Genomic DNA, 55394 nt, shown 5'->3' on the forward strand with positions numbered 1-55394 from the left:
GCTCTCGCCGGTCACCGGGTAGCCCAGTGGTCCCTTCTCCCAGTTGAGTTCCGACCAGCGGTGTCGGATGGCGCCGTAGAGCTCGTGGGCTCCCGTGTCGGGGGTCCAGTAGATCGAGGCGCCGCCGCTGCCGTCGTAGTGCTGGAACCGGCCGACCTCGTCCGGAGTCGGCTTCTCCCAGGTCACCGGGGGGCCGAGCACACCATCATCCTGACCCAGCGACCGGTACAACTGCTCGATGGCCGACCAGTTCACCGACACGCCCTGGTTGCGCGCGGCCTGCTCCCGTTCGGCGATGAGCGGCCAGACGTTGGCCAGGCAGCCCTGCAGCGAGATGGACTGCTGCTGCATCACGGGGGCCGTCTGGCCCCCGGCCGGGCAGTCCCGATGCCCGAGGCCGAGCCAGTGCCCGACCTCGTGCACGATTACGTACTGCTGGTACAGCGGGAGCCCGAGGGTCCAGGAGCTCGTGGCCAGGCGCCACCGCTCGTCGTTGATGTAGACCGTGCGCCCGACCCGGCAGCTCCACGTGCTGCTGCACCCGGGAGCGGCGTTCCCGACCACGGCGGGCGAGGCGAGGACGAGGTCGAGGTCGGCGCCGGAAGGCACCTGCTGGAAGGCGAGCGTGCCGCCGAGGGCCCAGCCGCGGTCGTCGCTGAGCGTGTCGGCCGCCACGGCAGAGAAGTGCCCGAGGTCGCCGGCGACCGAGCCGCGCGTGGACACGGTGTAGGTGATCGTCCGTTCTGCAGCCTGGGCGCTGCCGGCGCCCGGGACCAGCACCGTCGCCATGGCGATCAGTGCGGCCAGGACGGTCGTCGCGTACCGCTTCATCGGCCACCTCGTCCCTGCGCAGGAGCCACGGTGGCGCTCCTGCGCGTGTCCTCCCGCGCGGAGTCGGTCGAGACCGAGGGTGTGCGGCGCCGGCCCGCCGACCTTCCTCTCGCACCGTATCCAGCGGACCGGGTGGTCCGCGAGCCGTGGGGTGCGCGCTGTCAGGGGGACCCGTGTGCCGAGCGGAGGGCGTTGCCAGGCGGCGCACCGCTGACCTGCGAGAACGCGATACCTGTCGTCGGTACAGCCACGGTAACTACCGTGGATGGCACGACTCTGGGGTCGCTCGTGGCGACCGCGAGGACGATCGTCTCCCCGCCGGGATCGTTCCGCTGGGACCCTCGGGTGATCCGACGGAAGGGGAATCCTGTGGACACCTGGCTGATCGTCGTCCTCATCCTCGCCGCGCTGGTCGTGCTGGCGCTCCTCACGTTCGCGGTCGCCACGCGCCGCAAGGTGGTCAAGAGACGCCGGCGCTAGCTGTCGTGACCACCCAGGTTGCTCACGCGGCGAGCCTGGCCGCAGGCGTCGCCTGAATGGGTGAACCCTGCGGCTGAGTGGTCACTCTTCGTCCACAGGGCTCCCCGCGAGACGTGATCGTCCCCTTACAGTCGCTGGACTCATCTGACCAAGTGGCTGCTCAACGGGGGTGTCGTGCCGGTTGTGAGCTCTGCCGTCGAACTCGTCGACGGCGAGGTCCGTGAGCTGATCCGCCGCCGGGGGCTCGACCCGTTCAGCGACCCCGGGCCGGTGCGGATGCTCGTCCGGGACGTGGTCGCCGACTACTCCGAGCGCTCGCTGTCCTCCACCCTGCCGCCGGCGGGTGACCCGGAGGGCCTCGTCCGCGACGTGCTGGACCGGGTGGCCGGCTACGGGCCGTTGCAGCGCTGGCTGGACGACCCGGAGGTCGAGGAGATCTGGGTCAACTAGGCGGACGACACGTAAGCGCAGCTCAGGGCGCTAGCTAACTACCTCAGTCCGCAGGGAGTCCGCAGACCGCGCCAGAACGTCCCGCAGCATCGCCGCAGACGCCTTCCGGGTCCGGTCCTCAGCAGTCGGCCACAGGTGTGAGTACACATCTAGCGTGAGGGATGGCCTCGCATGCCCCAGCGCCCGCTGCACGGTCACCACGTCACACCCGGCGGCGATGAGCCCGCTGGCGTAGAAGTGCCGCAGCCCGTGGATGTGCAGCCCGGCCACGCCTGCTGCCTTCACGGTGCGCTGCCACCAGGAGTCGACGGTCGACGGCGGGAGCGGCCGGCCGGCGCCGTTGTAGAACAGCCACCCCTCGGCGGACGTCCCGTGCTCGGCGATGTGCCGGGCCAGCATCTCGGCCAGCTCGTCGGCGATGAACACCTCACGCTTCGATCCGTGCTTCGGGTCCTTCACCTCGGCCCCGAAGCCCGGCTTGTACTGCACCTGCCGCTCGACCCGCAGCGTCCGCTTCAAGAAGTCGATGGCGTCCACGCGCACTGCGGACGCCTCTCCCAGCCGTAGCCCTCCGAACGCGCACACGCCGACGTAGGCCCGCATCCTCGGGTCGGTCACCGCCAGGAGCTTGGAGACGTCCTCGAGCGTCGGAACCTCGATGTGCTGCTCACGGCTCGACGGCTTCTTCGGGGGGCGCGACACATCCGCCGTCGGGTCGCTGGTGATCCGGCGATCCCGCACCGCGGCCCGGAAGATCGTCCGCACCGCCGTGAACCTGTTGGCGATCGTCAGCGGGGCGAGGCCGTCCGTGTGCATCGCCTTCACCCACGCCTCGACGTGAGAGCCCCGGACCGCCTTCAACGGCACGTCGGCGAACGTCACCGATCGGGCCACGAGGTTCATGTGCGTAACCGTGCCGGCCGCCCACACCTGCCGCTGCGACCAGTCATCGAAGAACGACCGGAAGGTGATCTTGCCGGCGGCCGGGTCGACGTACTGGCCCGTGACGATGCTTGCCGTGACCTCGTCCAGCCACCGCTGAGCGTCGACCTTGCGCTTGAAGTGGCGGGCGTGCTCCTTGCCGGTCGCGTCCCGGTACCGCGGCCGGTAGGTGCCGTCAGGCCGGCGGGCGATGCTAGCCATCGGCCCTGCCGGCCCGTTCCTGCTCTGCAGCTCGGACCATCGCTCGCGCTACGTCAACGGCGGCACGAGCTTGATCGACTCTTCGCCGCTCACGCTCTTCTTCGGGCTCGGGGAGTCGTTCGAGTTTGGCTGCCAGCCGGTCAGCTGCCTGCGCAATGGCCTGATCTGCACGCTCAAGGTTCCGTGCGGGCTCAAACAGGCTTGCGAACAGCTCACGGCGCTGCTCGGAAGGAGGCTTGTCGAGCAGTCGCTCAAGCTGCACCTCAAGCAAGTCGGCCAAGTCTCGAGCCTCGACCAGCCGCAGTGGGCGCGCCCCGGTCTCGATGCTCCACACCGTCGACTGTGACCACGGGTGTCCGAAGCGGGCACGCATGGCATCCGCCAGAGCCTTCTGGGACATCGCCCCGCGGAACACGCGCACGGTTTCACCGACCTGGCGATCAGCGCCGTTCGCCTCGCCATCGCCATCAACGGGTGTCGTCACCGACCGAACGCTACCGCGTGTCGGAGTTGCGCGGCAACTACAAACGGGGGTCTACTTAGCTTCGCAATCATCTCCCCACTAAGAACGGAGGTCGGCGCCTCGATGGAGCTGCTGACGATCGACGAGGTCTCAGAGCGCTACCGCGTGCCGAAGGCGACGCTGCGGTTCTGGCGGCACAAGGGGGAAGGGCCAAAGAGCTTCCTGCTGGGCCGCCGGGTGGTCTACAAGCAGAGCGACTGCGACGCCTGGGTGGAACAGCAGTACGCCGCCGCGGATCGACCGGTGGTCGCATGACGATGGACCGCGAACAGCAAGAAGCCCCCGCCCAGTTGCAGCTGGACGAGGGCAGCGAGAACCACTTGGCAGCAGGTCTCGCAGAGCAAGTTACCCGGCCCGGAGTGGTCCGAGCCCGCGACAACGCCGACGACTGGTGGTGGTCCCCAGCGTGGCGGGCGGTTACCTGGCTCGCACAGACGCGAACCGACTTCATGGCCTATGACGTGACCCTGCTCGGAGTCCCGGACCCGGATAACCCTGCTCGCTGGGGTGCGCTTTTCCGAGCCGCAGCAACCGCAGGTCTGATCGAACCGGTCGGCTACGCGCCGTCGACCCGACCGGCTCGAGCCGGTGGTGTGTGCAGGGTGTGGAGGGGACGGCGGCCCCCCGGATGACCGAGCCGCACCGCGCCATCCCCGGGCGCATGATCGATCTGATCCGAACCGGGGTCCCGCCGGCCGAGCTCCGCGCCCACGGAGACCGCGCCGTGTTCAACGCACTCGTCCGCACCGCCAGCAGTGCAGTGCAGCAAGGCTGGGACTTCCCGCTGTGGGCGGCGCTGATCTCCGAAGCCAAGAGCGTCTTGGGCCACCAGTGCCGGGTCAAGAGCAGCGGCAAAGAGAAGACCCGAGCCCGCTACGAGAAGACGCTGCAAGAGGCCTGGGACAAGGCCGCGGGCTGGGTGAAGGCCGCCCCACCGCCCTTCACCCGTGAAGACGCGCTCAGCCACGTAGCCACCGTCCGGACCTGGGTCGCCGACGCCGAAGTCGACCTCACCGACGCAGACCGGGCAGTCATGGCCGCCGCCGTGGAGCTGGCCGAATACCACGGCACCACACGGCCAGCCCTCCCGCGGGCCCGGATGGTCGAGCTCAGTGGCCTAGGGGAGCGGACGGTCAGGAACTCACTGGCCCGGTTGAACCGCCGGGGACTGCTGGTCCAGGTCGACCCCGGCAGGTCGTCCGCTCAGTCCGGCCGACGGCGGGCGGCGCTCTACCTCCTCCCCAGCGAGGAGGCAATGCAGAACGCATACCAGTACCGGGAAACCCGGTCTGTAGGACCCCCGGCACAGGTCTATGGGACCCCCACGAACTCCACCCGTAGGACCCCCGCACAGGTCTATGGGACCCCCACAAATGACATCACCATCGAGGAGGAGCCCGCCGTGGTGACCCTGACGATCAGTGCAACCGACCCCGAAGCTCTAGCCGCTGCCATCAGCGCACTACGGCGTGATCCCGCTGTGGCGGTACGGCCCGAGCCGGGCAACGGCTCTAACACCGTCGTGCCACTAGCCGGCCGTCGCCCGCGTCGCCGCAGCGCATGACCCGGGAGAACGCAGCAGCCAAGGGTCGTCGGTACTTGGTCGAGGGCCGGCTGACGATCCGGTCCGCCAACCGGGCTGGTGGCGTCGTCGCCATCGTCCGCGGTGACTCCGGGCTGCTGTACCGCGCCGAGTGGATTCCTGACCGCGGGTGGGTTTGCAACTGCCCGACCCGCACCGACCGGTGCGCCCACCTCGTCGCGCTCCGCCTCGTGAGCGTCGTCAACGAGGCGAACAACCAGTGACCAGCTGCGGCGGGCGTGAACCGCACCGGACGGGCTCGCTACATGGCGTCGAGTCCGCGCACGCCGGACCGGAAGGGCAGGAGCGAGTCCTTTCCTCGCACAGATCGTCCTGCGCCCGCCGCAGCACCCCCTAACCCACGCTCAACACAACCGAAGGGCATGACCATGACCACGAAGACCATCACCGCGAAGACCAACCCGACGCGCCCCCTGATCGATGAGGCGCGCTCTCAGATGCCAGGCTTCGACCACATCGAGGCAGCCATTCCCCGCCTTCGCGAAGCCGCCGCCGCAGCCGCCCGGGAGAGGCCGCAGAACGATGCGGAGATCATCGCCGCCACCGCCGACAGCATCGCCGCCGGGGACTTCGACGTGATCCACGACTTCGGCGACCGCATCGTCAGTGCCGGGGACCAGCTGCGCCGCTGGGAGACGCGGCAGACCGCCCTCGACCACATCCTCGAGGATGTGCAGAGCCGTCGGAACAGCACCCTCGTCACGCACGCCGACGCCGGCCTGCGGCACCTGGCGGCCGTTCTCGACGACCTGCTGACCGCGGCCGGCCCCGCGTTCGCCGCACTCGGTGACGCCACCACCGCCGAAGCCGCCATCGACGCCGGCACCGCTGAGCACTGGGCCACCGTCCGCAGCCTCGCCGCCCGGCACCAAGAGCTCAGGGCCGCACAGGCGACCCTCGTCAACGACAGGCTCGAGCCCCCCTACGGCGAGGCCGGGACCCGCCTGGGGACCACCAGCAGGGACAACGCCGACCTGGTCAACAGCTACGGCTACGTGCGTCCCGACGTCGCCAACACCTACCTCCACGGGCTCACCGTCGCTGCGCGCAGCAGTCGGGCAGCAGTGGAGAGGGCACGGCTCGAGGACGAAGCGGGCACCTCGAATGAGGAGCTCGGTCAGCTCACCGGCCCCATCCCGTGGCTCGACGACGACCCGATCGCAGTGCTCCGCTGGCTGGCTCAGCCCGACGTGCAGGCGTGGGTGCCCACGGTCAAGGAGCTGACCGACGCCCGCGACGCCGCAGCAGAGGCTCAGCGACAGAAGAACCGGGCCAACAACCGTGGCCTCCAGCGAGCCCAGCAGTACAGCCAGCGGGAGTACGACCGGCTGGTCGCACAGGCACGCAACGCGGCAGCGGCCGCGCCCAGCGTGACCGGTGACTGGCGGTGACCGCGGAGCTCATGCTCACGCAGCGTGACACCCCCCAGGGGGAAGGGGTCGAGGGGGCGCGACCACCCGGACCGCTGGGAGCACTGTCGATACTGCGCCCATCTGAACCGAATCGCCCTCTCGGGGGGTGCTCACGGTGAGTGAGCAGGCTCCGGAGGGGATCGGCGAGGCTGCCCGGCGACTGTGGTCCTCGGTGGTCGACGAGTTCGAGTTGCAGGAGCACGAGCGGACGCTGCTCGTAGAGGCGGTGCGGACGGTCGACCTGCTCGAGCGCCTGGACGCAGAGGTTCGGCGTGACGGTCCGATGGTGCAGTCGCCTCAAGGGCTGCGGGCTCATCCTGCGGCGGTGGAGAGTCGTCAGCAGCGGATCGCGCTGGCGCGCCTGGTTGCTGCTCTGCGGCTCCCGTCGGGTGAGGAGGGCGACCAGCAGGCCAGCGCCCGTCCGCAGCGCCGTGTGGGCGCTCGTGGCGTCTACGGCATCCGGGGGGCGGTGTGAAGCGCAAGCAGCCCCGGGCGATCGACGGGGAGACCCCGCCCAATGAGCTGCTCCGGTTCCGGCCGGCAGAGTCGCCTCCCATCGGCCCTCACGGGCGGCCGATGCCGTGGGCGGTCCAGTGGCAGCCGGAGGAGTTCGCGGCCTTCCTGCGGGCTCGTGCGGCGTGGCGGGACACGCATACAACTCCGCTGCCGCGTCTGGGCTCCAGAGACCGTTACGCGATGCAGCACCTCGGTGTTCCGTCACCGCTAGTGAAAGCGGAGTTGTCGGCACCGTTCCCCGAACTGGAATGGAAAAATCGGCCGGGGGGATGACGCGGAATCGACCACCGGAGGGGGATCGGTCCTCTCCGGTGGTCGCCCGCCCCAAGCACACCGTTCGGGGGCGGGCCCCCGGGGCCGGCACGCCGAAAGGAATGGTACGCACCCCTTTGAGTAGTTAGCCGATCACAGCTAGACTATTCGTAGTGACAGAACGCGGATAGCTGACAGCCACAGTGGATGTCGCACGCTCGGCGATCACGGCCTCTAGGAACTTAAATGGCACGGTGCTTCGATGGGCAGCGACTGCGTGATGCGCGGCTAGCTGCCGACATTCGTCCCGAGCAACTCGCCCTCGCGGTAGAGCGCTCTGTCTTCACGCTTCACGCCTATGAGCGCGGACTAGTTCATCCGCCGGTCAATGTCCTGGCGCAGCTTGCCGGCGTTCTCGGCCGCAACGTCGATGACTTCCTGGTTGAGAAGGTCGCAGCCTGATGGCGGACCGGGTCGTAAACGTAAAGCTCAAGGTCGATGCGTCGGATTACACCTCCACTCTTATGCGGGCCGCGGCCAGCACCAAGGCATTCGGCCAGGCAGTCGAGCGCGAAAGCCGCAGCATCGAGCGGTCGCTCGGCGAGGCCGGCTCTCGGGGTGCCGCCAGGCTGATCCTCGATGTCAGTGGCCGCCTGCGGAACGGTCGAGGCGAGATTGTCACCGCATCCGAGGCCATGACCAGTGGCATGAACTCGGTCATGGAGCGCCGGGGTGGGGAGTCCGGCGGCATCCTCGCCAAGGGCATCAACTCCGGGCTGATCCGCAACTCCCCGCTGATCGCTGCCGCGGTCGGTGGGGCACTGGCTGCTGGCGCCCCGGTGGCTCTCGCTGGCGCGGCCATGCTGTTCGGTGGGATCGGCGCGATCGCTGCTGCGCAGTCGCTTGAGGTCCGCGAGGCTTGGCTTGCGCTCGGCGACGAGATCACGTCCGGGACGATCGAGGACGCTCGCGTCCTGATCCCCGAGTTGACGGCGATGGCCGGCGACCTAGGGGACTCGTTCCAGGACATCCGCCCCCAGCTGCGGGAGGCGTTTGAGGCAACAGCTCCCCTGGTCGAGTCCTTCGCCGACGGCGTCTCGGGTCTGGCGACGAACTCAATGCCCGGCTTCGTCAGCGCGATCCAGTCTGCGGACCCGGTCATGGAAGGCTTTCAGTCCTTCCTGGAGTCCACCGGTACGGGTATCTCCGACTTCTTTGGCGGGTTGGCCGACAACGCGCCTGCCGCCGGCGACTCGCTCGATGCCCTCGGCGACATCGTGGGCGAACTCCTGCCGCTGATCGGGGAGTTCCTCGGTGAGGGTGCGGAGCTGGCGTCGGTCGTCCTGCCACCTCTCGCCACCGCCCTCGGCGCAGTCACCGACGTGGCCGGCGAGCTTGGCCCACTGCTGCCCGCGATCGTCACCGGGTTCACGGCGATGCGAGTCGCGCAGGCCGCGTCCGGATACATGAGCACCTTCGCGGTGCAGGCTCAGTACGCAGCCACGGCGATGACCAACAACGCCACTGCTGGTGCGCGGGTCGGTGGAGCTCTGCGTGGCGTGACGGGGCTGCTACCGCTCGCCGGTGCCGCGTTCGTCGCTTACACGGCGTTCTCGGCGCAGGGCGCGGAGGCCACTGACGATATGGCTGACGCGATCATGCGCGGCGGGGACCAGTTCAGCACCTTGAAGGCGAAGGCTGACGCAGCCGCCAACATGGGTTTCTGGGAAGGCTTTGCTGGGCGGATTGCCTTCCGTGACATCTGGGATGAGAACTTTGGCCCCAACGTCGCGGAGAACTTCGAGAAGGCTGAGGAGCAGGTCCGGGCGCTGGAAGCGTCCATGTCACCCCTGGAGCTGGCTCAGCTTCGGTTGGATCAGGCGCAGCAGGGTGTCAATGATGCGGTGGGTGAGTTCGGTGCGGCCAGCCCTCAGGCGTCTGCGGCGCTCGATGCCTACGAGATCGCCTCAGCCGATGCTGAGCGCGAACAGGCTGAATTGCAACTGGCCGTGGATGGCGTTACGCAGGCAATGCTCGACCAGGCCGATCAGGCGATGGCTGCGATTGATTCGCAGTTCGCTTACCGCGGCAGCGTAAATCAGCTCGAAGACGCACAGATCGCCCTCAAGGACGCGGTCATCAACCTCACCAATGAGGACGAGAACCTTCGCACCACGCAGGAGGACGTCGAGCGGGCGCAGCTGCTGGTCGAGGAACAGGCGTATCGCACAGCAGTGGCTTTTGGTCAGCAGCAAGCCGACTTGTCTGGTCTAGACGAGGGGCACTCCGACTATGCCCGCACTATCCAGACGGAGACGCTGGCCGAGCTGTACCGCCTGCACGACGCGGCTGGCCCGGAGATGAAGGCTGCGATTCAGACGCAGATCGACGCGCTGATCCTGTCGGGCGTCCAGCTGGACAAGACTGGCGAGAAGACCGACACGGCCGCGGGTAAGGCCAACGGGTTCCGCGACGCGGTGAACGGAATCCCGGCCTACAAGCAGACGAACATCACCGCGGACACAAGTCAGGCCACCGCGCAGATTGATGAGCTAATGGCCCGCCTGCGCTCCGAGGGTGCTTTGACGATCTCGCGTGCAGCCACGGCGCAGAACACGTTCCGTGCACTCGGTGGCGATATCGGTGGCATCGTCCACGCCTACGCTGATGGCGGGTTCGAGCCGATGCGTGGCGGCATCGCACAGGTTGTTGCGCCGAACACGTGGCGAGTCATCGGTGATCGCGTGGTCGACGATGAGGCATACATCCCGATCAACAAGTCGCAGCGTTCGCAGCAGATCCTTGAGCAGACCGCTCAGCGCATGGGCTACGGCCTGGCCCCGAAGGACCTGCGCTACTTCGCCGATGGCGGGTTCCTCGCTGACCAGTACGAGATCCCCGTCGAGCTCACTAGCGGAACGGCTGGGAACCTCGAGCTGGCTCTGTCAGCGAAGTATGGCGTCGCCGGCTCGGGCAACCTGGGCTCTGGCGTCACGTCCATGTTCGCAGCTGTGAAGCGGGCATTCCCGCAGGCCAATCTGAACTCCGGCTTCCGGGCCGGCGATCCTGGTTATCACGGTCGCGGCAAGGCTATCGACCTCGGTCAGGTGGGGCGCTCGGGCGGTATCGGTCACGCCTACTTGGCTGACATGAACCGGTGGTTGCACGACAACTACGGGCGCAACCTCGCTGAGCTCATCTACGACGGTGCTGGTGACGATCGTCCCAACCTCAAGAATGGCCGTCAGCACGCCTACGACGCCTCGACTCGGGCGCAGCACCGCAATCACGTCCACGCCGCCACTTTCGACCGTGGCGGCATCGCGCAGGGCGTCGGTCTCATGCAGAAGGGCACGATCGCACCTGAGCGTGTCCTGTCCGACCGGCAGACCGAGGCTTTTGAGCACATGGTGACTCGGGAGTTTTCCGGTAGCTCGGTCAGTACGGCGTCGCCCACTCAGCTCAGTGTCACCTCCGGGCCGGTGCACGTCTATCTCGACGGTCAGGAGTGGCGGGGTATGGCACGGGTCGAAGCCAGTGCTGTTGTCAACGGCGAGCTAGAAACTCTGGATCGGGAGCGAAGGCGCAAGTGAGGGCGGGGCTGCCGGAAGTTGTCCTTAGCGAGCCTTCCTCACGGCCATGGCGGACAGGCGGACCTAAGCTCTTCGGGTCCCCCTAGTGCTTGCTAAGCGTTGGCTAGTGCAGCAAGGGAAGTAATTAGCCCTTCCTGTAGCCCCTCTGCTACGGCGTCATTCCACACTGCTCCCTGGGTTCAGACCACCGCCTGAGACCAGGGAGCACACACGATTGGAAGTGGGCCGCAGTTGGCGCGCTGATCGCCGAGCATCACCGTTGGTGACGCAATAGCAGAGTGTGGCTACGTGCTGGGATCACCTGTTCGTGGCATCTGTAGGCATCCGATCAGGTGATCTTCCTCCGAACACTCAAAGTCCTCTTGACGCCACTTAGAGTGATCATCAGGGTTCTCGCCGTCTGTCAGCCAGCTCATGGCCGGCCAGGCGTCCCCAGCACTCCGACGGACGAGGACCTCATGGCACTAGCAGTACAGGGGCAGTGGACATCGGCGCCGCGGCGATACACGGACCGCGGCAGACCAGTCCGCTCTGGTCCCGTCCGGCGCCTACTGGCCGGCGCAATCGGCCTAACCATCTCTCTCACCGCGCTCGTGGTCGGCGCCGCGCCAGCCAGCGCCGCCGTCGGTGCGATGGTCGTTCCCGTCTCCGGAACCGTGACCGGCTACGTGGGCAACCACTGCATCCCAAAGGACGACGATCACTTCGGGATCGACATCGCCGCGGACGCGGGTCGCTCTATCGGGGCGGCAGCGTCGGGCACGGTCGTCGAGCGTAGGTTCAGCTCGAGCTGGGGCAACACGATCGTGCTGGACCACGGCAACGGCTGGCGCACCCGCTACGCGCACATGTCCTCCATGACGCTGACCATCGGTCAGACCGTGCAGCGGGGCGGACAGGTCGGGCTCGTCGGCAACACCGGGGACAGCTTCGGCAATCATCTGCACTGGGAGCTCTCCCGCAACGGCGCGACCTCCAGCCTGATGAACGCCTACTTCACCTGCGACAAGGTGGTCACCGCCGGTACCGCAATCCCGCTGGACATCGATGGCCTGGGCGATGCGACAACCGCGCCTCTCGACGCAAACCCAGCCGCAGTGGTCTACGGGTCGGAGATGGACGTCTTCAATACTCGCCCCAACGGGACCATGGGCAAGGGGACCTGGTTCGGGTTCGACTTCGCCGGCTTCAGCGATTTCGGCGGCGAGGGCCTTGGGCTGGGCAACCCCTCTGCGGTTGACTTCAACGGCGAGTTGAGCGTCTTTGCTATCGGCGCCGATGGCACTCTATTCAAGAAGACGTGGAATGGGTCAACCTGGTCGGTGTGGTCCCCTCTAAATGACGGTGGACCGAGACTCGTCGGACAGCCATCTGCGCTCAAGTACGGTGAGAACGAGCTGTCTGTATTTGCCCGCGGCACCGACGGTGCGATCTACAAGACCACCTGGAACGGCTCCCACTGGAGCTGGCCCGGGGTGTTCTCACCGGACTACGGCTTCGTCAGCGACCCGTCGGCCGTTCAGTATAATGGTGAACTTAGCGTCTTCAGTACGGGCGGCGACGGCCATGTCTACAAGTCGACATGGAATGGTTCGTCCTGGAGTCGCTTCAGCGATCTTGCGCCCGGCGGAGGCATGGTCGGGAACCCACACGCGATCCAATACGGTTCCGAACTGAGTGTCTTCTCGCGAGGTGCCGATGCGCGCATCTACAAGAACACGTGGAACGGCAGCTCCTGGTCGGGCTTCGGCCCTCTCGGGAATGTTGTCGGATTCGCCAGCGACCCCTTCGCTGTTGAGTACAACGGCGAACTGACCGTGCTCGCCAGGGGGAACGACGGGTCGATATACAAGTGGTCCTGGTTCCCGTGGAGCCAGACGTGGGCTGACTTCACTCCACTGAGCGGCGGCCCGGCCATGGCGGGCGCGCCTGCCGCTGTCCAGTACGGCAGTGAGCTGTCGGTCTTCTCCACAGGGACCAACGGCCAGACCTACAAGAACACCTGGAACGGCACGACTTGGAGCGGCTTCATCCAGCAGAGCTGACCCATGCATGAACGCGGAGGGCGTGGACGCCGGGCAACCGGTCCACGCCCTCCGTGCGTCAGGTGTCGCTCCCCGCCTCGCCGCTGAGCAGCCAGGCCAAGCGGAGGAGGTGGTGGACGCGAGCTGCGTTACGGGGGTTTCGCAGCCAGCTGTGGACGGTGGACAGGGGGACTTGGTGGGCGGGTCGGCAGTCTGCATGGGTGCGGTGGGAACCGGGAGCGCCCTGGAAGGCCTCTGTGCGGTACGCGATCGGACCGGGGCAGGTCTACGTCCAAGACGTGCCAGCGGAGCGTGTGCGTCCACGAGCGGACGAGTAGGGGGTGGCCCGATGCCAGGCCACCTCGAGCTCCTGCGGGGCGCGGCGACAGAACGTCGGGCGGCTCGTCGCTGGCTGGCTGACCTGACCGCCGAGCACGGCCAAGGGTCGCCGGCCCGAGCGCCAGCCCAGGAGGCCTACGCCACCGCGACCGAACGGTGGTCCGAGCTGATCCGCGCTGCGGTGGCCGACGGTTGTGCCAAGGCTGACGTCGCTCGGGCGGCTGGATGCACTCGACCGACGGTGTATCGACATCTTCGTTGATGTTGTCGGGTGTTTGATCTGGGGAACACTCGGCGCGTGATCCAGCCCGTCAGCTCGGAACAGATGCCGAGCCTCGAAGTCCTGGAGCAGGTTCTCGCCCGCTCCCAGGAGTCGTACCGCTTCCGCGCCGGGTCGATCGACACCAAGGCAGGGGTCACCTTGGGAGCAGTCGGCGTGGTGATCGCCCTGGTCGGCGTCACCCCCAGCATTGCTGGCCTGGTTGGCCAGGTGTTCGCGATCTCCGCCGGGATCATGTGCGTGTTGGCCCTGCGGCCACGCAAGGGAGCCGGTGTCAACCCAGTCAGTTTCCGAGATGCCTACCTGCAAGCGGATCCGCTTGCGTCACGACTGGCCTACTTGAACGCCGCGCTGGCGGAGTGGGCAGGCGACGAAGCCAGGCTCAAGGAGAAGGACAAGCAGTTCGAAGCGGCGGTGGTCATGCTGCTGCTGTCCGTTGGCACCGTGATCGCGGGTGCATTCGCCAGTCTCGCTGCGGGGTAGCAAGATGCGTGAGCATGAGTACTGACAGTGACGAGCCCAGCTCCTCCGAGGGCTCCACCTCATCGGCCTCGGAGAGCGACCAGCCACTCCCTGCTGAGATGAAGGCAGTGAACGAAGGGGTCATGGACGAAGGGTCGGTGCGTGGGAGCGCGTCCCCTGAGGGTGCGGACTACTTCGGCAGCCAGTAGGTCATGTCGCTCTACCGAAGCGCTTCGCGCCGTCGCGCTCCAGGCGCTTGCAGTACTCCTCGAAGGAGGAACGGAGCACTCGCAGACCTCGCCCGTTCTCCCCGATCGCCACAGCGGCTAGCTCGCCGGCGTAAATGCGGGGGTAAACGGCACTACGGCTCTTGAAGCCGAGCTCGGCCGCCACCTCCTCAAGCGTCATGTACCGCCCGGTGCCAGTGCTTGGTTCTGCCATGCGCGGTCAGCTACCCCGGCAACCATGGGGCCAGAGACAACGTTGACACCGGTCTTGCCAGAAGGCGTCAGCCGCGGGCAGATCCGTCTCGGAGCAGGTGAGACTTCAGCTCGACAGTCGTCTGCGGCGCGGCACCACCGCTAGTGCCGGCCGGTGCGCCTGCTCTTCGATCGCCGCTAGGTCGGCCCGTGTGAAGCGGATGACACCGGTGGGCGCGATCCGGTGAGGGATCCGGCGCTGCTTCACGAGTCGATAGACGGTGGAGGTCCCTAGCCCGAGGATGCCGGCGAGCTCCTTGGGTGTTAGCCAGTGCTCGGGGCGCTCGTGCTTTTGGCTCTTGACCGGCATGGGCTGGTTCCTAACAGCGGAGGCCTCTGTTCGGCGTCCGACACGGCGGGCGCCCCCGAGGATGGACCTCGAAGGCGCCCGCCGGGTTCACGACTCGAGTCCGCCGGACTGCCGGGCGGCGAGGATGAGTGCCTCGCCCAGTGCGACGGCCTCAGTCGGCCTCAGGCTCGCCCCGTCAAGCAGGACCGCCAGGTCGTCCGTCTGCGGCCCCGACGAGGTCACGGTGAAGTCGTAGCGGATGACCTGCACGGTGTAGTCGTCTTCCCAAGTGGAAACCGTGGCCGTGCGGCCGTAATGGACGGTCACTTCGTCGTCGGGGTGGTCTTCGACCCGGTGCTCGTGGTGGGCGCACCACGACGGGTCTTCCAGCTGAAGAGTCTGTCGGTCGGTACCGATAGCGTTCTTCTCCATGGTCCTTGCCCTCCTGCGGGGGTGGGGATCTAGGCCCCGTCCGGCGTTGGCGCGCCGGGCGGGGCCGTCCTATGTCAGGCGAGGTGCTCCTCGACCTGATCGAGCGTGAGCCCATCCTCGGGCGACGTCAGCGCGTTCGTGCGCACATCGGTCAGCCAATAGCGGCCGTAGTCCAGTGCTCGCGGATCACGGCGTCGGGATCGGGTGAGTTGGAGGCCCCGCCGAGCCGCGATGCGGCGTAGCCGGTTTTCCTTCACCTTCTCCTCTGGACTCATGCTGGAAAGTGTGCCGGAAGTGATGCTAGAAGGCAAGCCCAGCGACTGATGCGGCATCCCCCAGTCCGCAGATAGTCCGCAGAACGCTCCCAAGTCACCGCATCTCGCCAACGACAGTCAACGAGCAACGTGCAGGTCAGGACGCCAGTGAGGCGTATAGCCCCAGGTCGCGGAGTAGGGGTTATAGATCTGGGTCAACGAGCCGGGCCGGGTGTTCGTCGCCCGCCGCGGCCGCAGTGAGCTGACGACGACGATCCTGGGCGCCGGGCAGCTGGCGGACCTGGTCGAGCGGATGCTGCGCAGCTCGGGTCGACGGATCGACATGTCCACCCCGTTCGTCGACGCGATGCTGCCCGACGGGTCGCGGCTGCACGTCGTGATCCCGGACGTGACGCGGCGGCACATGGCGGTGAACATCCGGAAGTTCGTGCTGCAGGCACACTCCCTCGACGAGCTGGTCGCGCTGGGCACGCTGACGTCGCAGGTGGCCCGGTTCCTGGAGGCCTCGGTCGCCGCCGGACTGAACATCCTCGTCTCCGGCGGAACACAGGCCGGCAAGACCACGATGCTCAACTGCCTCTGCGCGGCGGTGCCGGCCAGGGAGCGGGTGGTGACCTGCGAAGAGGTCTTCGAGCTGCGGGTGCCACTGCCCGACGTCGTGGCGATGCAGACCCGGCAGGCCAACCTCGAGGGCGCGGGCGAGATCCCGCTGCGCCGGCTGGTGAAGGAAGCGCTGCGGATGCGGCCCTCCCGCCTGGTCGTCGGGGAGGTGCGTCAGGAGGAGTGCCTGGACCTGCTGATCGCGCTGAACAGCGGCTTGCCCGGCATGTGCACCCTGCACGCCAACAGTGCCCGTGAGGCCGTGGTCAAGATGTGCACCCTGCCGCTGCTGGCCGGGGAGAACATCGGGCACGCCTTCGTCGTCCCGACCGTGGCCTCCAGCGTCGACCTCGTCGTGCACGTGGGCACGGAGCCCAGCGGTGCGCGGCGGCTGCGCGAGGTGGTGGCGCTGTCCGGCCGCACCGAGGGCAGCGTCGTGGAGACCGCCGACGTCTTCACCACGCGCGACGGCCGGCTGGTGCGCGCCGACGGCTACCCGCCGCACGCCGACCGCTACGCCGCCCACGGCTTCGACCTGGCTGCGCTCCTGGGTGACCCGGCCGAGCGGCGGACCGCATGAGCGTGCCCGGCGGCCTGCTCGGTCTGGCCCTCGGCGTCGGGCTGCTGCTCATCTGGCGCAGCGGCGCACGTGCACCGGTCCGGCGGGCGGGCACGTCCCGGCCGGGACGGCGTCAGCAGCTGCTGGCCGCTGCCGGGCTCACCGGGATCAACTCCGCCCAGTTGCTCGCTCTCCAGGTCGCCCTCGGGGTCGCCGTGCTCCTGCTGGTGCTGCTGACCACGCAGACGGTGACGATCAGCCTGGCGTTCGGCGTCTTCGGCTCGGCGGTGCCGTACCTGCTGGTGCGCCGGCTGGCCGCCAAGCGCCGGGCGGACCTGCGTGAGGTCTGGCCGGAGGTCGTGGACAACCTGGCGTCGGCGGTGCGGGCCGGGCTCTCCCTGCCCGAGGCGCTGTCGGCGCTCGCCGTCCGGGGCCCGGAGGTGCTGCGGGGCTCCTTCGCCCGGTTCGCCGCCGACCACCGGTCCAGCGGTCGGTTCAGCGACGCCCTCGACCGGTTGAAGGCCGACCTGGCCGACCCGGTGGGGGACCGCATCGTGGAGACGCTCCGGGTCGCGCGCGAGGTGGGCGGCAGCGACCTGGGCCGGGTGCTGCGCACGTTGGCCGCGTTCCTCCGCGAGGACGCCCGCGCCCGCGCCGAGCTGGAGACCCGGCAGGGGTGGGTCGTCCAGGCCGCCCGGCTGGCCGTCGCCGCGCCCTGGGTGGTGCTGCTCCTGCTCGCCACCCAGCAGCAGACCCTCACCGCCTACGACACCCCGGCCGGGACGGCGCTGCTGCTCATCGGTGGCGGCCTGTGCCTGCTCGCCTACCGGCTGATGCTCAAGATCGGGCGGTTGCCCGAGGACGTGCGGGTGCTCCAATGAGCGCTGGGCTGACCGGCATGCTGCTGGGGCTGGTCGCGGCCTCCGGCGTGCTCCTGGCGGTGAGCTTCTCCCCGCCGTTCCGGCAGGTGCGGCTGGTCGACCGGCTCGCGCCCTACGTGCACGACAGCCCGGCGCCATCCCGGCTGCTGGGCACGGCCACCCAGCCGGGCCTGCTCAGCGCCGCCCGGCGGGTGTTCGGCCCGGTGCTGGCCGACGGCGCCCGCCACGTCGACCGGCTGCTCGGGGGCCGGATGGCGGTGCGGCGGCGGCTCGATGCCCTGAACGCCGACACGACTGTCGAGGACTTCCGGATCGAGCAGGTCGTGTGGGGCGGGCTCGGGCTGCTGGCCGCCGCCGTCCTGGCCGCTGCGGGCTCAGCGCTGGCCGGGTCGGTGAACCTGCTGTCGGTCGTGCTGCTGTGCGTGGCCGGCCTGGTCGGCGGGGTGCTCGGCCGCGACTGGTGGCTGACCCAGCAGGTGCAGCGGCGCGAGGAGCTGCTGCTCGCCGAGTTCCCGGTGGTCGCCGAGCTGCTGGCGCTGGCCGTGACCGCAGGGGAGAGCCCGACGGCGGCGATCGCCCGGGTCACCCGGCTCTCCGGCGGCGAGCTGGCCCGGGAGCTGGGCGCGACGCTGGCCCGGGCCCGGGCCGGGGTGCCGCTGGTCGAGGCGCTGCAGCAGCTGGCCGACCGGACCTCGCTGGACCCGCTGGCCCGCTTCGTCGACGGGCTGATCGTGGCCATCGAACGCGGCACCCCGCTGGCCGAGGTGCTGCGGGCCCAGGCCGCCGACGTCCGGGAGGCCGGCAAGCGCCGGCTGCTGGAAGCAGGGGGGCGCAAGGAGATCGCGATGATGATCCCGGTCGTGTTCCTGGTGCTGCCCGTCACCGTTCTGTTCGCCCTGTACCCGGGGCTGATCAGCATCGTCTCGCTGGCGCAGTGACGCCGGTGACCGACAGAGAGGACCACGGATGCGTGCCTACGCGTTCCTTCTGACCGCGCTGGCTGCGCTGGCGGCCCGGCTGCGGGAGGACGATCCCGAGCGGGGCGACGTCCCGGGCTGGGTGATGATCACGGTGATGACCGCCGCGCTGGTGCTGGCGATCCTCGTGCCGTTCCGCGCGGCGATCGTGGAGGCGGTGTCGAACGCGCTGGAGTCCGTGACGAGTGCGCCCTGACGAAGGACCCCTCTGCCCTCCGCCCCTCGCCGGCTCACGCCGGGCCCCTGCAGAGGGGCCGCAGGACGACGAGCGGGGGAGTGCGGTCGTCGACTTCGTGCTGGTCGGTGTGCTGATCGTGGCGCTGCTGCTGGCGGTGCTGCAGGTGGCGGTCTACGTGCACCTGCGGAACGTGGTGGTGGCCAGCGCGCAGCAGGGAGCCCGGTATGCGGCCAACGTCGGCGTGCCCACCGAGGCCGGGGCGGCCCGGACGCTGGAGATCGTCGGGCAGGCGACTTCGCCTGGGACGGCGGCGGGGTTGGCCTGCGAGTCGGCACAGGAGGTCGACGAGAGCGGGTTGACGCTGGTCGTCGTCCGGTGCGCGGGCGCGGTGCCGAGCTTGTTCGCACCCCTGGGTGCCCTGTTGCCGCTGTCGGCGACGGGACGTTCGGTGGCGGAGACGCCGTGAGGTGGATCCGTGCGCGGCTGGGCGGCTCCGAGCGTGGGTCGGCGATCGTGGAGTTCGTCTTCATCGCGCTGGTGGTGTTCCTGCCGCTGGTCTACATCGTGGCTGGGTTCTCCGCCGTCCAGCGCGGGGTGTTCGCGGCCAACGCGGCGGCGCGGGAGGCCGGGCGGGCCATCGCCATGGCGCCGGACGTGGACACCGGGCAGGCGCGGGCGGAGGCGGCGGTGGGGATCGCGGTGGCCGACCAGTCGGTGGAGGCGACCGACGTCGTCCTGGCCTACGCGCCGGCCGGCGCCGGGTGTGAGGCGGCGGGCGACTACTGGCCGTCGTTGGTGCCGGGGGAGGAGTTCTCGGTGTGCGTGACGGTGACGGTGCGGATCCCGCTGCTGCCGGAGTTCATCGACGCCAACACCGCGACCGGGCAGTTCCTGGTCGAGCGTGACCGCTACGTCGACGGCTGACCGGCTCAGCCGGTGGCGGTGGTGGACGGCGGGGCGCTGCCGCCCTGCGGTGCCTCGCCGGTCATGAGCTGCACGATCTGCTCGCGGTCGGCGGCCGAGGGCAGCCCCCAGGTCGGCTCGTACTCGTAGACCTCGCAGAGCGGGCGCGAGGCGGTGCGGCCGGTGAGGATCTCCACCGCCGAGGTGTCGATCAGCCCGGGGTGCTCCACGCCGCAGGCCTCGGCGACCCTGATCAGGTCGCGCCGGAGCGTCTGGATGTAGGTGGCCGCCCGGACCGACTTCAGCGTCGGGTCCAGGCCGTGGGCGAGCCAGGCGTTCTGGGTGGCGACGCCGGTGGGGCAGGTGTCGGTGTGGCACTTCTGCGCCTGGATGCAGCCGATCGCCAGCATCGCCTCGCGGGCGACGTTGACCAGGTCGCAGCCGAGGGCGAAGGCGACGATCGCGTTGTCGGGCAGGCCGAGCTTGCCGCCGCCGATGAAGGTGACCTGCTCGTGCAGCCCGGCCCGGGCGAAGGTGGAGTAGACCCGGGCGAAGCCGAGCTGGAAGGGCAGCGAGACGGAGTCGGTGAAGATCAGTGGCGCCGCGCCGGTGCCGCCCTCGCCGCCGTCGATGGTCACGAAGTCCACGCCCCGGCCGGTGGTGGCCATCAGCTCGGTGAGCTCATGCCAGAAGCCCATGTCGCCCACCGCGGATTTGATGCCGACCGGCAGCCCGGTCTCGGCGGCGAGCAGCTCGACCCAGTCGAGGAGGCTGTCGGTGTCGGTGAACTCGGCGTGCCGGGACGGGCTGATGCAGTCCACGCCCTCCGGGACCCCGCGCGTGGCGGCGATCTCGGCAGAGACCTTGGCCGCGGGCAGCACACCGCCGAGGCCGGGCTTGGCGCCCTGGCTGAGCTTGATCTCCAGGGCGCGGACGGGGGCGGAGGCGACCAGGTCCTTGAGCCGGTCCAGGTCGAAGCGGCCGTCCTCGTCGCGGCAGCCGAAGTACGCCGTCCCGAGCTGGAACACCAGCTCACCGCCGTGCCGGTGGTGCGGGGAGATGCCGCCTTCGCCGGCGTTGTGCAGGCAGCCGGCCAGCGCGGCGCCGCGGTTGAGCGCCTCGACCGCCTGGCCGGACAGCGAGCCGAAGCTCATCGCGGAGATGTTGACCACCGACTGCGGCCGGAACGCGTGCGTCCGGCCCCGAGCGGCGCCGAGCACCTTGGCGCTGGGCAGCGGGGATGCGTAGCCGGCCTGCACCGTGGTGGTCGGGATGGCGTGGCCGAATGTGCGGTGGTTGATCACCGGGTAGCCGGCGGTGAACTCGAGGTCGATGTCGGTGCCGAAGCCGAAGTAGTTGTTCTCCTTCTTCGCCGAGGCGTAGACCCAGCGCCGCTGGTCGCGGGTGAACGGCCGCTCGTCGTTGTTGGCGGCCACCAGGTACTGGCGCAGCTCCGGGCCGATGGACTCCAGCAGATAGCGGGCGCGGCCGAGCACGGGGAAGTTGCGCAGCAGGGTGTGCTCACGCTGGAGGAGGTCGCGGGCCGCGACCCCGGCGAGGGCGGAGAGTCCGGCGGCCGCGGCGCGGGTGGCCCAGGTCATGTCCCACTATGACCTGCCTGCGGCCGGTTCGGGACCGGTTCACCGCCTGACCCTGCGGCGGCGGGCCGGCCGGACACGTGCGAGGGGGGCGGCCCCGGCTGACCGGGACCGCCCCTGCGGAGCGCTGCTACCTCAGTAGGTCACGCAGGTGAGGTAGTCGAGGCCCTCCTGCGCGGCCTCGAAGGGGTCGAACGTCGGGTCGCCGAAGCGGGGGTCGTGCTCGACGACGTAGTAGCGGGTGCTGCCGCCGCCGGCCGCGAAGATCGACGGGAAGTCGATGTTGCCGCGGCCCACGATCTCGATCCGGTTGCCCAGCGCCGGGTTGAGGTCCTTGACGTGGAAGAGCTTGATCCGGTTGCCGTACTCCTCGATGACGTCGATCGGGTCGAGACCGGCCTCGGCGACCCAGTACAGGTCGAGCTGGGAGACGACGTTCTTCTTCTGGGTGTGCTGCATCAGGATGTCGAAGGCGGTGCGGTCGCCGAAGACGGTGGTGAACTCGAAGTCGTGGTTGTGGACGAACAGCGTCTGGCCGGCCTTGCGCGCCTGCTCACCGACGGCGTCGAGGTACTCGGCGTAGGCGATCCACTCGGCCTCCGTCTCGACCTCGCCGACCCACGGGGCCCCCGCAGTGCTGCCGGAGCCGAAGTACTTGATGCCGAGGGTGCGATTGTCCGCCAGGATCTGCTCGATGTCCGCGGGATTCTCAGGGGAGCCCACGTCGACGTGCCGCGCTGACGCCTTGAGGTCGTACTCGTCCAGGAGGGCCGCGTACTCCTCGGCGGTCCAGTCGCTCAGCGTGTACGGCTCGACGTTGCGGTAGCCCATCTCGGCCAGCCGGCGCAGGACCTCCTCGTGGCGTTCCTGCGCGCCGGCGCCCCCGCCGATGTAGCCGGCGAACGTGTAGAGCTGGACCGAGATCTTGCTGAGCGGCACGCCGTGCCCGGCACACTCCGCAGCCGCTGCGTCCTTCGTCGGTGGAGCGGCGCTCGCCGTACCGGCGACGCCGACGAACAGCAACCCGGACAGGACGGCGACGAGCACGGCCCGCAGGCCGATCGGCAACTTCATGGATCCCCCTCTGGTCGTCACATGGGCACACGACGTCGCCGCACGGTGGCCGCCGGCTGAGGCGGGAGCCCTGCATCCGACTGTGGTGTGGGCCACAACGTAGCGGCACTTATGCGAGATGCAAAGCAGAAGTCAGGAGCTGATTGGGCGGAACGATCCGGCGTCTCGGGGGCCGCTGATGTACGGATGCTGGCGGGGCAAAAGGGCGTGACGGCCCGCCCGTCGGTGACTACCGTGCCGGGTGGTTGGCGTCGATCAGGGAGCAGCGACATGGGTGGCAGCGGCGACATCTCCGGGTGAACCCCGGGGATCTGCCCCGGCAGGCGCAGCCGCCGGAGCGTCCGTCGTCCTCGTCCACCGCCGGGCCGTCCGAGCGCCCGCGTCCCCCGCAGAGGTCCCGCCGTGCCCGACGCCTCCGTCGTCTGCTCCGCCCTGTCCTTCGCCTGGCCCGACGGCACGCCCGTCTTCGCCGGGCTCTCCTGCACGGTCGGCGCCGGCCGCACCGGCCTCATCGCGCCCAACGGCGCGGGCAAGAGCACCCTGCTCAAGCTGATCGCCGGCGAGCTCCGGCCCGCCGCAGGGACGGTCACCGTCGACGGCGTCCTCGGGTACCTGCCCCAGTCGCTGCCGCTGGCCGGCGACCTGAACGTCGCCGAGGTGCTCGGCGTCGCGCCCGTGCTCGCCGCCCTGGCCGCCATCGAGGCCGGTGACCCCGCCGACGAGCACTTCGCCACCATCGGCACCGACTGGGACGTCGAGGAGCGCGTCCACGCGCAGCTCGACCGGCTGGCTCTCGGCGACGTCGCCCTCGACCGCCGGCTCGACACCCTCAGCGGCGGGCAGGTCATCACGCTCGGCCTGGCCGGGCAGCTGCTCGCGCGCCCCGACGTCCTGCTGCTCGACGAACCGACCAACAACCTGGACGGCGACGCCCGGCGCATCCTGTACGCCGCGCTCGAGGACTTCCCCGGCTGCCTGCTGGTGGTCAGCCACGACCGGGCGCTGCTCGACCGGATGGACTGCATCGCCGAGCTCGACCGCGGCGAGCTGCGCACCTACGGCGGCGGCTTCACCGACTGGGAGGCCGCCGTCCGGGCCGAGCAGGAGGCGGTGGAGCGGGACGTGCGCACGGCCGAGCAGCAGATCAAGCGGGAGAAGCGGGAGCGGCAGCTGGCCCGGGAGCGGGCGCAGCGGAAGTCCGGCAACGCCGCCCGCAGCGTCAAGGACGCCGGGCTGCCGAAGATCCTCATCGGGAAGATGAAGCGCACCGCGCAGGAGACGGCCGGCAGGGCCGATGACGTGCACGCCGCCCGCCTGGACGGCGCCCGGACACGGCTGGCCGAGGCCGAACGCGCGCTGCGGGACGACCAGGCGATCGTGCTGGAGCTGCCCGGGACCGTGGTGCCCGCCGGGCGGACCGTGTTCGCCGGCGAGGGGCTGCAGCTGCGGCTGGGGGAGCGGACGCTGTTCGCCGAGGGCGGCGTGGACCTGAGCATCCGCGGCCCGGAGCGGATCGCACTGACCGGCGGGAACGGGGTCGGGAAGTCCTCACTGCTCCGGCTGATGACCGGTGACCTCACGCCCGACGCCGGTGAGGTCCGGCGGGCCGACGGCCGGGTCGCGCACCTGTCCCAGCGGCTGGACCTGCTCGACCCCGACCGCACCGTGGCCGCGGCGCTCGCGGACGCGGCACCCGCGATGCCGGCGGCGGAGCGGATGAACCTGCTGGCCCGGTACCTGTTCCGCGGGAGCCGGGCGCACCTGCCGGTCCGGGCGCTGTCGGGTGGTGAACGACTGCGGGCGACGCTGGCCTGCGTGCTGCACGCCGAGCCGGCGCCCCAGCTGCTGCTGCTCGACGAGCCGACGAACAACCTCGACCTGGTCAGCGTCGCCCAGCTGGTGGGTGCGCTGGCGGCCTACCGAGGCGCGTTCGTGGTGGTCAGCCACGACGAGAGGTTCCTGACCGACCTGGCCCTCACCCGCAGGCTGCACCTGGCGGCAGGCCGCCTCGACGAGAACGCCGTTGGTCACTGAGCGCTGCCTCAGGACGATCGAGGCAGCGCTCAGTGACCAACGGAGGAGCGCAACGGGTCAGCCGGCGATGCGGGTGCACTCCGGGCAGCGGTCGGTGCCGGAGAAGGCCGTCCAGTCCTGATCGGCGACGGCGGACACCAGCACGCCACAGACCGACTGGTCCAGACCGTCGACGACCGGGCGGGCGACGGCATGGGTGACCTGGTCGCTGCTGCGCGGGTCGTGCGCCGTGGACGCCACGTGGGTGGCGGTGAGGTCGGTCCCGATCGTGGAGAGGCTCGCCGTCATGTGCAGCACCTTGCCGGAAGAACATGACGATCAGACTGCGATGGGGCGTTGATCGTGCGATGGCTCGTCACACCGGCGACCGACCCCGGAGCCCGAGGTAGTGCCTGCTGTACCGCAAGAGGCCAGGTCAGGGGATCGGTTACCGGGCTCCGCACGACCAGCATCGGTGGGGACACCAGACCGACCGAGGAGCCCCCCGTGCCCGATCCGTACCGCCTGGACCCCGCGCCCACCGCCCAGCCCGTCGACCGCCGTCCCGCACCGGAGCCGGCCCGCCCGCTGCGCACGCTGCTCTGGATCGTGCTGGTGGTCAGCATCGCCGGGAACAGCGTCACCTCGTTCAGCGCCGTCCCGCTCGCGGTCAGCATCGGCTTCGGCCTGCTGACCGCCGTCAGCGGCATCACGCTGATCAGCCTGTACGTGCGGCAGCGATGAGCACCGCCCTCGCACCGGCGACCACCGCCGCCGTCGCCCTCAGACAGGTGACCAAGACCCATCCCCACGGCGTCCGGGCCCTGGACGACGTCACGGTCGAGGTGCCTCGCGGCAGCTTCCTCGCCGTCATGGGGCCCTCCGGCTCGGGCAAGAGCACCCTGCTGCAGGTCGCCGCCGGGCTGGACACCCCGACCAGCGGGGAGGTCCTCCTCGACGGCACCGCGATCGGCGGGCTCGACGAGACCCGCCGCACCGAGCTGCGCCGCGACCGGATCGGCTTCGTCTTCCAGGCCTACAACCTGCTGCCGGCGCTCACCGTGGCGGAGAACATCACCCTCCCGCTGCGGCTGGCCGGCAAGTCGCTGGACCGGGCGTGGGTGCAGTACCTGGTCGACCGGGTCGGCCTGGGCGACCGGCTGGACCACCGGCCGACCGAGCTCTCCGGCGGCCAGCAGCAGCGCGCCGCGATCGCCCGCGCCCTGGTCGCCCGGCCCGCGGTCGTCTTCGCCGACGAGCCCACCGGCGCCCTGGACCTGCACAGCGCCGGGGAGGTGCTCGACCTGCTCCGCGACCTGGTCGACGACCTCGGGCAGACCGTCGTGCTGGTCACCCACGACCCGGCGGCCGCCGCCCGCGCCCACCGCGCGCTGGTGATGGCCGACGGCCGGGTCGTCGACACCCTCGACCACCCGGCCGCTGCCGACCTGGCCGGGCGCCTCGTCGCGCTCCGCGAGGGCTGAGCGGTGCTCGCGCTCGCGCTGCGGCTGGCCCGCACCCGGCTCACCGCGTCCCTCGCCGTCGTGGTCGCGGTGCTCGGCGGGGCGGCCATCGTCACCGGCACCGGTGTGCTGGCCGAGTCCGGGCTGCGCTCGCACCTGCCCGTCGACCGGCTGGCCGGCGCCGAGGTGGTCGTCTCCGCCGACCAGACGGTGCAGCCCAGCGCCGACCTCGCCGTCGCCCTGCCCGAGCGGGGGAGCGTGCCCGCCGCGCTGGTCGACGAGCTGGCACAGCTGCCCGGGGTGCAGGCCGCCGTCCCCGACGTCAGCTTCCCGGCCGCCGTCCTCGACGCCGCGGGGGACGTCGTCGTGACCGCCGACCCGGTCACCGCCGGGCACGGCTGGTCGTCGGTCGGCCTGCTCGACGACCCGGCGGTCACCGGCACGCCGCCGACCGGACCGCGGGAGGTCGCCGTCGACACCGGGATCGCCGCCGCGGCCGGCCTGGCCGCCGGCGACCCGGTGCAGGTGGTGCTGGCCGGCCGCACGTCCGACGCCCTCGTCACCGCCGTCGTCCCGGCCGGTGCGGGGGTCCTGGTCGCCGACGACCGGGCGGCGCAGCTGGCCGGGCGGACCGGCACCGTCGACCTGATCGGCCTCCAGGTGAGCGGGGACGCCGAGACGGTCGCCGACGCCGTCGGGTCACTGCTCCCCGCCGGCACGATCCTCAGCACCGGCGACGCCCGCGGCGACGTCGCCCTCCCCGAGGCGGCCGCAGCCCGGTCGCTGCTGGTGGTGCTGGCCGGCTCCCTGATGGGCGTGCCGCTGCTGATCGTCGGGTTCGTCGTCGCCGGGGCGCTGGCCGTGTCGATCGGCGGGCAGCGCCGGGAGCTGGCGCTGCTCCGCGCCGTCGGCACCACCCCGCGGCAGCTGCGCCGGCTCGTCGCCGGACAGGCCACCGTGGTCGCGGCGGTCGCGCTCGTGCCGGGCATCGCCCTCGGCTACCTGCTGGCCGGGCAGTTCCGTCGGTTGCTGGTGCACGTCGGGGTGCTCCCCGACGCGCTGCCGCTGACCGTCGGCCCGCTCCCGGCGCTGGCCGCCGCCGGCCTGCTGCTCGGTGTCGTCCAGGTCGCCGCCCGCGGCGCGGCCTGGCGCACCAGCCGCGAGCCGGTGACCCAGCTGCTGGCGGACTCCCGGACCGGCCCGCGCACCCCCTCGCCCGGCCGGCACCGCGCCGGGCTGCTGCTCATCGCCGCCGCCGTGCCGCTCTCGGTGCCGCCGCTGCTGCTGCAGTCGCCGATCGGGGCGGCGTCCACCTCGCTGGCCGGCATCGTCGCCGCCATCGGCCTGGCGCTGTCCGGCCCTCTCCTGCTCCGTCGGGTCACCGGCCGCCTCGCCCGCCGGCTGCCGGCCGGCACCTCGGCGCCCGCCTGGCTGGCGGTGGCCAACCTGCACGGCTACGCACTGCGCTCGGCCGGGGCGATCACCACGCTGGCGATGGCCGTCGTCGTCGCGCTCACGTACACGTTCGCCCAGACCACCGTGATCGACGCGACGGCGGAGGAGACCCGGGCGGGCACCGTCGCCGACGCGACGATCACCGCCCCCGGCCTGGGCGGCATCCCCGCCGGGCTGGTCGACGACGTCCAGGCCGTCCCCGGTGTGGAGGCAGTCGCGCCGGTGAGCTCCACGACCGTGCTCTGGCCGATGCGCCTGCTCGGCGAGGAGGAGCTGTCCGCCGGGCCCGCGCTGGTGCTGCCCCCGGCCGGGGCGGACGTGCTCGACCTCGACGTGCGCGCCGGGGACCTGGCCGACCTGACCGGGGCGACCGTGGCCGTCGGCAGCGGTGCCGCCGGCGCGCGGGGTGTCGGCGTGGGCGACCAGGTGCGGCTCACCCTCGGGGACGGCGCAGCGGCCGAGGCCCGGGTGGTGGCCGTGTACGACCGCGAACTGGGCTTCGGTTCCGTCGTCCTCTCTGCCGACCTGGCGGCGGGGCACACCACCGGCGGGCTGGCCGACAGCCTGCTGGTGCGCACCGACGGCGACCCGGCGACCGACCGGGCCCTCGCGGGGCTGACCGACCTACCCGGCGTGACGGTGTCCGCCGGCGGGGTCGCCGGCGACCGCCCGGCTGCGCCACCGGAGGTCTGGATCAACCTGGCGGTCATCGGCGTGCTGCTGGGCTACCTGCTGCTGGGCATCGCCAACGCGCTGGTCGCGGCCACCGCCCAGCGGCGCGGGGAGATCGCCACGCTGCGGCTGACCGGCACCACGCCGCGGCAGGTGCGCACGATGATGCGACGCGAGGCGGCGCTGGTCTCCGGTGCGGCGGTCGTGGCCGGGGTGCTGGTCTCCGCGGTGCCGCTGGCACTGCTGGGCCTGGGCTTCCTGGACCGTCCCTGGCCGTCGGGGCCCGGCTGGCTGCTGCCGGCCACGGCGCTCGTCGTCATCGGCATCGCGTTCCTGGCCATCGAGCTGCCGACCCGGTCCGCCCTGCGGTCACCGCCGGCCGACGCGCTCGCCAGCCAGGGGTGAGGGGGACCGGAGGCCGGGCGCCTCGGGGTGGGTCACTGCAGCGTGTCGCGGTTCTGGGCGTGTTCGCTCACCTGCGGCATCTCCTCGCCCCCCGAGCCGACCCGCACCGGTTCCCCGGCCGTCGTGCGCGCCCAGCAGAGCCGGCACAGGTGGGTGGGTTCCTCCGGCAGCAGTGGGTGCGCACCCAGGGGCTGCACCTGTACCCAGCCGACGGCGGCAGCGGAGTCGGACACCTCGGCGCACCGGTCGCAGCGGTACCGAACGGTCATGCGGATCGACCTCCTGGCCCGAGGGACGGCGGTGGCCCTCAGGACACCAGCGTCCCCCTCCGGCGCCGAGACCGCACACCGGATCCAGTCGGCGGCGCAGGGTGATCACTCGGTCGGTCAGCCGCCGCGGTTCACCTCGGCCTGGACGACGCCGAGCAGCGCGGTCTGCAGGGTCTGGTCGTCGTGTTCACCGCGGTCGAGGGCCTCCTGGGCCGGCGCAGGGAGCTGGTGCACGTCGACGTCGTCCAGCCAGGTCGTGTCCTCGCCCACCTGGCGGCCCAGCTTGAGGGTGTCGCCCTCCCGCCGCACCAGGTACTCCTCGCCACCGAGCTCGATCGTCGTTGATTCGCTCATGGCGTCGCCCTACCCGGGGCCTCGGCAGGTCTACACCCCGCCGACACGCACACCGGCGGTGATCGGGTGGCCGGGACACGCCGTCGCAGAGCTGCCGGTGTTCACTCTTCACGGGGCGACCGGCGTGGCGGGCCTCCAGCTGTGCCCACTGTTGCCGATGGTCTCCAGGGGGCCAGGAGCGGCCCGGGAGCGCGCACGACAGGCTCCGCGACGAACGAGCACAGGAGGTGGGCGTGCCGCGAGCGAGGAGTGCCCGGAAGTTGCCGATCGACGTCCGGCAGCGGGACGGCGGCGAACAGGCGCAGTCCGGGCTGGTGGCCGGTGTGCTCGATGCGCTGCCCTCACCGACGGTCCTGATCGACGCCGACGGCACCATGCTGCTGGTCAACTCTGCCTGGCAGGCCGCCGGTGACCTGCTCAACGACGACCGCCTCCGGGTCGGGGTGGGCGGCAACTACTTCGCGGTGATGCTCAGCCTGTCCGACGACACGGCGAACCGGGAGCGCATCGACCAGTTGCGTGAGCTGTCCGCCGGTGTCCGCACCTCGGTCTCGGCCGACTACGCCCTGGCCACGGTCACCGGGGTGCGCTGGTACCACCTGCAGGCCTCCCGCGCCGACCGGTCCGGCCGGGTCGTGGTCACCCACACCGACGTCACCTCCCGGGTCGAGGCCGAGCGGGCGTCGTCCTGGCAGGCCCGGCACGACCACCTCACCGACCTGCCCAACCGGGCCCACCTGCACGACCTGATCTCCGCCGAGCTGCGCCGCGTCGACCGCGGCCCGGTCACCGTGCTGTTCCTGGACGTCGACGGCTTCAAGGACGTCAACGACACGCTCGGCCACGAGATCGGCGACCACCTGCTGCGCGAGCTGGCCACCCGGCTGACCAGCCGCACCCGGGCGCAGGACACCGTCGGCCGTCTCGGCGGCGACGAGTTCGTCGTGCTGTGCCGCGACTGCGACGTCGACGGCGCCCTCGCGCTGGCCGAGCGCTTCCAGAGCACCTTCGACGAGCCGTTCGACCTCGGCGAGCGGGTCACCCGGCTGACCGTGAGCATCGGCGTGGCCACCGCGCCCGGCGAGGACCCCGGCCTGCGCTCCACCGACCTGGTCCGGGACGCCGACCTGGCGATGTACGCCGCGAAGGCGGCCGGCCGCAACCGGGTGCGGGTGTTCAGCCCCGACCTCCGCAGCGCCGTCGAGCAGAAGGTGCTGGTGGCCGCCGAGCTGCGGGCGGCGATCGAGTCCGACCAGCTGGTGCTGCACTACCAGCCGGTGCTGCACCTGCCCAGCGGCGAGGTGTCCGGGGTGGAGGCGCTGGTCCGCTGGCAGCACCCCGAGCGCGGCCTGCTGATGCCCTGCGACTTCATCCCGCTGGCCGAGCAGACCGGGGTCGTCGTCCAGCTGACCCGGTGGGTGCTGGCCGAGGCGACCCGGCAGGCCGCGGCCTGGGACCGGGCCGGTCTCCCGCTGGTCACCGGGGTGAACATCAGCGCGGCGCACTTCGCCACCGGCACCCTCGTCGCCGACGTCCACGACGCCCTCGATGCCGCCGGGCTCCCCCCGGAGCGGCTGGTGCTCGAGCTGACCGAGACCAGCGTCGCGGAGGACCCGCTCCGGGCTGCCGCCCAGTTCGCCCAGTTGCGCGTCACCGGGGTGGAGGTGTCCATCGACGACTTCGGCAGCGGCTTCTCCTCGTTGAGCCAGCTGGTGTCGATCCCGGCCGGCATCCTGAAGCTGGACCGCAGTCTGATCGCCGGCATCGAGGTCCGGCGCAGCGAGTCCGCGGCGGCGATCGCCGCCGTGGTCGGGCTCGCCGCCGCCTGCGGCATGCGCAGCCTGGCGGAGGGGGTGGAGACCGCCGGTCAGCTCACGCTGGTCAGCGACCTGGGCTGCACCCATGCGCAGGGCTTCCACATCGCCCGGCCCATGCCGGCCGCCGAGGTGGCCGACTGGCTGGCCATCCGGCGGGCTGCCCGCCGCGCACTCCGCACGCGCCTGCAGAGCGCCTGAGCCCGGCGGTCGGCACCCGCGAGATCAGCCCGGTTCGCCGCGCAGCTTGCGGCGGGCCACGACCGCCAGGTCGACCAGTGCGATCACCGCCAGCACCGCCAGGGCGATCGGGAAGACCACCGGGACGTCGGCGAGGAACGCCAGCACGGCGAACACGGTGCAGATCACGAGCCCGAAGGTCGCCAGCCCCAGCCGCAGGGTCAGCGCGCTGCGCGCGTTCCCGGCGCCGCCTTCCTGGTACCGGGGCTGGGACTCGGGGATCCCGTGGGGGAAGTGGTCGCGCTCGTACTCGGTGAGGTCGTCGGGGGTGCGCCGGTCGTCCGGCGGTGACGTGCTCATGCCGCCGTGGGTACCCGGTGGCCCGGCGCACTACCCTGGATCGACGTGGCCGCTGACTTCTCCGTCGTCCTGGACGAACTCGACACGACCTTGAAGTCCATCGAGGCCGTGATGCGGGTCGATGACCTGCGTCGGGAGGTGGCCGAGCTCGAACAGAAGGCCTCCGCACCCGACCTCTGGAACGACGTCGAGGCCGCCCAGGCGGTGACCTCGCGGCTGTCCTACCTGCAGGGCGACCTGCGCCGGGTGGAGGAGCTGCGCAGCCGGCTCGACGACGTCGGGCTGCTGCACGAGATGGCGGCCGAGGAGGGCGACGAGGCCACCACCGCCGAGACCGAGCGGGAGCTGGCGAGCATCCGCACCGTGCTCGACGAGCTCGAAGTGCGCACGCTGCTCTCCGGCGAGTACGACGAGCGCGAGGCGCTGGTCACCATCCGCTCGGAGGCCGGCGGAGTGGACGCCGCCGACTTCGCCGAGATGCTGATGCGGATGTACCTGCGCTGGGCCGAGCGGCACCGGTACCCCACCGAGGTCTACGACGTCTCCTACGCCGAGGAGGCCGGCATCAAGTCGGCCACCTTCGCCGTCAAGCAGCCGTACGCCTACGGCACCCTCTCGGTCGAGCAGGGCACCCACCGGCTCGTGCGCATCTCCCCGTTCGACAACCAGGGCCGCCGGCAGACCTCCTTCGCCGGCGTCGAGGTGCTGCCGGTCGTCGAGCAGACCGACCACGTCGACATCCCGGAGAACGAGATCCGGGTCGACGTCTTCCGCTCCTCCGGCCCGGGTGGGCAGAGCGTCAACACCACCGACTCCGCCGTCCGGATGACCCACATCCCGACCGGCATCGTCGTCTCCTGCCAGAACGAGAAGTCGCAGATCCAGAACCGCGCAGCCGCCCTGCGGGTGCTGCAGGCCCGGTTGCTCGTGGTCCGCAAGCAGGAGGAGCGGGCCCAGATGGACGCGCTCAAGGGGGAGGGCAGCAGCTGGGGCAACCAGATGCGCTCCTACGTGCTGCACCCGTACCAGATGGTCAAGGACCTGCGGACGGAGGTCGAGACCGGCAACCCGAGCAATGTCCTCGACGGGGAGATCGACGCCTTCATCGAGGCCGGGATCCGGTGGCGCCGGCAGCAGGAGACGGCCGAGCTCGACTGACAGGCCGCCGTCGGGGCCGGGGGGAGAGACCGGCCACAGCCGGACCGGGCCCGGCGGCACGCAGGGTGACAGTGATCGACGGCCGGGCCGTCGTTGCTCACTGTCCGTCCATGAGGTTGCGGGACGCGCCGGTCGAACGGATCATCCGCCGGCACCGGACAGGTACCGTGGCCCCTCGTGATCGAATTGCAACACGTCTCCAAGATCTACCCGACCAGTCCTCGGCCGGCTCTGGATGACGTCTCGATGCAGATCGACAAGGGGGAGTTCGTCTTCCTCATCGGTTCGTCGGGTTCGGGCAAGTCGACCTTCCTGCGGCTGCTGCTGAAGGAGGACAGCCCCACCAAGGGCGTCATCACGGTCAACGACAAGAACCTGAACACGATGAGCAAGTGGCAGGTGCCCAAGCTCCGCCGCACGATGGGCTGCGTCTTCCAGGACTTCCGGCTGCTGCGCAACAAGACGGTCGCCGAGAACGTCGCCTTCGCCCTCGAGGTGATCAACAAGCCCCAGCGCACGATCAAGCGGGTCGTGCCCGAGGTGCTGGAGATGGTCGGCCTGGACGGCAAGGAGAACCGGCTGCCCAGCGAGCTCTCCGGTGGTGAGCAGCAGCGGGTGGCGATCGCCCGGGCGTTCGTGAACCGGCCGCTGGTGCTGCTGGCCGACGAGCCCACCGGCAACCTGGACCCGGAGACGAGCCAGGACATCATGCTGCTGCTGGAGCGGATCAACCGCACCGGCACGACCGTGGTCATGGCCACGCACGACTACCACATCGTCGACTCGATGCGGCGCCGTGTGATCGAGCTCAGCGACGGCGTCGTCAGCCGCGACCAGAGCCGCGGCGTCTACGGCGTGGGTCGCTGAGATGACCGCCCGACCGCAGAACACGACAGGGAACTGATGCGCGTCAACTTCGTCCTCTCCGAGGTGGCTGCCGGGCTGCGTCGGAACCTGACCATGACGGTCGCGATGATCCTGACCACGGGGATCTCGCTGGGCCTCATGGGCACCGGCCTGCTGATCGCCAACATGATCGGCGACATGCGCGAGATCTACTACGACAAGATCCAGGTCTCGATCTACCTCGCCGACGACGTCACCGACGAGCAGCGTGACTCGATCGCCGCGCAGCTGGACGCCTCGCCCGAGGTGCAGGAGTACATCTACGAGACCCGCGCCGAGGCCTACCAGCGCTTCACCCAGCAGTTCCAGGAACAGCCGGCGCTGATCGCCAACACCCCGGAGGACGCGCTCCCGGAGAGCTTCCGGGTCGAGCTGGTCAACCCCGAGCGGTACCCGGTCATCGCCGAGCAGTTCCCGAACGGGGCAGCCGGCGTCGACGAGGTCCGCGACGAAGGCGACTTCCTGGACCGGCTGTTCAGCCTGCTCAACGGCGCGCGCAACGGCACCCTCGCGGTGGCTCTCGTGCAAGCCCTGGCCGCGTTGCTGCTGATCTCCAACACGATCCAGCTCGCGGCGTTCAACAGACGCAACGAGACCAACATCATGAGGTTGGTCGGCGCCTCCCGCTGGTACACCCAGCTGCCGTTCATCCTGGAGGCGGCGCTCGCCGGCCTGATCGGTGCGGGGCTGGCGATCGGCGGGCTGGTGCTGACGAAGATCCTGTTCGTCGACAAGACGCTGGCCGGGCCGATCAAGGCCGGCATCATCCCGCCGGTCGACTGGTCGGCGATCATCGCGATCTCACCGATCATCGCCGCCGCCGGGGTCGGCCTCGCCGCCGTCGCCGCCTACGTGACCCTGCGCCTCTACGTCCGCCTGTAGCCCCCCGCGGCGATCATGGAGCTGCGGTGGCGACGCGCCGGCCACCACCCGCGCGTCGGCACCGCGGCTCCATGATCGTTTCCCGGCGGCGCTCCCGGTGATCCGCCCGGTAGCCTGGGGGCATGCCGCGGGAACAGGGGCGCAAGTTCATCGCCCAGAACAAGAAGGCGCGGCACGACTACTCGATCCTGGACACCTACGAGGTGGGCCTGGTGCTGACCGGCACCGAGGTGAAGAGCCTGCGTGCCGGCCGTGCCTCGCTGGTCGACGGCTTCGCCAGCGTCGACGACGGCGAGGTGTGGCTGCAGCACGTGCACATCCCCGAGTACACCGAGGGGACGTGGACCAACCACGCCCCGCGCCGCAAGCGCAAGGTGCTCATGCACCGCGCCGAGATCGAGAAGCTGATCGGCAAGACCAAGGAGGGCGGGCTCACGCTCGTCCCGCTGGACCTGTACTTCAAGGACGGCAAGGTCAAGGCCACGCTCGCACTCGCGAAGGGCAAGCGGAGCTTCGACAAGCGCCACGACCTGGCCGAGCGTGACTCCCGCCGGGAGATGGAACGCGCCTTCGGTCGCTACGTGAAGGGACGGCGCTGACCTCCATGCGCGGCATCGCCTACGACCGGTTCGGCGACGAATCGGTCCTGCAGTTGCGGGACGACCTGCCCGAGCCCCCGGTGGGGCCGGACACGGTGCTGGTCCGCACCCGCGCGGCCGGGGTCAACCCGGTCGACATGGGAATCCGGGAGGGTGGCCTGGCCGGCTTCTTCCCGCACCACTTCCCGATCGTGCCGGGCTGGGACCTGGCCGGGGTCGTGGAGCAGGTCGGGCCGGCGGTGGTCGACTTCGCCCCCGGCGACGAGGTCTTCGGCTACCTGCGCCGGGACGACGTCCAGTGGGGGACGATGGCCGAGCTCGTCCCCGCCCCGCAGCGGTGCATCGCGCACAAGCCCGACTCGCTGGGGTTCACCGAGGCCGCTGCGCTGCCGCTGGCCGGGCTGACCGCCTACCAGGCGCTGACCGAGGCGCTCGAGGTCGGCGAGGGTGACCGGGTGCTGGTGCACCGGGCCGCCGGCGGGGTCGGCTTCTTCGCCGTGCAGATCGCCGCCGCGCTCGGCGCCCACGTCATCGGCACCGCCAGCCCGCGCAACCACGGCTTCCTGCGGGACGCCGGTGCCGCCGAGGTGCTGGACTACAACGCCGGTCCGATCTCCGCGCAGCTGTCCGAGCCGGTGGACGCCGTCCTCGACCTGATCGGCGGTCCGGCGCTCGGCGACGCTCCGGACCAGGTCCGTGACCCGAAGCGGATCGCCAGCGTCGTCGACCCGGTGGTGCGCGACCTCGGCGGCCGGTACGTCTTCGTCCGGCCCGAGCGGCACGACCTGGAGGAGCTGGGCCGGATGGCCGACGCCGGGCAGCTGCGGGTGGCGATCGCCAAGGCGTTCCCGCTGGCCCAGACGGCCGACGCGCAGCGGCTGGTGGCCGAGGGGCACGTGCGCGGCAAGGTCGTCGTCACGATCTGACGCCCACATCACATGGTCGGGCCGCTCCCGTTGGCGGCCCGACCGCTGCGGGGGGCGACGCACAGCGCGACCGTCACCGTGTCACCGTCGTCGAACCGCTCCGCCGCGCGGACGTGCTGCTTCACCGGGAGCACGTAGCCGCCGGCGCGCGGCAGCAGCGAGGTCTCCCACTCGGTGGCGCCGATCTGCACGCGCACGGGGACCGCGCCCCAGCCGTAGCTGGCCGCGGTGGCCTCGGCCCGGATGCGGTCGCACACGTCCGCGGGCAGGGACAGCCAGTGGAACGGCGCCGACCACGCCACTCGAACAGCTCCGCGCTGAAGGTCGCGTCCACGCCGCCGGAGGCTGGTGGTGGTCAGCGGATGGCGGTGCTCGTCCCGCCCGGCGGACCTAGGGTGGCCCTCGTGGTCGCACCGCCCGTCGACGATGCCGACGTCCCGAGGTACTGGCGGGAGCTCGGGCTGCCCGGGCTGGTCGACGTGCACGTGCACTTCCTGCCGGAGCGGGTGCAGGCGAAGGTGTGGCAGTACTTCGCCGAGGCGGAGACGCACTACGGGGCGCCGTGGCCGGTCACCTACGCCCTGCCGGTCGAGGAGCGGCTGGCGGTGCTGGCGGCGCTCGGCGTCCGGGCCTTCCCGACGTTGCCCTACCCGCACCGGCCGGGGATGGCCGCCTGGCTGAACGCCGAGGCGGCCACGTTCGCGGCCGAGCACCCGCAGGTGCTGCACTCGGCGACGTTCTACGCGGAGCCGGACGTGCAGTGGTACGTGGAGGAGGCGTTGTACGCCGGCGCGCGGGTGTTCAAGGTGCACGTGCAGGTCGGCGCCTTCGACCCGCGGGACCGGCTGCTGGAGCCGGTGTGGGCCCGGTTGGCCGAGACCGGCACGCCGGTGGTGATCCACTGCGGCTCCGGGCCGCTGCGCGGGGAGCACACCGGCCCAGCCCCGATGGCCGGCCTGCTGGAGGTCTTCCCCCGGCTCCAGTTGGTGATCGCGCACCTGGGGATGCCGGAGTACGCGGCGTTCCTGGACCTCGCCGAGCGGTACGAGCGGGTGCACCTGGACACCACGATGTTCGCCACCGACTTCACCGAGCGGCTGATGCCCTTCGACCGGGCGCTGCTGCCCCGGCTGGCCGCGCTGCGGGACAAGGTCGTGCTCGGCAGCGACTTCCCGGCCATCCCGTACCCCTACGCCCACCAGCTGGCTGCGCTGCACCGGTTGGACCTGGGGAATGAGTGGCTGCGGGCGGTCCTCTGGCACAACGGTGCACGGCTGTTCGGGGTCACCGCCTAACCTCGGGCCTCGTGAACTCTGCGCCGCTGGCTCTGCCCGAGGGCCTCTCCGCCCGCCCGATCCGTCCCGACGACGCCGTTGCGGTCGCCGAACTGCTCGCCGTTGCGGAGGAGGTCGACGACACCGGGCTGCACGAGTCGCCCGAGGACCTCACCGGGCTGTGGGTCAGTGAGCTGGTCGACCTGGAGCAGGACACCCGGCTGGTGAGCACGGCGGACGGCACCGTCGTCGCCTACGCCACCACGATCGCGCCCCCCACGTTCCGGGACGCCTACGGCGTGCACCTGCAGGGTCGGGTGCTGCCGGAGTGGCGGGGGCGGGGCATCGGCCGGGCGCTGCTGGCCTGGCAGCTGGCGCGGGGCGAGGAGCTGCACGCCGAGCGGCACCCGGAGTCACCGGCCCGGCTGACCGCCACCGTGTACACGACGATGCCCTCGCTGGAGGCGCTGGTGCGCCGGGCCGGGCTGGAGGCGGTCCGCTGGTTCTTCCACATGGAGCGGCCGCTGACCGACCTGCCCCCGCGGCGCCGGCTCGACGGCATCGACCTGGTGCCGTTCACCTGGGACCGCGACGAGGAGGTGCGGCTGGCGCACAACGCCGCCTTCACCGAGCACTACGGCTCCAGCGAGCGCGACGTCGCCTCCTGGCAGGTCATGTTCACCGGCATGCGGACCTTCCGGCCCGATCTGTCGGTGCTGGCCGTCGAGGGCGGCGAGGTGCTCGGCTACGCGCTGGCCTACGTCTCCGAGGCGACCGCCGCGGCCAGCGGCTCCCGGGAGAGCTACTTCGGCCAGATCGGCGTCCTCCCGTCCGCCCGGGGCCGGGGGGTGTCCAAGGCCGTGATCATCGAGGCGATGCACGCCGCGGCGGCACAGGACTGCCAGACCTCGGGCCTGGAGGTCGACAGCGAGAACGTCACCGGCGCGCTGGGGCTGTACGAGAGCCTGGGCTTCACCACCGCCCGCACCCAGGTCTCCTGGTCCCGGCGGCTGGAACCCCTGAGCTGACGTGCGGGAGGGGCCGACGTCGTGACGCCGGCCCCTCCCGGTCGGGTCAGGCGGCCAGGGCCACCTCGGCGGGCAGGTCGTCCTTCTTCGCCCGGATCAGCACGATGCTGAGGACCAGGGCGACCGCCAGGAACACCGCGGCCCAGATGAAGGCCACGTGGTACCCCTGCACGAACGCCTCGCCCGGGGCCGCGCCCGGGTTGTCGACCAGGTACCCGGTGACCGCCGAGGCGTAGAAGGTGTTCAGCAGGGCCAGGCCGAGCGAGCCGCCCACCTGCTGGCTGGTGTTGAGCACGGCCGAGGCGATCCCCGTGTCATGGCTCGCCACCCCGACCAGCGCCGTGCTGGACGCCGGCACGAACACCGCGGCCATGCCGAGGCTGATCGCCAGCAGGGCGGGGAGCACCTCGACGACGTAGGAGCTGGTCGCGCCGATCCGGGTCAGCCACAGCATGCCCAGCGCGGCCACGACCAGACCACCGATGATGAGGGGCCGCGGCCCGACCCGGGGGAGGACCTGGGAGACGACCCCGGCGCCCAGGATGATCCCGCCGCTGAAGGGCAGGAACGCGAAGCCGGACTCCAGCGGGCTGTAGCCCAGGGTCTGCTGGAAGTAGAACGTCAGGAACAGGAAGATCGCGAAGATCCCCGCGCCCACCAGCAGGAAGACCAGGTAGGAGCCGCCCCGGTTGCGGTCCAGGACCACGCGCAGCGGCAGCAGCGGGTGGCTGGCGCGCTGCTCGTAGAGCACGAACGACACCAGCAGGACGGCGGCCGCGGCCAGCAGCGTCAGCGTGACCGGGTCGGTCCAGCCCACGCCCTCCTCGGCGGCCTTGCTGAAGCCGTAGACCAGGCTGACCAGGCCGGCGGCCGACAGGAGCACGCCGGGCACGTCGTAGCGCCGGTCGCCGTCGGCGCGGCTCTCCTTCACCAGGCCGATCGCGAAGACGGCGGTGGCCAGCGCGATCGGCACGTTGACGCCCAGGGTCCAGCGCCAGGAGGCGTACTCGGTGAGCACCCCGCCGAGGATCAGGCCGATCGCGGCGCCACCACCGGAGATGGCACCGAAGACACCGAAGGCGCGGGCCCGCTCCTTGGGGTCGGTGAAGGTGACCGCCAGCAGCGAGAGCGCGGCCGGGGCCAGCAGCGCCGCGAACGCGCCCTGCAGGCCGCGGGCGGCGAACAGCAGCTCCTGGTTGGGGGCCAGGCCGCCCAGCGCCGAGGCGCCGGCGAAGCCGATCAGGCCGATCAGGAAGGCGCGCTTGCGGCCGGTGAAGTCGGCGATCCGCCCGCCGAGCAGCAGCAGCCCGCCGAAGGCGAGCGTGTAGGCGGTGACCACCCACTGGATGTTCGCCGCGCTGATGCCCAGGTCGAGGCCGGCGTCGGGGAGGGCGATGTTCACGATCGAGGCGTCCAGCACGACCATCAGCTGGGCGACGGCGATGACGGCGAGGGCCAGCCAGCGGCGGGGGTCCGGGCCCTCGGTGTCCGGTGCGGGCGGCGGTGGCGCGTCGGGGACGGTGCTCCCCGGCGGGGTGGCGAGGCTGTCTGTGGGCATGGCGGAGCCGTCCTTCCTGCGCAGGGCGCAGTGCGGGCTGAGGGGATGCGGGCAGGGGAGGGCGCACGGCCGGCGTCGTCGCGCGGTCGCGTGGTGCGGGAGCCCGGGCAGGCGCGACCGGCGCGGCGGTGCGCGGTCGGGGTGCGGAGTGCCTGCCGGAGGAGGGCCGGCGGGGTCGGGGCCGGTGGGTGGAGAGCGGGTCAGCTCACGGGTCGGGCCAGTCCGCTACCGGCCAGGCGCAGGCAGTCGCGGGCGAGGTCCAGGAAGTGGTCGAAGGAGTCGTCGTGGTCCCAGGCCTCGATCGCCGTGTTGAACGCGGCGAAGGCGGTGTTGAGGACCAGGGCGGCATGCAGCTCGTCGCCCTCGGGGGTGCGCCGGGCGACCCACTCCCGCAGGTCGGGCCCGAAGCTGTCACAGACGTCCCGCGACGAGTCGCAGAGCTCCGGTGACTGCTGGAACAGGCGCTTCTGCAGGGGCAGCCGGTCGGCGAGGAGCTCCGCCAGGCTGAGGACGAGACCGGTGAGCGCCTCCCACAGCGGCTCACCCCTCGGGGCGTCCGCCAGGAGCTCGCGCCACTGCTGCAGCTCCTGCGGATCGAGGTCGTAGACGACGGCTTCCTTGCTCCGGAAGTAGCTGAAGAACGTCGTCCGGGAGACACCGGCCTCGGTGGCGATGTCCTCCACGCTCACCGCGTCGAACCCGCGCTCGCTGATCAGGCGCAGCGCGGTCGACCGGATCGTCCGCCAGGCCTCGAGCTTCTTGCGCTCCCGGAGGCCCAGCACGTGACCGACCGGGCAGTACGGGGTCTTCCCCTGCCCGGATCCGGTCATGGGAGCACCGTAGACCCGAACCTGGACTGAGTACAGAGTCTTACCCCGTTCAGTTTTCCCGACGGCCGTTCCGGCGCCTCGAGAGGGGTAGGGTCGATGTGATGCGGAGCATCCTGCGCACGGCCGTCGTGGCTGTGGCCGCGCTGGGCACCACGGTGCTCGGGACGCCGGCTGCCGGTGCCGCCGAGGAGCCCACCGCCGAACGACGCAGTGCCACGGCGCCGAGCCCGACCGGGCAGAGCCCCGTCGGGTACGACGTCTCCCACCCCCAGTGCGGCCAGACGCTGCCCGACGACGCGGCCTTCGCGGTCATCGGCGTCAACGGCGGGATCGCCACCACGGAGAACCCCTGCCTGGCCGACCAGTGGGAGTGGGCGAACGACTCCTCGGGTGCCGTGCCGGCCCAGCCGCGGGCACAGCTCTACGTGAACACCGCGAACCCCGGCGAGGTGCGCGGGCAGGTCACCACCTGGCCGCGGCTGGGCGTCAACCGCTACGGCGTGTGCGACGGCGACAACAGCGCTGCCTGCTCCTACGAGTACGGCGTCGACCGGGCCGAGAACGACGTCCGGATCGTGCTCGACACCCTGGGTGAGGCGTCGCCGGGAGCCGGGGACATCGCCGTCGACAGCCGCGCCGACCTCGTCGGCCTGCGGTGGTGGCTGGACGTCGAGACGATGAACACCTGGCAGAGCGACGGCGCCGCCGCACAGCGGAACAACCGGGCCACCCTGGAGGGGATGACCGACCACCTGGAGTCGGTGGGTGGCCGGGTCGGGCTCTACTCGACCGGCTACCAGTGGGGCGAGATCGTCGGCGAGGTGCCCTCGTGGAGCAGCCTGCACGGCCTGGACAGCTGGCTGGCCGGAGCCCGCAGCCTCTCCGGCGCAGTGGCCAACTGCTCCGACGACCCGCTCGTCGGCGGCGGCCGGGTGATCATGACCCAGTACGTCGAGGACGACCTGGACCACGACCACTCCTGCGTCGCGGCCGCCCTCTCGGCCCCGTCGACCGCGGCGCCGTCGACCACGGCCCCGTCGACCACGGCGCCGGCCGCCCCGGCACCGACCAGTGCGGCAGCGACCAGCGCGGGGGCGTCCGGCTGAGTGGCTAGGGTGCGCGGCATGGTCAGCGTCGATCAGCCCGCCGTACCGCTCGCCCCCGACCTCCGCCTGGTCGCCCGCACGCACCGGCGGCTCGAGCCGCTGCACTCGCACGTCTACTTCGCGCCGGAGACCGACGAGCACCTGACCGCAGCCGGGTTGCGCCCCGGCCGGATGGTCTACTTCGCCGGCCGCGCGTCGGCGATGGGCGCCGTCGGCCCGGGCGTGGTGACGGCGACGTTCGCCAACTTCGCCCCCGCGATCGTCGCCCGGCACCTGCCCCGCGCCTGGACCCTCGCCACACCCGACCAGGTGCTCGCCGCCCGGACGGCGGCCGCCACCGCCTCGCTCACCCGGCTCCTCGACGGCGCCGACGAGAGCAGCCTGGGCGAGCTCGCCGGTCTGCTCCGGGAGGCGTGCACCGCGCTGACGCCGGAGGCCCGGCCGCTGTTCGCCGCCCACGCCGACCTGCCCTGGCCCGAGGCCCCGCTGCTGCAGGTCTGGCACGGCGTCACCCTGCTCCGCGAGCACCGCGGCGACGGGCACGTGCTGAGCCTGGTCCGGCACGGGCTGACCGGGCTGGAGGGGCTGGTCACCCACACGCTCACCGGCCGCGGGTTCACCCGGCAGGCCGCCCAGGCGACCCGGGGCTGGTCCGACGAGGAGTGGACGGCGGCGCTGACCGGCCTGGCCGAGCGCGGGCTGGTCGCCGACGGGGCGCTCACCGAGGCCGGCCAGCAGCTGCGGGCGTCGATCGAGCAGGAGACCGACGCGCTGTCGGCCGCACCCTTCGTGCACCTGGGCACCGCGCGCACCGAGCGCGTCGCCGAGCTGGCCGGCGACCTGACCGGCCGGCTGCTGGGCAACGGCGCCTTCCCGGCCGGCGTGCTGTCCCGGCCGTGACCGGCGCGCGGCTGCCCGACGCCCACGGTGACGGCCCGGCCGCCGACGTGCTGCGGGCCCGGCGTGGAGGAGAGCTGTCCGCGCTCGACCGCCTGCTGCTGCACAGCCCCGCCGTCGCCGAGGGGTGGAGCGCACTGCTCGGGGCGCTGCGCAACGGGACGACGCTGACCGCCGACCTGACCGAGCTGGTCGTGCTCCGGGTCGCCGTGCTGAACGACGCTGCCTTCGAGTGGGTCGCGCACGAGCCCGCCGCCCGCCGGGCCGGGGCCACCGACGCGCAGCTGGCCGCGCTGCGGACCCACGACCCCGCCGCGGCACCGGTGTTCTCCGCCGTCCAGGCCGCCGTGCTGCGGTTCACCGACGCCTCGAGCCGGCAGGTCGACGTCCCCGATGCGGTCTTCGCCGCGGTGCGTGCACACCTGGACGACCGGCAGGTGGTCGAGCTGGTGACCACCGTGGCCGGCTACGCGATGGTGTCCCGGTTCCTGGTGGCGCTGCGGGTGCCGGCACCGGCCGGCGAGGTCGCCGGCTGACCGTTCCCCACCCGTTCACACTCTGGTGGGGCGACGGGGGTGACCGGGGGCGGCACCGCGTGTCACGATGGACGACGGCCGCGTGACGGACGCCGGCCCTCGGGAGACGGGAGGTGCTGGGCCGTGCGATCGGAGCCTCCCAGTCACAGTCCCCGGGTCCCCTCCCGCTGACGCCCCCGGTCACCTGACCCGGGCGGGCACGCCTGCGGGGACCTGCTGCCCCCGTCCCCGCGTCCCCCCGGGAGCCCAGCCGTGGCCGATCGTCGTCTCGCCCCCCGTACCGCCCTGTCCACCCTCACCCGCCGCCCGCGCGCCGTCCTGGTGCCCCCGCGCCCGACGGAGCAGCCCGGGTCGGCCCCGGCGACCGAGCGGCGTTCCCGGATGGTCGACAACGCGGTCTACGCCGCCGGCCGGCGGATCGCCACGCCGGAGTCGGTGGCCGAGAGCCACGCGTGGCTGACCGAGGGCTTCGACGACCGGATGGTCTGGCTCGGCCTGTACCGCCCGGAGCCGGCCGAGCTGGGTGAGCTGGCCGAGCAGTACGACCTGCCCGACCTCGCGGTCGAGGACGCCATCCACGCCCACCAGCGGCCGAAGTTCGAGCGCTACGGCGACACGCTCTTCGTCGTCCTCAAGGCCGCCCGCTACCTGGACGAGGCCGAGGAGGTGGAGTTCGGCGAGCTGCACCTGTTCCTCGGCTCGGACTTCGCCATCACCGTCCGGCACAGCGAGTCGCCGGACCTGGCCCGGGTGCGCCGCCGGCTGGAGAGCTCCCCGGAGCTGTTGGCCCACGGCCCGGAGGCGGTGCTGTACGCGATCCTGGACGCCGTCGTCGACGGGTACGCCCCGGTCGTCGCCGGGCTGGACAAGGACATCGACGAGATCGAGGTCGAGGTGTTCCGCGGCGACCCGCAGGTGTCGCGGCGCATCTACGAGCTGTCCCAGGAGGTCGTGGACTTCCAGCGGGCGGTCCAGCCGCTGACCGGCATCCTCGCCGCGATCACCGCCGGGTTCGAGAAGTACGGCGTCGACGAGGAGCTGCGCAGCCACCTGCGGGACGTCGCCGACCACGTCACCCAGACCACCGAACGGGTCGAGGGCTTCCGGCTGCAGCTGCGGGACATCCTCACCGTGAACGCCACGCTGGTCGCCCAGCGGCAGAACGAGGAGATGAAGACCCTCACCGAGACCAGCATCGCCCAGGGCGAGGAGGTCAAGAAGATCTCCGCGTGGGCGGCCATCCTCTTCGCCCCGAGCCTCGTGGGCGGGGTCTACGGGATGAACTTCGAGAACATGCCCGAGACGAACTGGTACTACGGCTACCCGTTCGCCGTCGTGCTGATGTTCATGGTCAGCCTCACGCTGTACGTGATCTTCAAGCGTCGCGACTGGATCTGAGGACGGGCCCCGCTGCCCTGCGGCGGGGCCCCCTGGTCACGAGGACGGCGTCCCGGTCGGCTCGACGACGAGGTCGATGACGGCGAGCCGGAACGGGTTGACGGTGCCGAACCGTGCGGCCTGCTCGGCGTCGTCGACCGGGGCGAAGTCACGGACCAGGCTGCGCTTGACCGCGAAGACCGCGTCGGCGTCCAGGTACGGGCTGCCCTCGACGAAGATGTGCGTGGTCACCGGCACGTGGCCCGGCGCGTCGGCGATGAAGTGGATGTGCGCCGGCCGGTACGGGGGCCGGGCGGTCGCCGCGAGCAGTTCCCCGACCGGACCGTCGGTGGGGATGGGGTAGTGCGCCGGGACCGTGGTGCGGAACCAGAACCGGCCCTCGCCGTCCGTGGTGAACAGGCCGCGGCCGTTGCCCGCCGGCTGCACGTCGGGCTGCTGGACGTCGTAGAAGCCGTGGTCGTCGGCCTGCCACACGTCCACCTCCGCCCCGGGCACCGGCTCGCCGGAGACCGACAGCACCCGGCCGGTGACGACGCACGGCTCGCTGCCGCCCACCTCGTCGATCGACTCCCCGTTGCGGCGAGGCGGAGAGGTGGTCATGTGGAAGGGCCCGAGGACGGTTGCCTCGGTGGCCCCGCCGGCCTTGCGGTGGTTGATGTTCTCCACCAGCGAGGAGACGCCGAGGACGTCGGAGAGCAGCACGAACTCCTGCCGCACGTCGTCGCACGTCTGGCCGGTGCGGGTCAGGAAGTCGATCGCGTGCTCCCACTCCGGCAGTGTCGGCTCCACCTCCCGGATCGCGGTGTGCAGACCGCGCACGAGCGCACCCAGCACCTCGCGCAGCCGGGCGTCCGACGTCCCGGCGAAGCTGGCGATGACAGCGTCGGTGACGGTGTGCTCGTCGATGTCGGCCACGACGTCATCGGTCCGCGCGTCGGTCATGTGCGTCTCCCTGCGATGGTGCCGTGGTCACGGCGTGCGCCGGACTGTGACGGCGGACACGGTGTCCAGGCTAGAGGGGGGCAGGGGCCACCACGGCGGGACCGGCGGACCTGCGCGCGCGGGGAACAACCCCGAGGTGGTTGCCGTTATGCTGGCCGTACAACTACACAGGGGGGCGATTGGTCTCGACTGCGGTCGTTTGGCCAGGGGAAGCGAGCCGAGGAAGGCAACGATGATCTCGTTAACCATCCGTTGCAAAAAACACAAGCGCCGATTCCAATCAGCGCGACTTCGCTCTCGCTGCCTAACAGCAGCTAGGCGAGTCTGTCAGCCCGGGTTCGTCATCGGCCCGGATCCTGGCATCAGCTAGATGACTCACCGCACGCATCGGTCGCGGGTGCGTGTGGGACACCAAACAGCGACTGGGCCCGTCATCCCGACTCGTTCGTGAGATCGGGAGGGCCGAGCAGAGGCAGAGCGAACTGCGCTCGGAGAAGCCCTGGTGATGCGTCGCAGGACGCGGGTTCGATTCCCGCCGCCTCCACCCCCCGAGGTCTCCGCACGACGTGCGGAGGTCCACGTAGTCCCACGAACCGCCCCGGACCGTCAGGTCCGGGGCGGTTCGTCGTCTCAGGCGTTGCCGGACAGCTGACCCACCGGCCCGGGTGTGCCGCGGGCCGTCTCCGGGCACGGTCGTGAGCCAGGAGGTGTCATGTCCACATCTGAGGAGAACCGCTCATCGGCTCGCTCGGGCCCGAGGGCGAGGCGCTGGCTGCTGCTGGCGCTGATCGGCCTGCTCGTGCTGGTGGCCCTCGCCGTCGCCGCTGTCGTCGTCGCCCAGCAGGACGACCCGGTCGACCTGAGCGAGGGGATCAGCGCCGAGGAGGTCGGCCAGGACGTCGACGCGGCCGGCCTGGTCGTCACCGACACCATCCAGAGCGCCGGGTTCTTCGTCGACACCGACGGCGGTCCGGTCTTCGTGTACTACGGCGACCTGACCGACCGGTTCGGCATCGGGACCACGATCGCCGAGCTCGAGGGCGAGGTGGCCGCCGTCACCGACGAGTTCCTCGACGAGCTGAGCGGTGAGCTGGAGCCCGATCAGCTGGCTCTGCTGGCCGACGTCGAGGTCTACGTCCAGGCGGACGAGCTCGCGGTGGTCCCACGTGCCGGCGACTGAGCCGGTGCGCGGGGTCGACGTCGTCACGGAGCAGGGAGCCGCATGAGCACGCCGGCAGGGCAAGCCGCACAGCCTGACCAGGAGCGCCGCCGCGGCGGCTTCAGCTCCCGGCGCGTCTTCATCCTGGCGGCGATCGGGTCGGCCGTCGGGCTCGGCAACATCTGGCGGTTCCCCTACGTCGCCTACGAGAACGGCGGCGGCGCCTTCCTCCTGCCCTACCTGATCGCACTGCTGACCGCCGGCATCCCGTTCCTGCTGCTGGACTACGCGATCGGCCATCGCCACCGCGGTTCGGCGCCGCTCTCCTTCGCCCGGCTGCGCCGCGGCACCGAGGGGCTCGGCTGGTGGCAGGTGGGCATCTGCTTCGTCATCGCCGTCTACTACGCGGCGGTCATCGCCTGGGCGCTGCGCTACACCTTCTTCTCCCTCGACGAGGCCTGGGGCGCCGACCCCGAGGGGTTCTTCTTCGGCGAGTTCCTCCAGGCCGGTGACGTGCGGGTCACCGCGGACGTGGTGCCCGGGGTCCTGGTGCCCCTCGCGCTGGTCTGGCTGGCCGTCCTGGTGATCATGGCCCTCGGCGTCCAGCGGGGGATCGGTGCGACCTCGCTGGTCTTCATCCCGGTGCTGGTGCTCGCCTTCGCCGCCCTCGTCGTGCAGGCGCTGCTGCTGCCGGGCGCGGCCACCGGCCTGGACGCGCTGTTCACGCCCGACTGGTCGGCGCTCACCTCGGCGCCCGTCTGGGCCGCGGCGTTCGGTCAGATCTTCTTCTCGCTGTCGATCGGCTTCGGGATCATGATCACGTACTCCTCGTACGTGGGCCGGCGCGAGGACATGGTCGGCTCCGGGCTGGTCGTCGGCTTCGCGAACTCCGGGTTCGAGCTGCTCGCCGGCATCGGCGTGTTCGCCGCACTGGGCTTCATGGCCCAGGCCGGCGGGGTCCCGGTCGGCGAGGTCGCCAGCGACGGGATCGGCCTGGCCTTCATCGCCTTCCCCGCGATCATCAGCGAGGCCCCGGCCGGCGCCCTCCTCGGCGTGCTGTTCTTCGGGTGCCTCGTCATCGCCGGCATCACCTCGCTGGTGAGCGTGATCGAGGTCGTCATCTCCGCCGTCCGCGACAAGCTCGACACCGGCCGGCTCACCGCGACCCTCCTGGTCGGCGTCCCGGCTGCGGTGCTGAGCCTGGTGCTGTTCAGCACGACGAGCGGCATCTACGTGCTCGACGTCGTCGACCACTTCGTCAACCAGTACGGCATCCTCGTCGTGGCGCTGGTCAGCATGCTGGTCGTCGCGTGGGCGCTCCGGGCGCTGCCCGCTCTCGGCGCACACCTCAACGTCCACGGCCGTCCCCGGGTGGGCACCGGCTGGCGGCTGCTGACGAGCGTCGTCGCCCCGGTGGGACTGGCCGTGGTCCTCGTCCTCGCACTCCGGGACGACCTCGCCGCGCGCTACGAGGACTACCCCTCCTGGCTCCTGCTGGTCCTCGGGTGGGCGCTGGTCGTGGCGCTGCCGATCATCGGCTTCCTCGTCGCCCGGCTGCCGTGGCGCGCCGGGACGCACCTGGACGGACCGCCCCCCGGCTCCGACCCGGCGGAGCCGCTGCACGCGCCCGGTCCGGCCGCGCACAGCCGCCCCCAGGACGACGGAGGACCCCGATGAGCACGGCCGCGATCGTGATGATGGTGGTGGCGATGGCCGTGATCTGGGGTGGCCTCGCACTGGCCGTCGCCAGCCTGGTGCACCACGGCGCCGTCGAGGACCGCCCCGAGGTGCCGCGCCGGGACCCCTGACCCGCCGGCCGGAGCCGGTCCGGTGAGGGACGGCGTGCGCGGAGTGCCAGCCGGAGCAGGTCCAGCTGACAGTCCGCGCACGCCGTCCGGGTCAGAGCTCGGCGCGCAGCAGCTCCGCCGCCTGGGCGAGGGACCGCATCTTCCCCGCGGCCGACTCCCGCGGCAGGTACTTCAGCCCGCAGTCGCTGGACAGCACGAGCGTGTCGACGTCCACGTGGTCCAGCGCCCGGCGCACCCGGTCGGCGACGACCTGCGGGGTCTCCACCTCCGGGGTGGAGAGGTCCAGCACGCCCAGCGCGACCCCCTTGCCGCGCAGCGGGCGCAGGGTCGCCGGGTCCAGGTGCGACTGCGCCGTCTCGATCGAGATCGCCGCGGCGGGCACGTCGGCCAGCTGCGGCAGCACCGAGTAGCCCTCGGGACGGTCGGCGACCATCGCCGCGTAGCCGAAGCAGACGTGCACGTGCACCGGCCCGGGAGCGTCGGCGAGCGCTGCGGTGAGCACCTCGACGCCGTAGCGACGGGCCACCTCGGGGCGGGCCTGCAGCCACGGCTCGTCCAGCTGCACGATGTCGGCGCCGGCGGCGAACAGGTCGGCGATCTCCGCGCGGACGACCTCGGCGTAGGCCAGCGCCAGGGCCCGGTCGTCGCCGTAGTGGTCGTCCTGCGCCTGCTGCGCCATCGTGAACGGGCCGGGCACGGTGATCTTCACGGCCCGGTCGGTGTGCGCGCGGAGGAACCGCACGTCCGCCGCCTGCACTGCGGCCGGCCGGCGGATCTCACCCACGACCCGCGGCGCCGGGATGTCGATGCCGGAGCGGTTGCGCACCGACCCCGGGTGGTCGAGGTCCAGCCCGTCGAGCGCGGTGGCGAAGTGGTTGGAGTAGGACTCGCGCCGGATCTCGCCGTCGCCGATGATGTCCAGCCCGGCCTCCTCCTGCGCCCGGATGGTGGCGAGGGTGGCGTCGTCCTGGGCCTCCTGCAGGAACTCCGGGGGCACCCGCCACAGCTCCTTGGCCCGGACCCGTGGCGGGAACTGGTGCCCGAGCCGGTCGCGGTCGATCAGCCAGTCCGGCTGGGGGAGGCTGCCGACGACGGTCGTGGGCAGCGGGGGGAGCGAGGCGGGCACGGTTCCTCCTGAGGACGTGGACGCGCCCGATCCTCCACGCTGCGTGCGACGGGGCCGGCAGAGGCTCCCCGCAGGGCCCGGGGCTGCGGCGCCCGGGGACGTCGTTTCGTCCACCGGGCATCGGGCACTCGGGGGAACATGACTGGACGGGACGTCCCCCGGTGAGCGTGCGGAGTCGGCTGGAAGGTGTCCTGCGGGCGGTCGAGCGCTGGGACGTCCTCGACGCGCCGGGCTACCAGGTGGAACACGGCATCGCCCTGACGTACCTGCTCACCGGCCGGTACGCCCGGCCGCTGCAGGACCTGCTGCACGGCGTCTGGCTGGGCCACCCGCTGCACCCCGCGCTGGTCACCGTGCCGGTCGGGGCCTGGACGGCGGCGCTGGTGCTCGACGGTCTCGACGCGACCGGTCGGGGCGGTCCAGGAGCCGGTCCGGCGGCGCGGGCCGTCGTCGGCGTCGGGGTGGCCGGCGCGGTGGCGTCCGCGGCGACCGGGTTCACCGACTGGCAGCACGCGCACGACGGCGCCCGGCGGGTCGGGCTGGTGCACGCCGGGCTGAACAGCGCCGCACTCGCGCTGTACGGCTGGTCCTTCGCCGACCGCAGTCGCGGCCGGGCGGTGCGGGCTCGGGTCACCGCGGCGACCGGCCTCACGCTCACGCTGGCCAGCAGCTGGCTGGGCGGCGCCCTGTCCTACCGCCACGGCCTCGGCACCGACCACGCCGACCGCAGCCCCGAGCCGCGCCGGTTCACCCCCGTGCTCGCGCAGGCCGACCTCGTCGAGGGCGAGCCGGTCGGGGTGGACGTGGCCGGCGTGCCGGTGGTGCTGGTCGCCCGGGACGGCGAGGTCCACGCCGTGGGCGGCACCTGCCCGCACCAGGGCGCGCCGCTGGGGGAGGGGTGGCTGCACCGCGGGGAACTGGTCTGCCCGTGGCACGGGTCGCGCTTCGACCTGGCCACCGGGGAACCGGCGCAGGGTCCGTCGACCGCGCCGCTGCCCTGCTTCGAGACCCGGGTGAGCGACGGCCAGGTCGAGGTCCGCCGCCGGGCGCACTGGCGCAGTCCCACCGCCACGACGACCGCCGAGGAGGCGTCCCGATGAAGGCCGACCAGGTGCTGATCGCCCACCACGACGTCCTGCGTGGGCTGCTGCGGGAACTCGCGGAGACGACCGACGACCAGGTCGCGGACCGCCGGCGGCTGCGTGATCGGCTGCTGCGCGAGCTGGAGGTGCACACCCAGATCGAGGACGAGCTGTTCTACCCCGCCGTCCGGGACGTCTCCCCGCTGCTCTCGCTGGCCCACGCCGAGCACCGCCAGATCGACGAACAGCTCGCCACGGTCATGCGCACGCCCGTGGACGACCCGGAGTTCGTCACCGAGGTGCGGATGCTCTCCTCGACGCTGCACCACCACACCTTCGAGGAGGAGCAGCGGATGTTCCCCCAGTCGCACGGCCTCGGTGAGGAGCGGCTGGAGGAGCTCGGCCACCAGCTGCAGGAGAGGCAGGAGGAGCTCGGCCGCTCCGGCGCGATGCGGCTGATCGTGCGGCTCAAGCGGATGACGCTGAAGCTGGTCTGACCCGCCCGGGGTACAGCAGGCTCTACTCCTGGCTCGGTTCGCTGTCCCCGCGCGGTGCCGGGCCCTAGCGTCTGCAGCCGTGGGGACGACGAGCAGGCAGCGCGCGGGCGCCCGGCGAGGCCCCGTGGCCCGCGCGGCCGGCCGCAGCCTCGTGGCCCTGGAGCAGCTGCCGGGTGCGCTGGGCACGGCGTTGCTCGCGCTGGGCGTGCTGCTGTTCCTGCTCGGCGCACTGGTCACCAGCCTGGTCGGGATCGGGCTGCTGGCGCTGCCCGCCGGCCTGCGCGGGGTCCACGCGGTCGCCGAACGGGAACGGGGCCGGCTCGGTCGCTGGGGTCCGGAGGTCGTCGGCCCGGGGCCCCCGCCGCGGCCACTCCGGGACGCCGCTGCCGACCCGGCCACCCGGCGCCAGCTGCGCTGGCTGGCGGGGCATGCGACGGCCGGCCTGCTGCTGTCGGCGGTCGGGCTGCTGCTGCCGATCTACGCCGTCCGTGAGCTCACCTTCCCGCTGTGGTGGCAGCTGCTGCCCGAGGACGAGGCCACCGACGCGCTGACCTTCTGGGTGGTGGAGGACTGGGCCGACGTCGTCCCGGTGACGGCCATCGGACTGGTCTGGGCGCTGCTCACCGTCGTGCTCACCCCGCCGGTGGCCGGCCTCCTGGCCCGGCGCGGACGCCGGCTGCTGGCCGCGGACGCCGGCACGGACCTCTCGCTGCGGGTCGCGGAGCTCACCGCCACCCGCGCCGCCGCCCTGGACGCGCACGCCACCGAGCTGCGCCGGATCGAGCGCTCCCTGCACGACGGCGCACAGAACCGGCTGGTCGGTGTCACGGTGCTGCTCGGCGCCGCCCGGCGGGCCGTGCCCCGGGACCCGGCGGCCGCCGAGGAGATCCTCGGGCGGGCGCAGGACGCCGCGGAGCAGGCCCTGGCCGAGCTGCGGTCGGTGGCCCGCGGCATCCTGCCGCCGGTGTTGGAGGACCGCGGTCTGGCCGGCGCGCTCACCGGTCTGGCCGCCACCTCCGCCGTGCCGTGCCAGGTGGACGTCGACGTGCCGGTCCGCTGCGCCGCCTCCGTCGAGGCGACCGCCTACTTCGCCGTCGCCGAGGCGCTCACCAACGTGTCCCGGCACAGCGGGGCCGGACGGGTCGCCGTCGACGTACGACTGCGCGAAGGGCGGCTGTGCGTCCGCGTCACCGATGACGGCGCCGGTGGGGCGGTCGAGGGCGGGGGCACCGGGATCGTCGGCATCCGCCGCCGGGTCGAAGCGCACGACGGCACCCTCACCCTGACCAGCCCGCCCGGCGGGCCCACCACCGTGACCGTGGAGCTGCCGTGCGGATCGTGATCGCCGAGGACGACGCCCTGCTGCGCGAGGGCCTGGCCCTGCTGCTGCGGGCGGAGAAGCTGGACGTGGTGGCGACCGCGGCCGGTCCGGCGGAGTTCCTCACCGCGCTGGACGAGCACCGGCCCGACGTGGCGATCGTCGACGTCCGGATGCCGCCGACGCACACCGACGAGGGGATCGTGGCCGCCGTCGAGGCGCGGCGCCGCCGCCCGGACCTCGCCGTCCTGGTGCTGTCGGCGCACGTGGAGCAGGCCTTCGCCACCGACCTGCTCGCCGGCGGCGCCGCCCGGCTGGGCTACCTGCTCAAGGAGCGGGTCGGCCGGGTGGAGGAGTTCCTGGGCGCCCTGCACCGGGTCGCCGCCGGCGGCACCGCGATCGACCCGGAGGTGGTCGCCCAGCTGTTCGCCCGGACCCGGACCGACACCCGGCTGGAGCGGCTCAGCCCGCGGGAGCGGGAGGTGCTCGCCCTGATGGCCGAGGGGCTGGGCAACACCGCGATCGGGGAGCGGCTGGTGGTCACCGACGGCGCGGTGCACAAGCACATCCGCAGCATCTTCGCCAAGCTCGACCTGCCGCCCGACGACCGGGCCGACCGCCGGGTGACCGCGGTGCTCCGCTACCTCGAGGACGTCCGCCGCCGCGGTTGACGGGTGCTCCTCGAGCGCGCATCGAGACATGCGGGTGTGTGCGCCTGGCACGGCTCAGGCGACGACTCGCAGCAGCGCCTGGCCGGCGGCACCGAGCGGGAGGACCAGCAGCAGCCAGACCATGGCGGTGCCGATGCCCCGACCAGGCGCACGAGCCGCTCGTGCCGCCGGCGCAGCGGCTCCCAGGGCCACCACGAGCAGGGCCCCGAGGGTGCAGAAGACGACGGCGTCACCGGCGTACCCCAGGTAGACCCCGTAGCCGATGGCGCCTTCGGAGAGGAACACCCCGCCCAGGAGCGCCGCGCTCAGCGTCGCCCAGCGCAGCGACCGCACCCGACGCCAGCACCACCCCGCCGCGCCGAACACCGGACCGCCGACCACCCCGGTGGCCACCCACACCACGACCATGGACGGGTTGACGCCGAAGTCACGCACCATGGAGACGAGGTAGTACCCGCCGACCTCGCCGAGGCAGACGAGGACCCCGGCGACGGCAGCGACCCACGACCGCCTGGTCAGCGCACCGACGGCGAAAGCGGGGGCGACCCAGGGACTGACTGCGTTGGCCAGCCCGGAGAAGGGCCAGGGCAGGACCGTCTGCAGGCCGGACGTCGCGGCTCCCCATGCCAGGCCGATCAGCACGGCCACGCCGAGCGCCACCGGCGCCCCCAGCCCGGATCGCCGCTCCTCGCGGGGCGGGAGGTGGGATCGGCCGCCGTCGACACCGCCATCCCGGTCGTGGGCGTCGTCGAGAGGACGGTCAGGAGCAGCCTGCGGAGCCTCGGGCGAGGCGGCGGCAGCGGGAACGGGATTGCTCACGGGTGAACCCTGGCAGGCAGCAGGTCACCGCGGATCGACCCGCGGACGGACATCGGCGAACACACCTCATCCCCAGGTCGGACCGCGTGCCGATCCGGCACTCGCCCTCCTGCCGGGCCGCCGTGCCTCCCGCAGGTGGACCCGGAGGACCTCCTCGGCTGCTGCGCTGCGTCTGCTGGCTCCGGGACGGGACTGCCGGTCGCTCGCTCAGGCGGGGTCGGACGAAGGTGGCGGCACCAGCCAGAGCCCGATCGTCAGCACGCCGTAGACCAGCGCCGGGCCGGTGTGCGGGAGCCGCTTGCCGGCCGCGGCCCGGGCCTGCCCCCGCCGGAAGGCCCACCGTTCACCCGCGACCACCCCGCGGGCCGCGAGGGCGAGCGCGGCCGCCACGGAGCCGAGGGTGACGGCCTGCTTGCCCACGGGTAGCGACCGGAAGGTGGGCGGCGGGTCATCGCCGTCGGGTTCCGGCCGTTCACGGGTGGTGGCCAACGCCGCCCGGAGCTCGGGTGCACTGAGCGCGAGGGACCCGGCGAACAGGCCGACCTTCGCCCATCCTCGAGCGGTGCGCGAGGAGATGACGTCGGGCATGGCGTACCAGAGGACGGTGGCCGTTCCCGAAGCGAGGACTGCGCCTGCTCGCGGGGGCGCCGCGGTGGTCGTCATGCAGCCATCCTCCCGTGCGCCCCGGCCCGTGGGGACCGAGATCGGTGCGGTCAGGCGTCCCGGCGGCGCAGCAGCCACCAGGCGCCGAGCAGCGCCGCTGCGGCCCACAGGGCCAGCACGACCAGCCCGGTGACCGGGCCGAAGGCGTCGATCGGGCGGGCGTGCAGTCGGACGGCGACCTGGCCGGCGCGGTCGGGGAGGTAGACCGCGAGGCGCTGCAGCACCGGGACCAGCTCGAGCAGCGGCGACACCAGGAAGAAGAACGGGACCAGGAACCCCAGGGCGCCGGTCTGGTCGCGCAGCATCATGGCCACGCCCATGCAGACCACGGCCAGCAGCGTCGGGTACAGCGCTGCCGCCACGGTCGGTCGGGCCAGCTCCGACAGGCCGACCCCCGCCGGTCCGAGCAGGGCCTGGGTGACCACCGCGCTGACCAGCGCGGTGACCGTCGCGGTGGCCAGCACCAGCGCGGCGCCCACGGCGACCTTGCTCACCAGGAAGACCCCGCGCCGCGGGACGGCGACCAGCGCGTCGTGCACCGTCTGCCGGCCGTACTCCCCGGCGGTGAGCAGCACCGCGACCACGATGACGGCCACGTGCCCGAAGTTCAGGCCGTAGAAGGCGAGCAGGCCGGCGTCGTAGTCGGGCTCGGCGGCCTGCAGGTCACCGATCGCACCGACGACGGCGGCGCTGACGCCGGTGACGGCGACGGCGAAACCGGCGAGGCACACCCACGTCGACCGCAAGGTGGTCGCCTTGACCCACTCGGCGTGCAGGGCGGCGATCACCGGCCGGCTCCGGTGGTCAGGGCCAGGAAGGCGTCCTCCAGCGACCGGTGGTCGGTCCCCGGCGCGGAGTGCTCGGCGAGGAAGTCGGGCAGCGGGGTGTCGGCCAGCAACCGGCCGCGGTCGATGACGAGCACGTGGTCGGCGGTCTGCTCGATCTCGCTCATCAGGTGGCTGGAGACCAGGACCGTGCGGCCCTCGGCGGCGAGCCGCCGCAGCGACGTGCGCAGCCACCGGATGCCCTCGGCGTCCAGCCCGTTGACCGGTTCGTCCAGCAGCAGCACCGCC

The 55394-nt window shown here is 71.8% G+C and carries 61 protein-coding genes and 1 other RNA gene (1 of these 62 only partly in view); 40 read left to right on the forward strand and 22 right to left on the reverse strand.

Translation table 11 applies throughout. From position 1 onward, the window contains the following. Positions 1–831: DUF3152 domain-containing protein (locus O2W18_RS04360; RefSeq protein WP_269186331.1), on the reverse strand; the 831-nt coding region annotated here is incomplete at its 3' end. Between the two features lie 663 nt (positions 832–1494). Between O2W18_RS04360 and O2W18_RS04365 the strand changes: the two genes are divergently transcribed. Continuing rightward, a complete protein-coding gene (locus tag O2W18_RS04365; RefSeq protein ID WP_269186332.1) occupies positions 1495–1761 on the forward strand; it encodes a hypothetical protein in 267 nt (88 codons plus the stop codon). Positions 1762–1791: 30 nt separating this feature from the next. Here the strand turns inward: O2W18_RS04365 and O2W18_RS04370 are convergent, their stop codons facing one another. Both O2W18_RS04370 and O2W18_RS04375 read right to left on the reverse strand, forming a co-directional pair. Beyond that, complete coding sequence (locus O2W18_RS04370; protein ID WP_269186333.1) at positions 1792–2904, reverse strand: tyrosine-type recombinase/integrase; 1113 nt, start codon at positions 2902–2904, stop codon at positions 1792–1794. Next, complete coding sequence (locus O2W18_RS04375) at positions 2897–3388, reverse strand: helix-turn-helix domain-containing protein (protein ID WP_269186334.1); 492 nt, start codon at positions 3386–3388, stop codon at positions 2897–2899. Before O2W18_RS04375 ends, O2W18_RS04370 begins: the two co-directional genes overlap by 8 nt. Before the next feature lie 102 nt (positions 3389–3490). On the opposite strand from O2W18_RS04375, the gene O2W18_RS04380 reads away from it, so the two are divergent. The 9 genes from O2W18_RS04380 (at position 3491) to O2W18_RS04420 (ending at position 13929) form a co-directional block, all read left to right on the forward strand. After that, entirely contained in the window at positions 3491–3682 is a 192-nt protein-coding gene (locus tag O2W18_RS04380; protein WP_269186335.1) for a helix-turn-helix transcriptional regulator, read from the forward strand. A 406-nt stretch (positions 3683–4088) separates the two neighbouring features. Further along, positions 4089–4991, forward strand: coding sequence for a hypothetical protein (locus O2W18_RS04385; protein WP_269186336.1), 903 nt, complete (start codon positions 4089–4091; stop codon positions 4989–4991). After that, the gene (locus O2W18_RS04390; RefSeq protein ID WP_269186337.1) at positions 4988–5233 is read left to right on the forward strand and encodes a hypothetical protein; all 246 of its coding nucleotides are present in this window, start codon (positions 4988–4990) and stop codon (positions 5231–5233) included. The genes O2W18_RS04385 and O2W18_RS04390 overlap by 4 nt, the downstream gene beginning before the upstream one ends. A gap of 15 nt (positions 5234–5248) precedes the next feature. Continuing rightward, positions 5249–6421: a hypothetical protein gene (locus tag O2W18_RS04395; RefSeq protein ID WP_269186338.1), complete on the forward strand. Its 1173-nt coding sequence runs from the start codon at positions 5249–5251 to the stop codon at positions 6419–6421. Positions 6422–6557: 136 nt separating this feature from the next. Next, on the forward strand, positions 6558–6917 hold the full coding sequence (locus O2W18_RS04400; protein WP_269186339.1) for a hypothetical protein: 360 nt from the start codon (positions 6558–6560) through the stop codon (positions 6915–6917). Between the two features lie 539 nt (positions 6918–7456). Further along, the gene (locus tag O2W18_RS04405; protein ID WP_269186340.1) at positions 7457–7672 is read left to right on the forward strand and encodes a helix-turn-helix domain-containing protein; all 216 of its coding nucleotides are present in this window, start codon (positions 7457–7459) and stop codon (positions 7670–7672) included. Further along, positions 7672–10803: a hypothetical protein gene (locus O2W18_RS04410; protein WP_269186341.1), complete on the forward strand. Its 3132-nt coding sequence runs from the start codon at positions 7672–7674 to the stop codon at positions 10801–10803. The genes O2W18_RS04405 and O2W18_RS04410 overlap by 1 nt, the downstream gene beginning before the upstream one ends. Before the next feature lie 593 nt (positions 10804–11396). Next, positions 11397–12848, forward strand: a complete 1452-nt coding sequence (locus O2W18_RS04415) for a peptidoglycan DD-metalloendopeptidase family protein (protein WP_269186342.1) — start codon at positions 11397–11399, stop codon at positions 12846–12848. A 616-nt stretch (positions 12849–13464) separates the two neighbouring features. Then, positions 13465–13929, forward strand: coding sequence for a hypothetical protein (locus O2W18_RS04420; protein WP_269186343.1), 465 nt, complete (start codon positions 13465–13467; stop codon positions 13927–13929). 189 nt (positions 13930–14118) lie between these two features. On the opposite strand, the gene O2W18_RS21685 is transcribed toward O2W18_RS04420, so the two are convergent. The 4 genes from O2W18_RS21685 to O2W18_RS04435 all read right to left on the reverse strand — a co-directional run bounded on the left by O2W18_RS21685 (position 14119) and on the right by O2W18_RS04435 (position 15383). Then, positions 14119–14349: a helix-turn-helix domain-containing protein gene (locus O2W18_RS21685; RefSeq protein ID WP_442929122.1), complete on the reverse strand. Its 231-nt coding sequence runs from the start codon at positions 14347–14349 to the stop codon at positions 14119–14121. Positions 14350–14454: 105 nt separating this feature from the next. Beyond that, positions 14455–14697 (reverse strand): helix-turn-helix domain-containing protein, encoded by a 243-nt coding sequence (locus O2W18_RS04425; RefSeq protein ID WP_269186344.1) that lies wholly within the window; start codon positions 14695–14697, stop codon positions 14455–14457. An 87-nt stretch (positions 14698–14784) separates the two neighbouring features. Next, positions 14785–15108 (reverse strand): hypothetical protein, encoded by a 324-nt coding sequence (locus O2W18_RS04430; protein WP_269186345.1) that lies wholly within the window; start codon positions 15106–15108, stop codon positions 14785–14787. Between the two features lie 74 nt (positions 15109–15182). Next, positions 15183–15383: a hypothetical protein gene (locus tag O2W18_RS04435; RefSeq protein ID WP_269186346.1), complete on the reverse strand. Its 201-nt coding sequence runs from the start codon at positions 15381–15383 to the stop codon at positions 15183–15185. 187 nt (positions 15384–15570) lie between these two features. Between O2W18_RS04435 and O2W18_RS04440 the strand changes: the two genes are divergently transcribed. Genes O2W18_RS04440 through O2W18_RS04465 form a run of 6 tightly spaced genes read left to right on the forward strand, consistent with a single transcriptional unit; the run spans position 15571 to position 19502 of the window. Continuing rightward, positions 15571–16563, forward strand: coding sequence for a CpaF family protein (locus O2W18_RS04440; protein ID WP_269186734.1), 993 nt, complete (start codon positions 15571–15573; stop codon positions 16561–16563). Continuing rightward, positions 16560–17423 carry a type II secretion system F family protein gene (locus O2W18_RS04445; RefSeq protein ID WP_269186347.1) on the forward strand — a complete coding sequence of 288 codons (864 nt, stop codon included), beginning with the start codon at positions 16560–16562 and terminating at the stop codon, positions 17421–17423. Before O2W18_RS04440 ends, O2W18_RS04445 begins: the two co-directional genes overlap by 4 nt. Further along, entirely contained in the window at positions 17420–18361 is a 942-nt protein-coding gene (locus tag O2W18_RS04450) for a type II secretion system F family protein (RefSeq protein WP_269186348.1), read from the forward strand. The genes O2W18_RS04445 and O2W18_RS04450 overlap by 4 nt, the downstream gene beginning before the upstream one ends. A 28-nt stretch (positions 18362–18389) precedes the next feature. Further along, entirely contained in the window at positions 18390–18596 is a 207-nt protein-coding gene (locus O2W18_RS04455; protein WP_269160612.1) for a hypothetical protein, read from the forward strand. Further along, entirely contained in the window at positions 18586–19044 is a 459-nt protein-coding gene (locus O2W18_RS04460; protein WP_269186349.1) for a TadE/TadG family type IV pilus assembly protein, read from the forward strand. The genes O2W18_RS04455 and O2W18_RS04460 overlap by 11 nt, the downstream gene beginning before the upstream one ends. Further along, positions 19041–19502, forward strand: a complete 462-nt coding sequence (locus O2W18_RS04465; protein WP_269186350.1) for a hypothetical protein — start codon at positions 19041–19043, stop codon at positions 19500–19502. Before O2W18_RS04460 ends, O2W18_RS04465 begins: the two co-directional genes overlap by 4 nt. 5 nt (positions 19503–19507) lie before the next feature. On the opposite strand, the gene O2W18_RS04470 is transcribed toward O2W18_RS04465, so the two are convergent. Further along, positions 19508–21082: an FMN-binding glutamate synthase family protein gene (locus tag O2W18_RS04470; protein WP_269186351.1), complete on the reverse strand. Its 1575-nt coding sequence runs from the start codon at positions 21080–21082 to the stop codon at positions 19508–19510. A gap of 132 nt (positions 21083–21214) precedes the next feature. Beyond that, the gene (locus O2W18_RS04475; RefSeq protein WP_269186352.1) at positions 21215–22153 is read right to left on the reverse strand and encodes a sugar phosphate isomerase/epimerase family protein; all 939 of its coding nucleotides are present in this window, start codon (positions 22151–22153) and stop codon (positions 21215–21217) included. A 402-nt stretch (positions 22154–22555) separates the two neighbouring features. Here O2W18_RS04475 and O2W18_RS04480 point away from each other — a divergent pair, with 402 nt between their 5' ends. Continuing rightward, positions 22556–24187, forward strand: a complete 1632-nt coding sequence (locus O2W18_RS04480) for an ABC-F family ATP-binding cassette domain-containing protein (RefSeq protein ID WP_269186353.1) — start codon at positions 22556–22558, stop codon at positions 24185–24187. Between the two features lie 57 nt (positions 24188–24244). Here O2W18_RS04480 and O2W18_RS04485 read toward each other — a convergent pair whose 3' ends face one another. Beyond that, complete coding sequence (locus tag O2W18_RS04485; RefSeq protein WP_269186354.1) at positions 24245–24475, reverse strand: hypothetical protein; 231 nt, start codon at positions 24473–24475, stop codon at positions 24245–24247. Positions 24476–24673: 198 nt separating this feature from the next. Between O2W18_RS04485 and O2W18_RS04490 the strand changes: the two genes are divergently transcribed. The 3 genes from O2W18_RS04490 to O2W18_RS04500 are packed head-to-tail and all read left to right on the forward strand — an operon-like array spanning position 24674 to position 28161. Then, positions 24674–24910 carry a hypothetical protein gene (locus O2W18_RS04490; protein ID WP_269186355.1) on the forward strand — a complete coding sequence of 79 codons (237 nt, stop codon included), beginning with the start codon at positions 24674–24676 and terminating at the stop codon, positions 24908–24910. Continuing rightward, positions 24907–25650 (forward strand): ABC transporter ATP-binding protein, encoded by a 744-nt coding sequence (locus tag O2W18_RS04495; RefSeq protein WP_269186356.1) that lies wholly within the window; start codon positions 24907–24909, stop codon positions 25648–25650. Before O2W18_RS04490 ends, O2W18_RS04495 begins: the two co-directional genes overlap by 4 nt. Before the next feature lie 3 nt (positions 25651–25653). Then, positions 25654–28161: an FtsX-like permease family protein gene (locus O2W18_RS04500; RefSeq protein ID WP_269186357.1), complete on the forward strand. Its 2508-nt coding sequence runs from the start codon at positions 25654–25656 to the stop codon at positions 28159–28161. A 32-nt stretch (positions 28162–28193) separates the two neighbouring features. Here O2W18_RS04500 and O2W18_RS04505 read toward each other — a convergent pair whose 3' ends face one another. Then, on the reverse strand, positions 28194–28430 hold the full coding sequence (locus tag O2W18_RS04505) for a hypothetical protein (protein WP_269186358.1): 237 nt from the start codon (positions 28428–28430) through the stop codon (positions 28194–28196). A 117-nt stretch (positions 28431–28547) separates the two neighbouring features. Beyond that, positions 28548–28784: a hypothetical protein gene (locus tag O2W18_RS04510; protein ID WP_269186359.1), complete on the reverse strand. Its 237-nt coding sequence runs from the start codon at positions 28782–28784 to the stop codon at positions 28548–28550. A gap of 233 nt (positions 28785–29017) precedes the next feature. Between O2W18_RS04510 and O2W18_RS04515 the strand changes: the two genes are divergently transcribed. Further along, complete coding sequence (locus tag O2W18_RS04515) at positions 29018–30799, forward strand: putative bifunctional diguanylate cyclase/phosphodiesterase (RefSeq protein WP_269186360.1); 1782 nt, start codon at positions 29018–29020, stop codon at positions 30797–30799. 24 nt (positions 30800–30823) lie between these two features. Here the strand turns inward: O2W18_RS04515 and O2W18_RS04520 are convergent, their stop codons facing one another. Then, complete coding sequence (locus O2W18_RS04520) at positions 30824–31138, reverse strand: DUF6343 family protein (RefSeq protein ID WP_269186361.1); 315 nt, start codon at positions 31136–31138, stop codon at positions 30824–30826. Between the two features lie 45 nt (positions 31139–31183). Here O2W18_RS04520 and prfB point away from each other — a divergent pair, with 45 nt between their 5' ends. The 5 genes from prfB to O2W18_RS04545 all read left to right on the forward strand — a co-directional run bounded on the left by prfB (position 31184) and on the right by O2W18_RS04545 (position 35609). Beyond that, positions 31184–32296, forward strand: a complete 1113-nt coding sequence (prfB, locus tag O2W18_RS04525; RefSeq protein WP_269186362.1) for a peptide chain release factor 2 — start codon at positions 31184–31186, stop codon at positions 32294–32296. A 177-nt stretch (positions 32297–32473) separates the two neighbouring features. Then, complete coding sequence (gene ftsE, locus O2W18_RS04530) at positions 32474–33163, forward strand: cell division ATP-binding protein FtsE (protein WP_269171084.1); 690 nt, start codon at positions 32474–32476, stop codon at positions 33161–33163. Positions 33164–33199: 36 nt separating this feature from the next. Further along, positions 33200–34084 carry a permease-like cell division protein FtsX gene (ftsX, locus tag O2W18_RS04535; protein WP_269186363.1) on the forward strand — a complete coding sequence of 295 codons (885 nt, stop codon included), beginning with the start codon at positions 33200–33202 and terminating at the stop codon, positions 34082–34084. Positions 34085–34206: 122 nt separating this feature from the next. After that, entirely contained in the window at positions 34207–34683 is a 477-nt protein-coding gene (smpB, locus tag O2W18_RS04540; protein ID WP_269186364.1) for an SsrA-binding protein SmpB, read from the forward strand. Positions 34684–34688: 5 nt separating this feature from the next. Continuing rightward, the gene (locus O2W18_RS04545) at positions 34689–35609 is read left to right on the forward strand and encodes an NADP-dependent oxidoreductase (RefSeq protein ID WP_269186365.1); all 921 of its coding nucleotides are present in this window, start codon (positions 34689–34691) and stop codon (positions 35607–35609) included. An 8-nt stretch (positions 35610–35617) separates the two neighbouring features. Here the strand turns inward: O2W18_RS04545 and O2W18_RS04550 are convergent, their stop codons facing one another. Then, entirely contained in the window at positions 35618–35911 is a 294-nt protein-coding gene (locus O2W18_RS04550; RefSeq protein WP_269186366.1) for a DUF1905 domain-containing protein, read from the reverse strand. A gap of 102 nt (positions 35912–36013) precedes the next feature. Between O2W18_RS04550 and O2W18_RS04555 the strand changes: the two genes are divergently transcribed. Beyond that, a complete protein-coding gene (locus O2W18_RS04555; protein WP_269186367.1) occupies positions 36014–36904 on the forward strand; it encodes an amidohydrolase family protein in 891 nt (296 codons plus the stop codon). Positions 36905–36915: 11 nt separating this feature from the next. After that, positions 36916–37911, forward strand: coding sequence for a GNAT family N-acetyltransferase (locus tag O2W18_RS04560; RefSeq protein ID WP_269186368.1), 996 nt, complete (start codon positions 36916–36918; stop codon positions 37909–37911). A 46-nt stretch (positions 37912–37957) separates the two neighbouring features. Here the strand turns inward: O2W18_RS04560 and O2W18_RS04565 are convergent, their stop codons facing one another. Both O2W18_RS04565 and O2W18_RS04570 read right to left on the reverse strand, forming a co-directional pair. After that, positions 37958–39469 (reverse strand): MFS transporter, encoded by a 1512-nt coding sequence (locus O2W18_RS04565; protein ID WP_269186369.1) that lies wholly within the window; start codon positions 39467–39469, stop codon positions 37958–37960. A gap of 200 nt (positions 39470–39669) precedes the next feature. Continuing rightward, entirely contained in the window at positions 39670–40299 is a 630-nt protein-coding gene (locus O2W18_RS04570) for a TetR family transcriptional regulator (protein WP_269186370.1), read from the reverse strand. A gap of 101 nt (positions 40300–40400) precedes the next feature. Between O2W18_RS04570 and O2W18_RS04575 the strand changes: the two genes are divergently transcribed. The 4 genes from O2W18_RS04575 (at position 40401) to corA (ending at position 44236) form a co-directional block, all read left to right on the forward strand. Further along, positions 40401–41405: a hypothetical protein gene (locus O2W18_RS04575; protein ID WP_269186371.1), complete on the forward strand. Its 1005-nt coding sequence runs from the start codon at positions 40401–40403 to the stop codon at positions 41403–41405. An 18-nt stretch (positions 41406–41423) separates the two neighbouring features. Continuing rightward, positions 41424–42305: an SCO6745 family protein gene (locus O2W18_RS04580; RefSeq protein WP_269186372.1), complete on the forward strand. Its 882-nt coding sequence runs from the start codon at positions 41424–41426 to the stop codon at positions 42303–42305. Continuing rightward, the gene (locus O2W18_RS04585) at positions 42302–42838 is read left to right on the forward strand and encodes a carboxymuconolactone decarboxylase family protein (protein WP_269186373.1); all 537 of its coding nucleotides are present in this window, start codon (positions 42302–42304) and stop codon (positions 42836–42838) included. The genes O2W18_RS04580 and O2W18_RS04585 overlap by 4 nt, the downstream gene beginning before the upstream one ends. Before the next feature lie 252 nt (positions 42839–43090). Next, entirely contained in the window at positions 43091–44236 is a 1146-nt protein-coding gene (gene corA, locus O2W18_RS04590) for a magnesium/cobalt transporter CorA (RefSeq protein ID WP_269186374.1), read from the forward strand. Positions 44237–44272: 36 nt separating this feature from the next. On the opposite strand, the gene O2W18_RS04595 is transcribed toward corA, so the two are convergent. Continuing rightward, positions 44273–45178 carry a dioxygenase family protein gene (locus O2W18_RS04595; RefSeq protein ID WP_269186375.1) on the reverse strand — a complete coding sequence of 302 codons (906 nt, stop codon included), beginning with the start codon at positions 45176–45178 and terminating at the stop codon, positions 44273–44275. Positions 45179–45349: 171 nt separating this feature from the next. On the opposite strand from O2W18_RS04595, the gene ssrA reads away from it, so the two are divergent. The 4 genes from ssrA (at position 45350) to O2W18_RS04615 (ending at position 48145) form a co-directional block, all read left to right on the forward strand. Continuing rightward, positions 45350–45725, forward strand: a transfer-messenger RNA (tmRNA) gene (gene ssrA / locus O2W18_RS04600). A 165-nt stretch (positions 45726–45890) separates the two neighbouring features. After that, positions 45891–46358 carry a hypothetical protein gene (locus tag O2W18_RS04605; protein WP_269186376.1) on the forward strand — a complete coding sequence of 156 codons (468 nt, stop codon included), beginning with the start codon at positions 45891–45893 and terminating at the stop codon, positions 46356–46358. Positions 46359–46400: 42 nt separating this feature from the next. Further along, on the forward strand, positions 46401–48014 hold the full coding sequence (locus tag O2W18_RS04610; RefSeq protein WP_269186377.1) for a sodium-dependent transporter: 1614 nt from the start codon (positions 46401–46403) through the stop codon (positions 48012–48014). Then, entirely contained in the window at positions 48011–48145 is a 135-nt protein-coding gene (locus O2W18_RS04615) for a methionine/alanine import family NSS transporter small subunit (RefSeq protein WP_269186378.1), read from the forward strand. The genes O2W18_RS04610 and O2W18_RS04615 overlap by 4 nt, the downstream gene beginning before the upstream one ends. Positions 48146–48236: 91 nt before the next feature. Here the strand turns inward: O2W18_RS04615 and O2W18_RS04620 are convergent, their stop codons facing one another. Beyond that, positions 48237–49271 (reverse strand): 5-methyltetrahydropteroyltriglutamate--homocysteine methyltransferase, encoded by a 1035-nt coding sequence (locus O2W18_RS04620; protein WP_269186379.1) that lies wholly within the window; start codon positions 49269–49271, stop codon positions 48237–48239. Between the two features lie 161 nt (positions 49272–49432). Between O2W18_RS04620 and O2W18_RS04625 the strand changes: the two genes are divergently transcribed. The 4 genes from O2W18_RS04625 to O2W18_RS04640 all read left to right on the forward strand — a co-directional run bounded on the left by O2W18_RS04625 (position 49433) and on the right by O2W18_RS04640 (position 52839). Continuing rightward, positions 49433–50371 (forward strand): Rieske 2Fe-2S domain-containing protein, encoded by a 939-nt coding sequence (locus O2W18_RS04625; protein ID WP_269186380.1) that lies wholly within the window; start codon positions 49433–49435, stop codon positions 50369–50371. Then, a complete protein-coding gene (locus O2W18_RS04630) occupies positions 50368–50850 on the forward strand; it encodes a hemerythrin domain-containing protein (RefSeq protein ID WP_269186381.1) in 483 nt (160 codons plus the stop codon). Before O2W18_RS04625 ends, O2W18_RS04630 begins: the two co-directional genes overlap by 4 nt. Before the next feature lie 124 nt (positions 50851–50974). Further along, positions 50975–52192 (forward strand): sensor histidine kinase, encoded by a 1218-nt coding sequence (locus O2W18_RS04635; protein ID WP_269186382.1) that lies wholly within the window; start codon positions 50975–50977, stop codon positions 52190–52192. After that, positions 52180–52839 (forward strand): response regulator transcription factor, encoded by a 660-nt coding sequence (locus O2W18_RS04640; RefSeq protein ID WP_269186383.1) that lies wholly within the window; start codon positions 52180–52182, stop codon positions 52837–52839. The genes O2W18_RS04635 and O2W18_RS04640 overlap by 13 nt, the downstream gene beginning before the upstream one ends. Positions 52840–52893: 54 nt before the next feature. On the opposite strand, the gene O2W18_RS04645 is transcribed toward O2W18_RS04640, so the two are convergent. The 4 genes from O2W18_RS04645 to O2W18_RS04660 all read right to left on the reverse strand — a co-directional run. Further along, the gene (locus tag O2W18_RS04645; RefSeq protein WP_269186384.1) at positions 52894–53658 is read right to left on the reverse strand and encodes a DUF6518 family protein; all 765 of its coding nucleotides are present in this window, start codon (positions 53656–53658) and stop codon (positions 52894–52896) included. Between the two features lie 207 nt (positions 53659–53865). Then, positions 53866–54321: a hypothetical protein gene (locus O2W18_RS04650; RefSeq protein ID WP_269186385.1), complete on the reverse strand. Its 456-nt coding sequence runs from the start codon at positions 54319–54321 to the stop codon at positions 53866–53868. Between the two features lie 50 nt (positions 54322–54371). After that, complete coding sequence (locus O2W18_RS04655; RefSeq protein WP_269186386.1) at positions 54372–55109, reverse strand: hypothetical protein; 738 nt, start codon at positions 55107–55109, stop codon at positions 54372–54374. After that, positions 55106–55394, reverse strand: the 3' portion of a protein-coding gene (locus O2W18_RS04660) for an ABC transporter ATP-binding protein (protein ID WP_269186387.1). The gene runs 437 nt beyond the window's last position; only the last 289 of its 726 coding nucleotides appear in the window; its start codon lies off the right edge, out of view; it ends in the stop codon at positions 55106–55108. Before O2W18_RS04660 ends, O2W18_RS04655 begins: the two co-directional genes overlap by 4 nt.

Source organism: Modestobacter sp. VKM Ac-2983 (assembly GCF_026967885.1).
Taxonomy (GTDB): domain Bacteria; phylum Actinomycetota; class Actinomycetes; order Mycobacteriales; family Geodermatophilaceae; genus Modestobacter.

Bases quoted from the DNA above. Each gene is read 5' to 3' on its own strand.
- O2W18_RS04510 (WP_269186359.1), bottom strand. From the start codon at position 28,784: ATGAGCGAATCAACGACGATCGAGCTCGGTGGCGAGGAGTACCTGGTG.
- O2W18_RS04605 (WP_269186376.1), top strand. From the start codon at position 45,891: ATGTCCACATCTGAGGAGAACCGCTCATCGGCTCGCTCGGGCCCGAGG.
- O2W18_RS04370 (WP_269186333.1), bottom strand. From the start codon at position 2,904: ATGGCTAGCATCGCCCGCCGGCCTGACGGCACCTACCGGCCGCGGTAC.
- O2W18_RS04455 (WP_269160612.1), top strand. From the start codon at position 18,390: ATGCGTGCCTACGCGTTCCTTCTGACCGCGCTGGCTGCGCTGGCGGCC.
- O2W18_RS04570 (WP_269186370.1), bottom strand. From the start codon at position 40,299: ATGACCGGATCCGGGCAGGGGAAGACCCCGTACTGCCCGGTCGGTCAC.
- O2W18_RS04450 (WP_269186348.1), top strand. From the start codon at position 17,420: ATGAGCGCTGGGCTGACCGGCATGCTGCTGGGGCTGGTCGCGGCCTCC.
- O2W18_RS04575 (WP_269186371.1), top strand. From the start codon at position 40,401: ATGCGGAGCATCCTGCGCACGGCCGTCGTGGCTGTGGCCGCGCTGGGC.
- O2W18_RS04445 (WP_269186347.1), top strand. From the start codon at position 16,560: ATGAGCGTGCCCGGCGGCCTGCTCGGTCTGGCCCTCGGCGTCGGGCTG.
- O2W18_RS04405 (WP_269186340.1), top strand. From the start codon at position 7,457: ATGGCACGGTGCTTCGATGGGCAGCGACTGCGTGATGCGCGGCTAGCT.
- O2W18_RS04505 (WP_269186358.1), bottom strand. From the start codon at position 28,430: ATGACCGTTCGGTACCGCTGCGACCGGTGCGCCGAGGTGTCCGACTCC.
- O2W18_RS21685 (WP_442929122.1), bottom strand. From the start codon at position 14,349: ATGGCAGAACCAAGCACTGGCACCGGGCGGTACATGACGCTTGAGGAG.
- O2W18_RS04580 (WP_269186372.1), top strand. From the start codon at position 41,424: ATGGTCAGCGTCGATCAGCCCGCCGTACCGCTCGCCCCCGACCTCCGC.
- O2W18_RS04630 (WP_269186381.1), top strand. From the start codon at position 50,368: ATGAAGGCCGACCAGGTGCTGATCGCCCACCACGACGTCCTGCGTGGG.
- O2W18_RS04430 (WP_269186345.1), bottom strand. From the start codon at position 15,108: ATGGAGAAGAACGCTATCGGTACCGACCGACAGACTCTTCAGCTGGAA.
- O2W18_RS04380 (WP_269186335.1), top strand. From the start codon at position 3,491: ATGGAGCTGCTGACGATCGACGAGGTCTCAGAGCGCTACCGCGTGCCG.
- O2W18_RS04545 (WP_269186365.1), top strand. From the start codon at position 34,689: ATGCGCGGCATCGCCTACGACCGGTTCGGCGACGAATCGGTCCTGCAG.
- O2W18_RS04495 (WP_269186356.1), top strand. From the start codon at position 24,907: ATGAGCACCGCCCTCGCACCGGCGACCACCGCCGCCGTCGCCCTCAGA.
- O2W18_RS04475 (WP_269186352.1), bottom strand. From the start codon at position 22,153: ATGAAGTTGCCGATCGGCCTGCGGGCCGTGCTCGTCGCCGTCCTGTCC.
- O2W18_RS04650 (WP_269186385.1), bottom strand. From the start codon at position 54,321: ATGACGACCACCGCGGCGCCCCCGCGAGCAGGCGCAGTCCTCGCTTCG.
- O2W18_RS04410 (WP_269186341.1), top strand. From the start codon at position 7,672: ATGGCGGACCGGGTCGTAAACGTAAAGCTCAAGGTCGATGCGTCGGAT.
- O2W18_RS04385 (WP_269186336.1), top strand. From the start codon at position 4,089: ATGATCGATCTGATCCGAACCGGGGTCCCGCCGGCCGAGCTCCGCGCC.
- O2W18_RS04565 (WP_269186369.1), bottom strand. From the start codon at position 39,469: ATGCCCACAGACAGCCTCGCCACCCCGCCGGGGAGCACCGTCCCCGAC.
- O2W18_RS04390 (WP_269186337.1), top strand. From the start codon at position 4,988: ATGACCCGGGAGAACGCAGCAGCCAAGGGTCGTCGGTACTTGGTCGAG.
- O2W18_RS04485 (WP_269186354.1), bottom strand. From the start codon at position 24,475: ATGACGGCGAGCCTCTCCACGATCGGGACCGACCTCACCGCCACCCAC.
- O2W18_RS04520 (WP_269186361.1), bottom strand. From the start codon at position 31,138: ATGAGCACGTCACCGCCGGACGACCGGCGCACCCCCGACGACCTCACC.
- O2W18_RS04610 (WP_269186377.1), top strand. From the start codon at position 46,401: ATGAGCACGCCGGCAGGGCAAGCCGCACAGCCTGACCAGGAGCGCCGC.
- O2W18_RS04425 (WP_269186344.1), bottom strand. From the start codon at position 14,697: ATGCCGGTCAAGAGCCAAAAGCACGAGCGCCCCGAGCACTGGCTAACA.
- O2W18_RS04470 (WP_269186351.1), bottom strand. From the start codon at position 21,082: ATGACCTGGGCCACCCGCGCCGCGGCCGCCGGACTCTCCGCCCTCGCC.
- O2W18_RS04615 (WP_269186378.1), top strand. From the start codon at position 48,011: ATGAGCACGGCCGCGATCGTGATGATGGTGGTGGCGATGGCCGTGATC.
- smpB (WP_269186364.1), top strand. From the start codon at position 34,207: ATGCCGCGGGAACAGGGGCGCAAGTTCATCGCCCAGAACAAGAAGGCG.
- O2W18_RS04595 (WP_269186375.1), bottom strand. From the start codon at position 45,178: ATGACCGACGCGCGGACCGATGACGTCGTGGCCGACATCGACGAGCAC.
- ftsX (WP_269186363.1), top strand. From the start codon at position 33,200: ATGCGCGTCAACTTCGTCCTCTCCGAGGTGGCTGCCGGGCTGCGTCGG.
- O2W18_RS04435 (WP_269186346.1), bottom strand. From the start codon at position 15,383: ATGAGTCCAGAGGAGAAGGTGAAGGAAAACCGGCTACGCCGCATCGCG.